This is a genomic window from Aeromonas sp. R9-2 (genome assembly GCF_040908025.1).
Classification (GTDB): domain Bacteria; phylum Pseudomonadota; class Gammaproteobacteria; order Enterobacterales; family Aeromonadaceae; genus Aeromonas; species Aeromonas veronii.
In genome coordinates, this window is record NZ_JBFOCX010000019.1 from 1 (window position 1) to 55,454 (window position 55,454).

At 60.2% G+C, this 55,454-nt stretch carries 50 protein-coding genes and 1 rRNA gene; 37 read left to right on the top strand and 14 right to left on the bottom strand.

The genetic code is table 11. The features are described from left to right. The first annotated feature begins 110 nt into the window (after positions 1-110). From rrf to AB5Y71_RS05780, 8 genes are all read left to right on the top strand, one after another. Positions 111-225: ribosomal RNA gene (gene rrf / locus AB5Y71_RS05745) — 5S ribosomal RNA — on the top strand. Between the two features lie 184 nt (positions 226-409). Further along, positions 410-916: an NUDIX domain-containing protein gene (locus AB5Y71_RS05750; RefSeq protein ID WP_368171181.1), complete on the top strand. Its 507-nt coding sequence runs from the start codon at positions 410-412 to the stop codon at positions 914-916. A 132-nt stretch (positions 917-1,048) separates the two neighbouring features. Continuing rightward, positions 1,049-3,214, top strand: coding sequence for an AsmA family protein (locus tag AB5Y71_RS05755; RefSeq protein WP_368171182.1), 2,166 nt, complete (start codon positions 1,049-1,051; stop codon positions 3,212-3,214). A gap of 141 nt (positions 3,215-3,355) precedes the next feature. Next, the gene (locus tag AB5Y71_RS05760) at positions 3,356-4,738 is read left to right on the top strand and encodes a DUF3404 domain-containing protein (RefSeq protein ID WP_368171183.1); all 1,383 of its coding nucleotides are present in this window, start codon (positions 3,356-3,358) and stop codon (positions 4,736-4,738) included. Beyond that, positions 4,735-5,382 carry a response regulator transcription factor gene (locus AB5Y71_RS05765; protein ID WP_005335461.1) on the top strand — a complete coding sequence of 216 codons (648 nt, stop codon included), beginning with the start codon at positions 4,735-4,737 and terminating at the stop codon, positions 5,380-5,382. Before AB5Y71_RS05760 ends, AB5Y71_RS05765 begins: the two co-directional genes overlap by 4 nt. Then, positions 5,379-6,209: a DUF2861 family protein gene (locus AB5Y71_RS05770; protein ID WP_368171184.1), complete on the top strand. Its 831-nt coding sequence runs from the start codon at positions 5,379-5,381 to the stop codon at positions 6,207-6,209. Before AB5Y71_RS05765 ends, AB5Y71_RS05770 begins: the two co-directional genes overlap by 4 nt. A 108-nt stretch (positions 6,210-6,317) precedes the next feature. Next, positions 6,318-8,519 carry a glycoside hydrolase gene (locus AB5Y71_RS05775; protein ID WP_368171185.1) on the top strand — a complete coding sequence of 734 codons (2,202 nt, stop codon included), beginning with the start codon at positions 6,318-6,320 and terminating at the stop codon, positions 8,517-8,519. Between the two features lie 95 nt (positions 8,520-8,614). Further along, on the top strand, positions 8,615-9,178 hold the full coding sequence (locus AB5Y71_RS05780; protein ID WP_368171186.1) for a GNAT family N-acetyltransferase: 564 nt from the start codon (positions 8,615-8,617) through the stop codon (positions 9,176-9,178). 30 nt (positions 9,179-9,208) lie between these two features. Here the strand turns inward: AB5Y71_RS05780 and AB5Y71_RS05785 are convergent, their stop codons facing one another. The 4 genes from AB5Y71_RS05785 to AB5Y71_RS05800 all read right to left on the bottom strand — a co-directional run bounded on the left by AB5Y71_RS05785 (position 9,209) and on the right by AB5Y71_RS05800 (position 15,382). Then, the gene (locus AB5Y71_RS05785) at positions 9,209-10,303 is read right to left on the bottom strand and encodes a type I restriction endonuclease (protein WP_021229484.1); all 1,095 of its coding nucleotides are present in this window, start codon (positions 10,301-10,303) and stop codon (positions 9,209-9,211) included. A gap of 265 nt (positions 10,304-10,568) precedes the next feature. Continuing rightward, positions 10,569-13,442, bottom strand: a complete 2,874-nt coding sequence (glnE, locus tag AB5Y71_RS05790) for a bifunctional [glutamate--ammonia ligase]-adenylyl-L-tyrosine phosphorylase/[glutamate--ammonia-ligase] adenylyltransferase (protein WP_368171187.1) — start codon at positions 13,440-13,442, stop codon at positions 10,569-10,571. 159 nt (positions 13,443-13,601) lie between these two features. Then, a complete protein-coding gene (locus tag AB5Y71_RS05795) occupies positions 13,602-14,048 on the bottom strand; it encodes a GNAT family N-acetyltransferase (protein ID WP_040068004.1) in 447 nt (148 codons plus the stop codon). Between the two features lie 83 nt (positions 14,049-14,131). Further along, entirely contained in the window at positions 14,132-15,382 is a 1,251-nt protein-coding gene (locus tag AB5Y71_RS05800) for a methyl-accepting chemotaxis protein (RefSeq protein WP_005335445.1), read from the bottom strand. Positions 15,383-15,483: 101 nt separating this feature from the next. Between AB5Y71_RS05800 and AB5Y71_RS05805 the strand changes: the two genes are divergently transcribed. From AB5Y71_RS05805 to AB5Y71_RS05855, 11 genes are all read left to right on the top strand, one after another. After that, positions 15,484-16,236, top strand: a complete 753-nt coding sequence (locus tag AB5Y71_RS05805; RefSeq protein ID WP_005354446.1) for a potassium channel family protein — start codon at positions 15,484-15,486, stop codon at positions 16,234-16,236. 146 nt (positions 16,237-16,382) lie between these two features. After that, positions 16,383-16,988: a TIGR04211 family SH3 domain-containing protein gene (locus tag AB5Y71_RS05810; protein WP_005335443.1), complete on the top strand. Its 606-nt coding sequence runs from the start codon at positions 16,383-16,385 to the stop codon at positions 16,986-16,988. 314 nt (positions 16,989-17,302) lie between these two features. Next, a complete protein-coding gene (gene putA / locus AB5Y71_RS05815; protein WP_368171188.1) occupies positions 17,303-20,467 on the top strand; it encodes a bifunctional proline dehydrogenase/L-glutamate gamma-semialdehyde dehydrogenase PutA in 3,165 nt (1,054 codons plus the stop codon). A gap of 221 nt (positions 20,468-20,688) precedes the next feature. After that, the gene (gene nudC / locus AB5Y71_RS05820; protein WP_368171189.1) at positions 20,689-21,468 is read left to right on the top strand and encodes an NAD(+) diphosphatase; all 780 of its coding nucleotides are present in this window, start codon (positions 20,689-20,691) and stop codon (positions 21,466-21,468) included. 182 nt (positions 21,469-21,650) lie between these two features. Beyond that, complete coding sequence (hemE, locus tag AB5Y71_RS05825; RefSeq protein WP_368171190.1) at positions 21,651-22,718, top strand: uroporphyrinogen decarboxylase; 1,068 nt, start codon at positions 21,651-21,653, stop codon at positions 22,716-22,718. A 110-nt stretch (positions 22,719-22,828) separates the two neighbouring features. Beyond that, positions 22,829-23,758 carry an ROK family protein gene (locus AB5Y71_RS05830; protein ID WP_368171191.1) on the top strand — a complete coding sequence of 310 codons (930 nt, stop codon included), beginning with the start codon at positions 22,829-22,831 and terminating at the stop codon, positions 23,756-23,758. 60 nt (positions 23,759-23,818) lie between these two features. Beyond that, positions 23,819-24,829, top strand: coding sequence for an erythrose-4-phosphate dehydrogenase (epd, locus tag AB5Y71_RS05835; protein ID WP_042010525.1), 1,011 nt, complete (start codon positions 23,819-23,821; stop codon positions 24,827-24,829). A 61-nt stretch (positions 24,830-24,890) separates the two neighbouring features. Further along, complete coding sequence (locus tag AB5Y71_RS05840; RefSeq protein ID WP_005335436.1) at positions 24,891-26,054, top strand: phosphoglycerate kinase; 1,164 nt, start codon at positions 24,891-24,893, stop codon at positions 26,052-26,054. Positions 26,055-26,169: 115 nt separating this feature from the next. Continuing rightward, positions 26,170-27,249: a class II fructose-bisphosphate aldolase gene (gene fbaA, locus AB5Y71_RS05845; RefSeq protein ID WP_005340963.1), complete on the top strand. Its 1,080-nt coding sequence runs from the start codon at positions 26,170-26,172 to the stop codon at positions 27,247-27,249. A 159-nt stretch (positions 27,250-27,408) separates the two neighbouring features. Then, positions 27,409-28,713 carry an NAD(P)/FAD-dependent oxidoreductase gene (locus tag AB5Y71_RS05850; RefSeq protein WP_368171192.1) on the top strand — a complete coding sequence of 435 codons (1,305 nt, stop codon included), beginning with the start codon at positions 27,409-27,411 and terminating at the stop codon, positions 28,711-28,713. 237 nt (positions 28,714-28,950) lie between these two features. Then, positions 28,951-29,538: a hypothetical protein gene (locus AB5Y71_RS05855; RefSeq protein ID WP_201944388.1), complete on the top strand. Its 588-nt coding sequence runs from the start codon at positions 28,951-28,953 to the stop codon at positions 29,536-29,538. Between the two features lie 54 nt (positions 29,539-29,592). Here AB5Y71_RS05855 and AB5Y71_RS05860 read toward each other — a convergent pair whose 3' ends face one another. From AB5Y71_RS05860 to cutA, 4 genes are all read right to left on the bottom strand, one after another. Further along, on the bottom strand, positions 29,593-30,006 hold the full coding sequence (locus AB5Y71_RS05860) for a hypothetical protein (protein WP_201944389.1): 414 nt from the start codon (positions 30,004-30,006) through the stop codon (positions 29,593-29,595). A gap of 70 nt (positions 30,007-30,076) precedes the next feature. Then, positions 30,077-30,568 (bottom strand): GNAT family N-acetyltransferase, encoded by a 492-nt coding sequence (locus tag AB5Y71_RS05865; protein ID WP_368171193.1) that lies wholly within the window; start codon positions 30,566-30,568, stop codon positions 30,077-30,079. Then, entirely contained in the window at positions 30,558-32,357 is a 1,800-nt protein-coding gene (locus AB5Y71_RS05870; RefSeq protein WP_368171194.1) for a protein-disulfide reductase DsbD, read from the bottom strand. The genes AB5Y71_RS05865 and AB5Y71_RS05870 overlap by 11 nt, the downstream gene beginning before the upstream one ends. Then, positions 32,354-32,671: a divalent-cation tolerance protein CutA gene (cutA, locus tag AB5Y71_RS05875; RefSeq protein WP_368171195.1), complete on the bottom strand. Its 318-nt coding sequence runs from the start codon at positions 32,669-32,671 to the stop codon at positions 32,354-32,356. The genes AB5Y71_RS05870 and cutA overlap by 4 nt, the downstream gene beginning before the upstream one ends. A 244-nt stretch (positions 32,672-32,915) precedes the next feature. Between cutA and AB5Y71_RS05880 the strand changes: the two genes are divergently transcribed. Beyond that, positions 32,916-33,272, top strand: coding sequence for a hypothetical protein (locus AB5Y71_RS05880; protein WP_368171196.1), 357 nt, complete (start codon positions 32,916-32,918; stop codon positions 33,270-33,272). A 162-nt stretch (positions 33,273-33,434) separates the two neighbouring features. Here the strand turns inward: AB5Y71_RS05880 and AB5Y71_RS05885 are convergent, their stop codons facing one another. Further along, positions 33,435-33,881, bottom strand: a complete 447-nt coding sequence (locus tag AB5Y71_RS05885) for a PACE efflux transporter (protein WP_047436069.1) — start codon at positions 33,879-33,881, stop codon at positions 33,435-33,437. A 125-nt stretch (positions 33,882-34,006) separates the two neighbouring features. On the opposite strand from AB5Y71_RS05885, the gene AB5Y71_RS05890 reads away from it, so the two are divergent. Next, entirely contained in the window at positions 34,007-34,888 is an 882-nt protein-coding gene (locus AB5Y71_RS05890; RefSeq protein ID WP_058053237.1) for a LysR family transcriptional regulator, read from the top strand. Between the two features lie 6 nt (positions 34,889-34,894). Here the strand turns inward: AB5Y71_RS05890 and ygfZ are convergent, their stop codons facing one another. Next, entirely contained in the window at positions 34,895-35,803 is a 909-nt protein-coding gene (gene ygfZ, locus AB5Y71_RS05895; RefSeq protein WP_005340939.1) for a tRNA-modifying protein YgfZ, read from the bottom strand. Positions 35,804-35,914: 111 nt separating this feature from the next. Between ygfZ and AB5Y71_RS05900 the strand changes: the two genes are divergently transcribed. Both AB5Y71_RS05900 and AB5Y71_RS05905 read left to right on the top strand, forming a co-directional pair. Beyond that, positions 35,915-36,184 (top strand): succinate dehydrogenase assembly factor 2, encoded by a 270-nt coding sequence (locus AB5Y71_RS05900; RefSeq protein ID WP_005335417.1) that lies wholly within the window; start codon positions 35,915-35,917, stop codon positions 36,182-36,184. Positions 36,185-36,203: 19 nt separating this feature from the next. Continuing rightward, positions 36,204-36,596 (top strand): protein YgfX, encoded by a 393-nt coding sequence (locus AB5Y71_RS05905; protein WP_204382750.1) that lies wholly within the window; start codon positions 36,204-36,206, stop codon positions 36,594-36,596. 154 nt (positions 36,597-36,750) lie between these two features. Here AB5Y71_RS05905 and nadB read toward each other — a convergent pair whose 3' ends face one another. Next, positions 36,751-38,358: an L-aspartate oxidase gene (gene nadB / locus AB5Y71_RS05910; protein ID WP_368171197.1), complete on the bottom strand. Its 1,608-nt coding sequence runs from the start codon at positions 38,356-38,358 to the stop codon at positions 36,751-36,753. Positions 38,359-38,540: 182 nt separating this feature from the next. Between nadB and rpoE the strand changes: the two genes are divergently transcribed. The 11 genes from rpoE to cysQ all read left to right on the top strand — a co-directional run bounded on the left by rpoE (position 38,541) and on the right by cysQ (position 48,212). After that, positions 38,541-39,122: an RNA polymerase sigma factor RpoE gene (gene rpoE / locus AB5Y71_RS05915; protein WP_005335411.1), complete on the top strand. Its 582-nt coding sequence runs from the start codon at positions 38,541-38,543 to the stop codon at positions 39,120-39,122. Positions 39,123-39,144: 22 nt separating this feature from the next. Continuing rightward, positions 39,145-39,747, top strand: coding sequence for an RseA family anti-sigma factor (locus AB5Y71_RS05920; protein WP_346215738.1), 603 nt, complete (start codon positions 39,145-39,147; stop codon positions 39,745-39,747). Positions 39,748-39,768: 21 nt separating this feature from the next. Next, a complete protein-coding gene (locus tag AB5Y71_RS05925; RefSeq protein WP_005335407.1) occupies positions 39,769-40,749 on the top strand; it encodes a MucB/RseB C-terminal domain-containing protein in 981 nt (326 codons plus the stop codon). A gap of 93 nt (positions 40,750-40,842) precedes the next feature. Beyond that, on the top strand, positions 40,843-41,304 hold the full coding sequence (locus AB5Y71_RS05930; RefSeq protein ID WP_258721355.1) for a SoxR reducing system RseC family protein: 462 nt from the start codon (positions 40,843-40,845) through the stop codon (positions 41,302-41,304). 116 nt (positions 41,305-41,420) lie between these two features. Next, the gene (gene lepA / locus AB5Y71_RS05935; protein ID WP_005335396.1) at positions 41,421-43,214 is read left to right on the top strand and encodes a translation elongation factor 4; all 1,794 of its coding nucleotides are present in this window, start codon (positions 41,421-41,423) and stop codon (positions 43,212-43,214) included. Positions 43,215-43,217: 3 nt separating this feature from the next. After that, entirely contained in the window at positions 43,218-44,141 is a 924-nt protein-coding gene (gene lepB, locus AB5Y71_RS05940; RefSeq protein ID WP_005335395.1) for a signal peptidase I, read from the top strand. After that, positions 44,142-44,813, top strand: coding sequence for a ribonuclease III (rnc, locus tag AB5Y71_RS05945; protein WP_005335394.1), 672 nt, complete (start codon positions 44,142-44,144; stop codon positions 44,811-44,813). Further along, entirely contained in the window at positions 44,810-45,709 is a 900-nt protein-coding gene (era, locus tag AB5Y71_RS05950; protein WP_005335393.1) for a GTPase Era, read from the top strand. The genes rnc and era overlap by 4 nt, the downstream gene beginning before the upstream one ends. Beyond that, positions 45,710-46,420, top strand: a complete 711-nt coding sequence (gene recO / locus AB5Y71_RS05955) for a DNA repair protein RecO (protein ID WP_005335391.1) — start codon at positions 45,710-45,712, stop codon at positions 46,418-46,420. 84 nt (positions 46,421-46,504) lie between these two features. Beyond that, positions 46,505-47,242 (top strand): pyridoxine 5'-phosphate synthase, encoded by a 738-nt coding sequence (gene pdxJ, locus AB5Y71_RS05960; protein ID WP_005335389.1) that lies wholly within the window; start codon positions 46,505-46,507, stop codon positions 47,240-47,242. A gap of 214 nt (positions 47,243-47,456) precedes the next feature. After that, positions 47,457-48,212, top strand: a complete 756-nt coding sequence (gene cysQ, locus AB5Y71_RS05965; protein WP_279490311.1) for a 3'(2'),5'-bisphosphate nucleotidase CysQ — start codon at positions 47,457-47,459, stop codon at positions 48,210-48,212. 80 nt (positions 48,213-48,292) lie between these two features. On the opposite strand, the gene AB5Y71_RS05970 is transcribed toward cysQ, so the two are convergent. The 3 genes from AB5Y71_RS05970 to AB5Y71_RS05980 form a co-directional block, all read right to left on the bottom strand. Then, a complete protein-coding gene (locus tag AB5Y71_RS05970; RefSeq protein ID WP_005335344.1) occupies positions 48,293-48,589 on the bottom strand; it encodes a YciI family protein in 297 nt (98 codons plus the stop codon). Between the two features lie 24 nt (positions 48,590-48,613). After that, positions 48,614-49,177 carry a septation protein A gene (locus AB5Y71_RS05975; protein WP_021229465.1) on the bottom strand — a complete coding sequence of 188 codons (564 nt, stop codon included), beginning with the start codon at positions 49,175-49,177 and terminating at the stop codon, positions 48,614-48,616. Between the two features lie 90 nt (positions 49,178-49,267). Then, positions 49,268-50,791 carry an aminotransferase class V-fold PLP-dependent enzyme gene (locus AB5Y71_RS05980; protein WP_120415506.1) on the bottom strand — a complete coding sequence of 508 codons (1,524 nt, stop codon included), beginning with the start codon at positions 50,789-50,791 and terminating at the stop codon, positions 49,268-49,270. Between the two features lie 175 nt (positions 50,792-50,966). Between AB5Y71_RS05980 and AB5Y71_RS05985 the strand changes: the two genes are divergently transcribed. The 3 genes from AB5Y71_RS05985 to AB5Y71_RS05995 all read left to right on the top strand — a co-directional run. After that, the gene (locus tag AB5Y71_RS05985) at positions 50,967-51,602 is read left to right on the top strand and encodes a hemolysin III family protein (protein ID WP_120415507.1); all 636 of its coding nucleotides are present in this window, start codon (positions 50,967-50,969) and stop codon (positions 51,600-51,602) included. A 127-nt stretch (positions 51,603-51,729) separates the two neighbouring features. Next, positions 51,730-53,391: a putative transporter gene (locus AB5Y71_RS05990; protein ID WP_005335335.1), complete on the top strand. Its 1,662-nt coding sequence runs from the start codon at positions 51,730-51,732 to the stop codon at positions 53,389-53,391. A gap of 231 nt (positions 53,392-53,622) precedes the next feature. Beyond that, positions 53,623-55,454: retention module-containing protein (locus tag AB5Y71_RS05995; protein ID WP_368171198.1), on the top strand; the 1,832-nt coding region annotated here is incomplete at its 3' end.

Sequence of the window (55,454 nt, forward strand, 5' to 3'; positions counted from 1 at the left end):
GAAGTGTTTCTGGCCTTGTAGCGAATGAACGAACTACTCAAATTCAGTGGTAATGACAAAGCAAACTGGCCAAGTCGTTATTCACGTCAGCTTTCTAGATTAAGAATTTGCCTGGCGGCCATAGCGCCGTGGAACCACCTGATCCCATGCCGAACTCAGAAGTGAAACGCGGTAGCGCCGATGGTAGTGTGGCATTCGCCATGCGAGAGTAGGACACTGCCAGGCACCCAATACAAGGAACCCCGCTCATCGAGCGGGGTTTTTTATTGCCTGCAATTCAGTAAGTCGCCTGATAATTGCCCCGTTTTATTCCTCTCCCTTTGAATTCCTCGTCTTCCCCGTCGGTTTTACTCATAAAAAAACAGCCATGGCAGCGTAAAATAGCGCCTTATTTCGTCGGAGATAGCCCATGTTTTGTCCAAAATGCGGCGGTCAAACCCTGCAGAGCGTCAGCCCCAAAGAGTTTCGCTGTGGCTGCGGTTTTCATTTTTTCCAGAATGTGGCGACGGCGGTGATGGTGGCGCTTTGCTGGCAGGACGAGGTGCTGGTTGCGGTGCGTGCCCGCAATCCGGGCAAGGGGTTGCTGGATCTGCCTGGCGGATTTGTCGATCCCGGCGAGTCGCTGGAGGGGGCGCTGGTGCGCGAGTTGCAGGAGGAGCTGGGACTCGATGTCAGCGCTCAACCTTTTACCTATCTCGGTTCCTTTCCCAATATCTATCCCTACGATGGCATCACCTATCACACCTGTGACACCTTTTTCGCCATCAGGCTGAGTGAAAAACCTGTCATCCAGCCGGCTGACGATGTGGCCGCCTGTCAGTGGCTGAAGATCAGCGATATCCCCTTGCCCCGCTTTGCTTTCGAGTCGACGCGCACAGCTATGGCGCGGTTGCAGCAATCCCTTTTGCAAGCCTGATCCCTGCTGATGACGATGGGGATTGGCAGCGACCATCCCTGTCTCATCCTTGTCCGCTTTTGTCCCGCAGACGCCATTCGTCAGACGGTGAGTGGTATAGTCAGCAGTGGATCAGGATTCAAGGAGCATATCGTGAAGAAGATAGTTCTCATCTTGCTCGGCATTGCCGTGGCGGCCTTGCTGGCCATAGTGACGTTGATAAGCCTCATCGACCCCAATCAATTCAAGCCCCAACTGGCTGAACAGGTGCGCAAGAGCACGGGCCGGGAACTGGTGATGACGGGGGAGATTGACTGGCGTTTCTGGCCGAGCCTCGGCCTCTCGCTTGAGAAGGTGGCTCTGCGCAATCCGGCCGGTTTTGCCGAGCCGGATCTGGTTCGTTTCGAACAGGGCGAGGCCTCGGTGGCCCTATTGCCGCTGCTCTCCCATCGTCTGGAGATCGGCAAGGTGACGCTGAGTGGCGCCCATCTCTTTATCCAGACCAAGGCGGATGGCAGCTCCAATCTGAGCGGACTGATCAAAGATGCCACTGCTGATGCAAGCGAACCGGTCGTCCCCGCAACCCCTGCGCCAACCGCTGATAGCAAGCCCTGGCAGATCAGCTTGCAGGGTGTCGCGCTCTCCAAGGCCAGTGCGCTGGTACAGGATGATCGCAGCAGCACCTCGCTGCGACTGGATCGCCTCGATCTCGATATGGGGCAGCTGGCCACCGGTCAGTGGGTACCCGTGACGCTGGCCGCCAAGGGGAGTGCCGACAAGCTCGCTTTCAACGTTAAAGGGCAGACCCAGATCAAGCTGGCGCAGGAGGTGATGGCGAGTGAACTGAAAGACTTGAGCCTCAGTGGCAGCCTGAGTGACCCGTCCCTGCGACTCGACAGTTTCTCCATCAAGGGAGACCGATTGGCCCTGGGTGAGTGGAGCAACCTCACGTTGGCGCTGAAAGGGGCCAAGGTAGAGGGGCAGCAAGCTTCACTGGCTGGCTCGCTGGAAGGAACACTCAAGGGACGGCTCGATAAAGAGATGAAGCTGGCCGAGCTCTCCGATGTGCTGCTGACGGCAGCGCTGGAAGGTGATGCGCTGCCACGCCCGCAGATGAAGCTGAAACTGGCCGGGTTTGCCCGTGCCGAGCTCGACAAGCAGTTGATTACCCTGAGCAAGCTGGTGATGAGTGCCGATGAGGCGCTGCTGAGTGGTGATGGAACCGTGCAGCTTGGTGCCGTTCCGGCAATCACCTTCGATCTCAAGGGGGAGACGCTGGATCTCGACAAATGGCTCGCCAAATCGGTACCGACCACACCAGCGCAGGCGAAAGAGGACAAACCGGCAGCCGGTGCTTCCAATGCCGCTGCAAGTGACAATAAAGCGGTAACCGGCAAGAGCCAAGCCCTCTCCGCGGTTGAACCGGATCTGGGCGCGCTCAAGGGACTGGATCTGGATGGTCGGTTGCAACTCGGCAGCCTGCGTCTGAAAGGGCTGGATCTCGGTGCTGTCGATCTGCAGGTGGTTTTGGCCAAGGGACTGCTGACGCTCAAACAGTTCAGCGCGACCGTGGCGGGCGGTCAGGTAAGCGCGAAAGGGGTTCTCGACGCACGCCAGCAACCCGCCACCTACAAGGTGCACAAGCAGGTGGCCGGAGTGAACATTCGTCCCTTGCTGCAGACTCTGGCCCAGAGCGATCTGCTGGAGGGTAAGGGCGATCTCGATGTGCAGGTGCAGGGGCGTGGTCTCTCTCCTCTGACACTGCGCAACGGAATGCAGGGCAAGGTGACCTTGAAGCTGAGCGACGGCGCCCTGCATGGCATCAACCTAGCGGAGATGATCCGCGAGGCGCGGGCCACCCTCACCGGCAAGGGGGCCGAGCAGGTGAAAGAGGCACGGAAGACAGACTTCAGCGCTCTGACCGCCAGCTTCCAGATTGCCGACGGCATCGCCCGCAGCAACGACATCCAGCTCTTTGCCCCGGCCTTGCGGGTCAAGGGCGAGGGGCAGACGGCGCTGGTGCCGGAGAGCCTCGACTTCCTGTTCCTCACCTCCATCGTCGAGAGCAGCAAGGGGCAGGGAGGCAAGGATGTGGATGAGCTCAAAGAGATCACCATTCCGGTGCGGATCGGCGGCCACTGGCAAGCCCCCAGCTATCAGCTCGACGTGAAGGCACTGCTCAGCAACAACAAATTGCTGGAGGAGAAGGCCCGCAAGGAGGCCGAACGCGGCCTCAAGAAGCTGCTGGGGGACAAGGCCGACAATGAAGCCGTCAAAGGGGTGGCTGACCAGCTGCTCAAAGGACTGTTCAATAGGTGACGGTTCATATGGGCTGGCGGGAGCCGCGCCAATGCCGTTAGCGGTTGACCGGATGTCAGCGCCATTGAAAAATGGCGCTGACATTTTTTATGGCGCAGTGACCTGCTGTGTCTTCATCCGGAGTCATCTCGAGTTGAACCCATGCGCCTGATCCTGCTGCTCTGCACCCTGATCTGCTACGGCATGACGTATCCCGTGCTGGCCGGGCCGCTGGCGGATCGCCTGGCTGGCGAGCTGGCCAGACAGACTCCAGAACAGGCGCTGCCTATTGACGAGGTGCAGCGGCTCGACCGTCGCCTGATTGCTCCCGACTCCCTCTATCCCGCCTGGCAGCGCTATCCGCTGCGCCAGTTGCAGGCTATCTATCGCTATCAACAGGAGTGCGGGACAGAGAATGAGTTGCCTGCCGAGTGGCTGCCACTGCTGCAGGCGCTTTGCGGTCAAGGGGCTGTGCCCTCGACCCGCTGGTTTGCCGCACACCCCGTCTATCCGCTGGGCGGCTCCAGTGCGGCGCGCTGGCAGGCTGGTCATTCGGCGGCCGGGCTCGACGCTCTGCTCCATGTGCGGGAGCGGCGTGATCAGTTGGGGCTGCTTGGCGAGCTCGGCGATGACAACCTCGACGCCCTGCTGCGGGGGGAGCGCTGGCTGCTGCAATCGGGTCAGCTCTGGCTGCTTGCCGATGGGCAGTGGCGCCGTTATGGCGCAGGGCAGTGGCAGCCGCTGGCCGAGCGGCTTGGCGTGACGCTGGATAGCCGTACCGCTGGTACTTGTGAAGAGCGAGTCGGAGCGATTTGCTTCAATACTCGCACCACGCTGCATTGGCAGTGGCTGGCGCTGGCCAGCACGTTTGGCTTTATCCTGTTGCTGGGGTGGACCAGTTGGCAGCGCTGGCGACTGCTGCGGGAGCGGCGCGTCGCATTGCAGATGCTGACCCACGAGCTGCGCACTCCCATCATGGCGCTCTCCGGCATCAGCGAGGAGCTGCGCCACGATTTCGACCGGCTGCCCTCTTCCGCCCAGCAGAGCGTGGGGCAACTGCTGGGCAGTGTCGCCCGCCTGCATCAGCTGGCGCAGGCCAGTCGCCACTATCTGGCGGCAGAGACCTTCGAGGATGAGCGGGTGGCTGTCAGTCTGGCTGAGTGGCTCACCCTGGCTTGCGAGCGGCATGACGCCACCTTCTGCCTTGAGCGGGAGATGACTCTGGCGCTCCCCTTTTATTGGCTCGATCTCGCCCTCGACAACCTGCTGCGCAATGCCAGCCAGCATGGTCGTGCGCCGGTTCGGATCTGTGCCAGCTGGCAGGCGGGGCGCTTGAGCCTCGCAGTCAGCGATGGCGGCGAGCTGCCAAATTACCGGCTCGCTACCCTGCTGCGCCGCGGTGCCCGTGGCGAGGGTTTGGGGCTGGGGCTTGCCATCGTGCGCCATCTGCTGCGCCGTCTTGGCGGGCGCCTCGCCTTATCCGGCCCGCCCACCACCTTCACCCTGACGCTGCCCTGCCAACTCTGGAGCGACCCCGAATCATGAAGACCATCCTGCTTGTCGAAGACGAGGCATTGCTGGCGGAGAACCTGCAACGCTATCTGACCCGCGAGGGGTATCGCTGCCTCTGGTGCGACACCCTGGCTGCGGCGGAGCAGCAGTGGCTGGCGGCGGATCTGGTGCTGCTCGATCGCACCATGCCGGAGGGGGATGCCCTCGACTGGCTACCCCAGTGGCTGGCGCGCAAGGCGTTGCCGGTGATCGTGCTCACCGCAAGGGTGGAGGTGAGCGATCGGGTGGCCGGGCTCGATGCGGGGGCGCGCGACTACCTGACCAAACCCTTCTCCCACGACGAGCTGCTGGCGCGGATCCGGGCCCAGTTGCGTCAGCTGGGGGATGGCACTCAGGCGGTGGGCGGTTTGCAGCTTCATCCCGCCCGGATGCAGGCGAGTTGGCAGGATGCGGAGGTGAGCTTTACCCCCACCGAGTTTGCCCTGCTCACCCTGCTGGTACGGATGGCGGGGCGGGTGCTGAGCCGGGAGGAGATCCTCAACCGGGTATGGGGCTATCAGGCGTTTCCCTCCACCCGCACCGTTGATACCCATATTCTGCAACTGCGCCAGAAGCTGCCCGGACTGGCCATCGAGACGGTGCGCGGCATCGGCTACCGGCTGGAGGTGCCAGCGTGAAGCGTGCAACGCTGGCTGGGCTGCTGTTGGCTCTAAGCGGCGGCCTTCTGAATGCAAGCTGCGTGATGGCAACAGAGGGTCTGGCCACCGATCGCGCCGACCCGCTGCAACCGCCTACCTTGGCGCTGTTGCAGGGGGATAACCGGCACGCCTGGCAATCTTTGCAGCAGGCATGGCCCGCCCTCACAAGTGATGCCGAGCGCCGTAGCTGGCAGGGGATGCTGGCCGCGCTGAGTGCCCAGCACTGCGGCAAGGATTTCCCGCTCACTCTGCCTGATGGGGTGAGCGAGCTGCGCCTTGAGCTAATCCAGCGCGATGCGCCACTGTTGCGGGACTATCGGGTGCAGCTGACCGGCGAGGGGCCCATCACCGCCGCTGAACTTATCGATCCCGCTGGCCGTGACCGACTGGCAGGTGCCCAGTGGGAGGCGGAAGAGAATAAAGGGGTTCGGGTCGTGGGGGCCGATCTGCCGACGCCTTTGCCAGCCGGGCTCTATCAGCTGCGGCTGACGGTGGCGGGCCTGCGTTGGCAGGTGGCGTTGCCGCTGCCTGCGGTGCAGGATCTGGACTGGCTCTCCCGCTCGCCGCAGGCGGTAGCCAATCTCCCCGTCAATCCTGCGGCCTGCACGCCGCTCTGGCTAGATCAGGCGGTACTGGCTCGCCCGCAATACTCCCTGCTCTGGTGGCACCGGATTGCGCCCGATGAGCCGGTGAACTGGCCAACCGCTACGCCCGACAGCTGGCGTACCCTTTCGCTGGTGCAGACCAGCCAGCGCGGCCAGCTGGTGTTGCAGCTAAGCCACAGTCAGGCTGGGCCGGTTGAGTAATGGTCGTCGTGATGGTCAGTTGCACGCAATCCTGACATTGGCCTGACAATCGCAGGCGGCCAATCTGCTGAAATGGCGATTCCCGTGTGTTATCAGGAATCACCGACCATGACTCTTCTTCCCGTGCTAACGAGCCGGATCCGCCCGCTGCTGCTGTTGGCGCCGCTGTTCTCCCTGCCTGCCGAGGCGCTGACCCTTGCCAACGATCAGTGGCGCATTGAGCTGGATCCCGCCACCCTGGCGGCCGAGGCTGTGCTGCCATCGGGCAAGCACCTTCTCATCTCTTCTCCCGGCCCGCGTCAGCCGGTCACCGCCTTGCAGCAGGAGGGGGAGCGTGCCAGCTGGCTGATCCGCGCCGATGGCGAGATGCGGGCCTTGGCTCGCCTCGAGGGTAACCGTCTGATCCTCACCCTGAGCCGTGCGAGTGCTGGCGAGCTGGTGTGGCCGCGGGTACCGGCAGGTGCGCAGGCGCTGATACTGCCGATCCACGAGGGATTTCGCATTCCGGCTACGCACACTGCGTGGCGCAAGGCGCTGGCGCAGGAGTATCAGGGGATCAACACCACGGATAATCTGACCCTGCCGGTGGTTGGGCTGGATCACGGCGATCAGCAGCTGGCGATCCTCTTTGCCAACCCTTTCAACAACCGGCTCACCTTTGCTCCGAAGAAAGATGGCATTGCCCTCACCGCGACCCATAGCGTCAATCGCCTCAATCTGGCTGACCCCTATGAGGTGGCAGTGTCGTTGCAACCGGGCAACGACTGGCTGGCGGCGGCCAAGGCCTATCGCAGCTGGTTGCAGGAGCGGGGCGAGCTGGTCTCGCTCGAGAGCAAGCTGGCGGCAGTAAAGGATGGCAAGCGGCTGATCGGCGCCTCTCACCTCTACCTTTGGGGCGAGCGACTGCTGGTGCCACAGGATGTGAAGAGTTGGCCCGCGCTGCGCCGCCTGATCCCCACCGACTGGCTCAAGGGGGAGAGCAAAACGGCGCTGCAAGCGACCGATCTTGAGCGCAACCGCTATCTGCAAAATTTGGTGCTGGCCGGAGTGGAGCAGGCGCTGGCGCAGCGCCATCCGGGTCAGCAACCGGCCGATTTCAAAGCCCGGCGCACGCTGGCGGCCACGCAACTGGGCGCAGCGCTCAACGAGCCGCAGAGTTGGGGTGATGGCAGCTCGACCAAGATGATCGCCGCTCTCAAGCAGGCTGGACTACCCAGACTCTGGCTGGGGCTGCCCCAGTGGACTGCCGGTTTTGCTGCGCCAGAGGGGATTGCACTTGCCAAAGCGGCGGGTTATCTCATCGCCCCTTACGACTCTTACGATACCGCGCTGCCGGAGGGGAATCGCCAGCAGAGCTGGCTCACCGCCCAGATGGGGCAGGATATCTACCTGCGTTGCGGCATCATGCTGGAGAATGGACGGCGCAAGAGCGGCTTTCAAAACAGCGGCGTCTACACCAATCAGGCCTGTGTGCGCCCAGTGATGGAGCAGCGCGTGCCCTGGTTGCAGCAGGCGAGCCATTACAACAGCTGGTTCCTCGATGTGGCGGCGACCGGCATGGTGTTTGACGACTTCGATCCGGCTAAGCCCACTACTCAGGCGCAGGATGCGCAAAACCGGATGGCCGGGATGGCGTGGATTGCCAGGAGTCAGGGTCTACTGGTGGGCTCCGAGGAGGGCGGCGCGGTTGCCAACCGCACCGCGGCCTTTGCCCATGGCCCCCAGACCAGCGGCTTTGGTTGGCAGGATCCCGATATGCGCCGCAACAAGCGCTCTCCCTACTATCTGGGAGCCTGGTATCCCGACTATCAGCCCGCGTTCTTCTTTCGCCAGAGCCGCCTCAAGCCCGGGTATCAGGGGCTCTACTTCGATCCGGCGCTGCGGTTGCCGCTGTTCCAGAGCGTCTTTCACGACAGCATAGTGACCACCCACCACTGGACGATGGATAGCCTCAAATTCAGGGAGAGTCGTCAGGTCACCGAACTGTTGCAGCAGCTCTACAACGTGCCGCCCCTACTCAACCTCAGTCTGGATAGCGCCAGTGCGCGCATTCCCTACCTCAAGGGGCTCGATGCCTTCTTCCGCCCGCTGCATGAGCGGCTCTACAACCAGCCCCTCACCGGTTTTCGCTGGCTCGACAAACGAGGAGTGGTGCAGCAGAGCGAGTTTGCCGATAGCACTCGACTGATAGCCAACTTCGGCCCGGCCACCGAGCAGGCGGGGATAAAACTGGCCGCTCAAAGCGTGCTGGCGCTGCTGCCCGATGGCAGCCAGCAGCAGTTTGTCTCGCAACCGGATGGCGCCCGCTAATCTGGCGTTTTGTATTTTATTTCATCAGGTGATGATGCTGAAGAACTTTTCATGTATAGATGAACGTTCTGCAAAATAAACGAGAGGTAGTTCTGATGATTGAGAGTGAGATGATTAGAGAGGTAAACCATCCGGCGTGGCCGCTGGTCTGGCAGATCTATGGCGAGAGTTTTCCCCGCTACGAGCAGCGCCAGTCACAGCATCAGCCCCAGAAGATGCGGGATCCTCGCTATCACTGCCAAATCTTTTATCAGGACGGCCTGCTGCTCGGTTTCATCTTCTGGTGGGCGTGCGGTGAGCAGATCTATATCGAGCATCTGGCCATCAATCCGGCGCTGCGCGGCCGCAACTACGGCAGCCGCCTGCTGGCCGAATTTTGCGAGCGGGCAGGCAAAACCGTCATTCTCGAGATCGATCCGCCAGAGGATGAGATTGCCATTCGCCGTCTGCGCTTCTATCAGGGGCTGGGCTTTTGTCTCAACGACTATGCCCATCTCCACCCGCCCTATCATTCTGATTATCAAGGACATGCGCTGCGGGTGTTGAGCTATCCGGGGCTTCTTGAGGAAGAGGCCTATCAGCGTTTCAACCAGATGCTGGTGGAGACGGTGATGGAGCACGGCTTGAGTTGTAAAACGGGGATGTTCATTGCGAGATGAAGGGGGGGTTATCCCCCCTCCTAATTTCTACTATTCATAGACTGATGTCGCGGTCAGCAACTGATCTGCAAAGGTAAAAATTTCATCGATCGAGGAAATAGGATGCCTAGTCTCTTTTTTGTCAGCGTCAAATAAACCGATATATTTCTGCCTTGCATTGAAATGCAATCGGCATAACGGCTTGCGATTATTATCGTCGAGGAGAATACCAAAATAACTTTGGGTATCTCTTGCCGCGATTCTTGTTACATCAAATCGCTGTCTCAGAATTGCTTTGACAACATTAAAGCCTTCCATCTCTTCAATCGTTGTATCGACCTTTGATTTTTCCTCACTACAGCCTTCGGCATTATTGTTATCACTTGATGGATTACTATCAAATGCCGGTTGGATAGTTGAGGAGTTGACACTGCCACCAATCGCAGATTTCAATCTTGCATTGATGCTGTCATTCAGAAATTGGCTAAGTGCCTTCTTGGTAATGTCGGTAAAGGACTGTTTGACCTTTGCCGTCAGTACACCGTCATAGATTCTGGATGCAAAAAACTTAACAAAGTCTTCTTCCGGTGAGCCAAATTGTTCGGCTAGCAATTTTTTGATCTGGCTAAGGTACTTCAGTTCGCCAGCTGCATCGACAACTGAATCAACATCGAAAGAGGTTTTGGTTAGTTTTAATACCTCAGGCACTATGTGTTCATCTATGTCTTCCAGATCGAGCGTCAAAAATGGTTTTTCGTCCATTTTGTTTGGGGCATCAAGGTCTGTGTAGAACTCATATTGTGCCCCATTGGTAAGAATGCCGATTCGAGCATTGGTAACTGAAAAATAGCGAAAGAGTTGACCAGAGTGCTTGGCCGAGAGTTTTTCACTGTATTTTTTACACTCAACCAGAATTTGCACTTGGCCGTCTTTGAGAATGGCGTAGTCAACCTTTTCCCCTTTTTTGATGCCTGTATCTGCGGTGAATTCCGGAATCACCTCCGTAGGGTCAAACACATCATAACCAAGTACACGATTGAGAAATGGCATGACAAATGCGTTTTTGGTTGCTTCTTCTGTGGTGATCATCGATGACTGTTGAGCAATCTTTTTGGCTAGACTCTGTAGCTGCTCTGAAAAATCCATTGTTTCCTCTCTGCGCTGGGACTGGAATTGTTGAGTTGATATTCACCCGTCATATCTGGCCAAAATCAGGTGAGGTCATAGAGACGGTTTATCTCTACGTATATTCAGCAAAGTGCCATACGATTCCAAGGCTGGTATGCCTGAAACAGGATCCAGCTCACCGCTATTGAGTGTTATATGAAGAAAATATGAGCTTGTAGCTGACATTTATATTAAAAAGGGGCGCCCAAGCGCCCCTTTCTCGTTGAACCTGCTGTGGTTTATCTCACTCCCCCAGCAGCTTGTGCCAGACGGCGAGTACATGGCTGCGCTCACTCTGTAGCTGATCGTCGCTCACCTTGCGGGAGATCTCCGAAAGGTTGAGGCGATGGCCGAGGTTACGGATCTCCAGATAGGCCTGCTTCAGCCCCTCCGCCTGCTCCAGCGTCAGCACCCCCGCCATCACGCACTCGTCGAAGATGCGCACGTTATCGGACCAGCGGGTGAGGGCATCGGGCTCGCCGCAGGCGTGGGCCAGCACCAGATACTGGGCGATGAACTCGATATCCACCATGCCGCCGGGGGACTGCTTGAGATCGAACTCGCCAGCCCCCGCCTTGAGCAGGTGGTCCCGCATCTTGTGGCGCATCTCGCGCACCTCGCGGGCCAGGGTCGGCAGGTCGCGTTCCCTGGCCAGCACATCGCGGCGGATGCGGGCAAATTCGGCAATGATGGCGTCATCGCCATAGATGGGACGGGCCCGCACCAGTGCCTGATGCTCCCAGGTCCACGCCTCGTTTTGCTGATACTGCTCGTAGGCTGAGAGGGACGAGACCAGCAGGCCGGAGTCGCCGGAGGGGCGCAGCCGCATGTCGATCTCGTAGAGGATCCCGGAGGGGGTACGGGTGCTGAACAGGTGCAGGATCCGCTGCGCCAGACGCAGATAGAACTGGCGGCTGTCGATGGGTTTGCGGCCATCTGTGTAGCTGTTGGGGTCGCCGCCGTGCAGGAACACCAGATCGAGATCCGAGCCGTAGCCGAGCTCGATGCCACCCAACTTGCCATAGGCCACCACCGCAAAGCCGCGCTGGCCGCTCAGCGCCACCTCGGGCGGCACCCCGTAGCGCTCGCTCATCTGGGCCCAGGCCTGATTGACTACCTCCTCGGTGATCGCCTCCGCCAGCCAGGTGAGGTGGTCGCTCACCTTCATCAGCGGCAGGGCGCCAGCGATGTCGGCTGCCACGATGCGCAGCAGCTGCACCTGCTTGAACTGGCGCAACGCCTCCATCTGTTGCTCCACGTCCTCCTCCGGGATGCGCAGCAGAAACTGGCGCAGCTGGGGCTTGTACTGATCGAGCGGGGTGGGGTGGTAGAGGTGCTGGGGATCGAGCAGCTCATCGAGCAGAATGGGATAGCGGGCCAGTTGCTCGCTCACCAGATGGCTGGCGTCGCACAGCCGCACCAGCTGGCGCAGGGCGCCCGGGTTCTCCGCCAGCAGTTGCAAATAGGCGCTGCGGGTGAAGATGCGGGTCAGCAGCTCACAGACCCGTTCGAACAGGCGGGCGGGTTGCTCGCTGGCGACCACCAGCCGCAGCAGCTCCGGCATCAGCCAGTCCAGCGCGATGCGCCCCTGCGGCCCTACCTGACGGCGCTTGTACTCCTCCTTGAAACGCAGCAGCGCGGCACAGAGCGGGGCGGGCTCGGCCACCCCCTGCGCAGTCAGCAATTTTTCCAGCTCGGCGGCGTCGAGCTCGGTGCGCCAGAGATCGAGCCAGAGCTGCTCCAGATGGGCGGGGGCCTCCTTCTCTTCCCCCACCACGGCGGCGAACTCCTGATGGACGGCGGCCATCTCCTCGTCCAGATGAGCCATAAAGGCGTCCCAGTCAGCAAAACCCAGAGCTGCGATCAGCCGTTGGCGATCCCGCTCCTCGGTGGGCAGGGTCTGGGTCTGTTGATCGCCGATCTCCTGCAGGATGTTTTCGACCCGGCGCAGGAAGCGATAGGCCGTCAGCAAGCGGTCGCAATGGGCAGATTCGAGGGCGCCACATTGGGCGATGGCGGCCAGCGCCTGGGGCAGGTGGCGCACCCGCAGTGCCGGTTCACGGCCGCCGCGAATAAGTTGCAGCGCCTGGGCGATAAACTCCACTTCGCGAATGCCGCCAGCCCCCAGCTTGATGTTGCCCTCCAGCCCCTTGCGGCGCACCTCGGCGGCGATCATCGCCTTCATCTGGCGCAGGCCGTCGATAACGCCAAAGTCGATATAGCGGCGAAACACGAAGGGGCGCAGCATCTCGGCCAGCTCCACTGCGTGTTCGCACTGGGGCCCCAGTACCCGCGCCTTGACCATGGCGTAGCGCTCCCAGTTGCGACCGTGATGCTGGTAGTAATCCTCCATGGCGGCGAAGGAGATGGCGAGCGGCCCTGCGTCGCCAAAGGGGCGCAGTCGCATATCGACCCGGAACACCTGACCATCCTGCGTGGGCTGGTGGAGGGCGTTGATGATGCGCTGACCGAGCTTGATAAAGAACTGCTGGTTGGCCAGCTCGCGTCGCCCGCCAACCGTGTAGCCGTTCTCGGGGAAGGTGAAGATAAGGTCGATATCCGAGGAGAAGTTAAGCTCGCCACCACCCAGCTTGCCCATGCCGAGGATAAGCAGCGGTTGCGGGTTGCCATTGCCGTCCATCGGGGTGCCCAGCTCGCCACACTGTTTGGCGTAGAGCCAGTCGCGAGCGGAGCAGATGAGGGCATCCGCGAGCTTGGTGAGGTGGATAAAGCTCTCTTCCACCGCCGCATGGCCCAGCAGCTCGCGCCAGGCGATCACCAGCATGCGGCTGCGGCGGAACTGGCGCAGGATGCGCTTGAGCGCCTCTTCATCGCTCACCTCGGCGAGCAGGGCGGTCAGATCGCGCTGGTAGGCGGGCCAGCGCTCGGCCTGATCCAGTTCTCCGGAGGCGAGCAGTTCGGTCAGCAACGCCGGCTGCTTGAAGAGAGAGTCGGCGACAAAATCGGAGAGGGCGAGCAGGGTCAGCAGGGTCTGGCGAACGGGCTCGGGCAGCGAGCCATAGTCGGGGGCCAGTTCGATCAGCCGCTGCCATTGGCGCTCGGCCTGTTCTTGCAGCAGGGGGGAGAGGGCGGAGAAAGAGGGAGAGTGCTGGGCCACGGTTGCCGTCCTTGTGGTTCACGACAGCGGGTTAACGACACGAGGTTAACAACGCTGCCGATTCAAAATGGTGGCTGCCAATCTAGCACTGTCAGGCCCCCGCGTCACAGCGCAGGGGCGAGAAGCATGATCCGGTGGGAATTATTGGCCGCCAGTCAATCAGGTGCGCTGGTAGATGGCAGGGTTGTAGATCTCCATCAGGCTGTCTGGACTTGCTGGGGGCGCAAAGCCAAAACCGGCATAGAGGCCGTGAGCATCAGAGGTGGCGAGAGCGAGACGCCGTAATCCCTGCAACTCGGGATGGTCGACAATGGTTGCCACCAGTGCCTTGCTGTAACCCCGGCCGCGGTACTCAGGCAGCACGAAGACATCGGCCAGATAGCCAAAGGTGGCCTTGTCGGTGATGACCCGGGCGAAGGCAACCTGCTGACCATCGACATAGCCGCCAACGCAGAGGGAGTGGTTGATGGCCCGCACCACAGTGCTGTGGGGAATACCACGGCACCAGTAAGCCTCTTGGGAGAGAAAACGGTGGATCAGAGGCACATCGAGCCGCCCCTTGTCGTCACTGAGCTCGAGTGGTGGGTGCGTTGCATTCTGCTGCATATTGGCTCCTTGCCGTGCGCTGGAAATGAGAAAGGCCCCCTCAAGGGGCCTTCCAGTCTAACCGGATTGGGGCATGAAAACAGTCAGACGAGTTTGAAGGACTGGATCTGGCTGTCGAGCTCCTTGCTGTGCTGCTCGACCAGTTCGGAGGCCTCTTGCAGTTCACGCAGCACCACGACGGAGCCTTCGGCGATCTGCTTGACCTGTTCCAGATTGCCGCGCATCTCTTCGGCGACCGAGCTTTGTTGCTCGGAGGCGGCGGCGATGTGGCGGTTCATGTCGGCGACACCCTGTACCCGCTGCACTATGGTGGCGAGCTGGGTACCGGCCTGGGTCACCTGTTCCACCCCCTTGTCGGCCTGCTGTACGCTTTGGGCCATCAGCTCGCCAGCCTGATGGGCATTGCCCTGCAGCTGTTCGATCATCTTCTGGATCTCGACGGTGGCGGCCTGAGCCCGGTTGGCCAGCTCGCGCACTTCGGAGGCCACCACGGCAAAGCCGCGACCAGCTTCACCGGCGCGAGCCGCCTCGATTGCAGCGTTCAGGGCCAGCAGGTTGGTCTGCTCCGAGATGCCGCGAATGGTGTCGACCACAGAGCCAATGCGCTCGACTCCCTGCTCCACCTCGTTGACCACGGTGGCGGAGCGCTGGATGTTGCCGGAGAGGGTGTCGATGGTGCTGACGGTGTCGGCGACGCAGCGGCTCCCCTCTTCCGCCAGCTGGCTGGTTTCGGCGGTGGCGTGAGAGGCCTGATCCGCATGGGCGGCCACTTCGCGAATGGCGCCGACCATCTGGCTCATGGCGCTGGCCAGCTGTTCGATCTGGGTGAACTCTTCGTTGATCGCTTCGTTGGCCTCTTCCATGCAAAGGGTCACCTGGGAGGCGATGTCGTTGAGCTCCTTGCAGGCGGCGCGCTGGTTGCCAAACACCTCTTTGAGGTTCTCCTGCGAGTGGGAGACCGCCTTGGCGATGTCACCGAATTCGTCACGAGACTTGAGCAGTACCTTGTGGCTGAGGTCCCGCTTGGCGAAGCGCTCCAGCAGGCCCACCAGATAGTGCACCTGCTTGACCATCAGGCGGGAGCCGGTGAGCAGCAGGATCACGAACAGCAGCCCCATGATGGCGGTCTCCATCAGACCGGTCCAGAGCAGGCGATTGGAGATCGCATCCGCCTTGGCGGGATCGAGCCCTTCGCTGAGCAGGGTCGCTTCCAGATTGTTGGCGTCAAACCAGAGTTTTGTCAGTAGCAGGAGGGTACTGAACACCATCAGCAGCACCACTTTGGGTACCAACCGGATGTTGCTCATTCTTTTCTCCAGCAGGTTCAGCTGCATTGTCATTCTCCTTTTAAAAGCCGTTTTTTCCTTTGCCCTCAGGACTATCGGCATTATCTTCTCTTTTATTAATTTGCACTGTGCTTAAAGTTGGAAAATGTATGCGACATCACTTAACTCATCTGCGGGCGATGGATCTGCTGATGGCATTTCTGTCGATTATCTCGGTTGTGCTGGTGACGGCCCGCTGGTGGGGCCATGAGAGCCTGACACCACAGACTCTGCAGCTCTTCTATGACCTCGACAGTCTGATCTGCTACTTCTTCCTCGCGCACTTTGCTTATGGTTGGATCCGGGCCTCCGATCGCAAGGCCTATTTCAAGGCCAACTGGATCTATCTGCCGGGTAGCCTGCCGATGGCGGAGCAGCTGCGCTGGGCGCGGTTGATCCAGTTGTGGCGGGTCTATCAGCTGTTCAAGGAGCACCCGGATCTCTGGGCCATGTTCCGTCGCGAGCGCAACGAGACCACTCTTTCCGGCATCCTGTTCCTCTTTTTCCTGCTGCTGGGGGTGGGCTCCGGCGTCATGTACTGGATTGAGTCAGGCCAGCCCGGCAGCCAGATTGAGACACCCTATGATGCCTTCTGGTGGACGCTGGTGACCCTCTCGACAGTGGGTTACGGGGATCTGGTGCCCAAGACCGAGGAGGGGCGGTTTGTCGCCAGCCTGCTGATCCTGTTCGGGGTCGGTCTGTTCGGTGCCATCAGCGGTTTTATGGCCAGCCTGTTTTTGCAGCCCAACAAGGGGGATGGCGAGACCGACAAGTGGCGTCATCACTACAACAACCAGCAAGAGGAGCTGCTGCGTGAGATACGCGCCCTGCGCAGCGAAGTGCAGGAGCTGAAAAACAAGTGAGGCCGCGGACGGGCAAGTTGCGAGGTGACTCGCAACTCTGCGCTCTTTAATCCGGGGGAGGTGCTTTTTCTTTGCTTGTCCTTTAACCTGCTGGCGGCTTAACATTCAACCTCTTGTCCAAACCTGAAAAAGAGAATCGATCGACCATGCGCGCCCTTCTCGGGATTTTGATCTGCTTGTGTGCCCAACAGGCACTGGCCGATACCCGTTATGTTTCAGACAACATCTTTACCTATATCCACAATGGCCCGGGTACCCAGTACCGGATCCTTGGCAGCGTCAAGGCTGGTGAACCGCTGGAGGTAAAGGCGGTGAACAGCGAGGCCGGTTTCACCCAGGTGGTGGACGGTCGTGGCCGCGAGGGGTGGATCAAGAACAGCGAACTGCAGAGCCAGATCAGCCTGCGCGAGCGTCTGCCCCAGGTGGAAAAAGAGCGCGATGAGCTTAAAGATCGCCTGCAGAACCTCAACGGTGACAACGAGAAACGCTTCACCGAGAAGGATGGCCAGATCGCTGCCCAGAGCAAGGAGATCGCTGCTCTCAAGGCCCAGCTGGTCAGTCAGGGTGAGGAGATGAGCAATCTCAAAGAGCAGAATGATGCCCTGACCCAGAGCTACGACAACCAGGAGCACGACATGCAGATGGACTGGTTTATCCGTGGTGGTGCCATGGTCGGTGCCGGTATCCTGCTTGGTATCCTGCTGCCCATGCTGCCCCGTCGTCGCAGCCGCGGCGATCGCTGGATGAACTGACAGCATCTGGCTGAATGAATTGCTGAGAAGGGTCGCCGTGGCGGCCCTTCTTTTTTGGGGCGCATTGGGCGGAATGCGTGACTGCTTTGCGACAGGGTGGTGGCAGATAGTATACAAAATGAAGTCAGCGTGACCCTCACGCTTGCTGGCGTATTGGCTTCAAAAGGGAATTTATGGGGGGAATGAGCGATCTTTGTTAAAGGTTGGCAACAAATTCATTTCATATAGGGTGCAACATTGTATACATTATCGGCGTTTCGGCGGCGCGTCCGCCTTTGTCGATATCAGCCCTAGGGCGTACAGGAAGACCCCATATGTTCAAAGCTACTCAAGTGCTTGCCGCTGACTATATCCCCTCCGATCTGGCCGCCCTGCGCGAAGCCATCACCCAGAACTATGTGGTGGATGAAAATGCCTATCTGGCCGAACTGTCGGCCATGCTGCCGGGGGATGGCGCCTCGCTGGAGCAGGTGACCCAGCGTGCCCGTACCCTGGTGACCAAGGTGCGCAAGGAGAGCGGCTCCGGTGACGGTATCGACGCCTTCCTGCAGGAGTACAGCCTCGATACCCAGGAGGGGATCATCCTGATGTGTCTGGCCGAGGCGCTGCTGCGCATTCCCGATGCCGAGACCGCCGATGCCCTGATCAAGGACAAGCTCTCCGGCGCCAACTGGTCATCTCATTTCCGCAAGAGCGACTCCACTCTGGTCAACGCCTCCACCTGGGGGCTGATGCTGACCGGCAAGATTATCAAGCTCGACAAAAAACTCGACGGCAACCCGGCCAACCTGCTGGGGCGTATGGTCAACAAGCTGGGCGAGCCGGTGGTGCGATCCGCCATGTATGCTGCCATGAAGATCATGGGCAAGCAGTTCGTGCTGGGGCGTGACATGAAGGAGGCGCTCAAGGCGAGCCGCAAATCCCGCGAGCTGGGCTACACCCACACCTACGACATGCTGGGCGAGTCGGCACTGACCATGCAGGATGCCGACAAGTATCTGACCGATTACCGCAACGCCATCGAGGCGGTGGGCAACGAGCGGATCAGCGACGGCGGCCCGGCCCCTTCCATCTCCATCAAGCTCTCGGCGCTCCATCCACGCTATGACGTGGCCAACCGCGAGCGGGTGCTCGGCGAGATGTGCGAGCGGCTGGTGGGGCTGGTGCGTCTGGCCCGCGACAAGGATGTGGCCATCAGCATCGATGCCGAGGAGATGGACCGCCTCGAGCTGTCACTGGACTTGTTTGAGCAGCTCTACCGCTCCGACGCCAACCGTGGCTGGGGCAAGCTCGGCATGGTAGTGCAGGCCTACTCCAAGCGCGCCCTGCCGGTACTCTGCTGGCTCACCGCGCTGGCCCGCGAGCAGGGTGACCTCATTCCGGTTCGCTTGGTAAAAGGCGCTTACTGGGACAGCGAACTGAAATATGCCCAGCAGGCGGGCCTGCCCGGTTACCCGCTCTTTACCCGCAAGGCGGGCACCGATATATCCTACCTCGCCTGCGCCCGCTACCTGCTGAGCGAGCCGACCCGCGGCTTTATCGCTCCCCAGTTCGCCACCCACAACGCCAATACCGTGGTCAGCATTCTGGAGATGGCCGGTGATCGCCAGTTCGAATTCCAGCGCCTGCACGGCATGGGGGAGGAGCTGCACAACGCGGTGCTGAACGACAATCCCGGCCTGCACTGCCGCATCTATGCGCCGGTCGGCGCCCACAAGGATCTGCTGCCCTATCTGGTGCGCCGCCTGCTGGAGAACGGGGCCAACACCTCCTTCGTTCACAAGCTGGTGGATCCCAATACCCCGGTGGACTCGCTGGCCGAGCATCCGCTGCGCACCCTCAAGCGCTACTCCGGTTTTGCCAACGACCGCATTCCGCAGCCGGTGAACCTCTTCACCGACCGCAAGAACTCCAGCGGCGTCAACATGAACATCCTCTCCATCCAGCGCCCCTTCTTCGCCCGCTTGAAAGAGCTGGAGAGCAAGCAGTGGCTGGCAGGGCCTATCGTCGATGGCGAGACCCTCAAGCGTAGCGAGGCACGCACTGTGCTGAGCCCGCAGGATGTGAGCCTCACCGTCGGCAAGATCCACTGGGCCGACGAGCAGGCGGTGGAGCAGGCCTTGGCATCTGCCCACGCTGCCTTCCCGCGCTGGCGTGAAACCCCGGTGAGCGAGCGTGCTGCCGCGCTGGAGAAGCTGGCGGATCTGTTGGAAGCGAACCGCGAGCAGTTTGTCTCCCTCTGTACCCGTGAGGCGGGCAAGCTGCTGCAAGATGGCATCGACGAAGTGCGTGAAGCGGTGGATTTCTGCCGCTACTACGCGGTGCAGGCCCGCAGCCTGATGGGACAGGCGACCCTGCTGCCCGGTTACACCGGCGAGCAGAACGAGCTGTTCCTGCAGGGGCGCGGGGTGTTTGTCTGCATCAGCCCGTGGAACTTCCCGCTGGCGATTTTCCTCGGCCAAATCGCAGCTGCGCTGGCCACCGGCAATACCGTCATCGCCAAACCGGCGGAGCAGACTGGCCTTATCGCCCATCTGGCGGTGACTCTGGCCCATCAGGCCGGTATTCCGGGCGACGTGCTGCAACTGCTGCCCGGTGATGGTGCTACCGTCGGCGCCAAGCTGACAGCGGATCCGCGCATTGGCGGCGTCTGCTTCACCGGCTCCACCGAGACCGCCAAGCTGATCAACATGACCCTGGCCCAGCGCGATGGCGCCATCCTGCCGCTCATCGCCGAGACCGGCGGCCAGAACGCCATGATCGTCGACTCCACCGCCCTGCCGGAGCAGGTGGTGCGCGATGTGGTGAGCGCTGCCTTCCAGAGCGCCGGTCAGCGCTGCTCGGCCCTGCGGGTGCTCTATCTGCAGGAGGAGATCGCCGAGCGGGTGCTGGAGATCCTCACCGGCGCCATGCAGGAGCTGAAAGTGGGCAACCCGGCTGAGCACAACACCGACGTCGGCCCGGTGATTGACGCCGATGCCAAGGCGGGGCTGGATGCCCATTTGGCCCGAATGATCCCGCGAGCTCGCCTGATTGCCCAGGCGCCGATGCCCGCCGCGACCATGGAGGGACACTTTGTCCAGCCGACTGCGCTGGAGATTGGCTCCATCCGCGAGTTGACCAAGGAGCAGTTCGGCCCCATCCTGCACGTGGTGCGCTACGCCACCCGGGATCTGGACAAGGTGATCGGCGACATCAACGGCACCGGCTATGGCCTGACGCTCGGGATCCACAGCCGCAACGAATCTCACGCCGAGGAGCTGGCGAGCCGTATCAACGTGGGCAACGTCTACATCAACCGTAACCAGATCGGCGCCATGGTCGGGGTGCAGCCGTTCGGCGGGCAGGGGCTCTCCGGCACCGGCCCCAAGGCGGGTGGCCCTCACTATCTCGGGCGGTTTGTTACCGAGAAGACCCGCACCATCAACACCACGGCGGTGGGTGGCAACGCCTCCCTGCTGGCGATGGGCGATGCCTGATCTGCGTCGATAGAGGCCGGATACTGGATGCCGTATAACAACGGGCCGCCTTCGGGCGGCCTCTTTATTTGCGCCATCCGTTTTTTACGAATGGGACAATCGGCCACGGCGGGGTCGTCAGCGACCCGTGCTGGTCGTAAGATGGGAGCCATTCGCGTGGCGTTTTCCCCTTGGCGGGCCCGCCGTAGCCAGGGTTTTGTTTTAACGAGAGTGTTTATCTGATGTCATTAACCGAACAAGCCCGCTGGTTCGTGCTGGGGGGCGATCATCTGGTACTGCTCGATCAGCAGGGTCAGGTGCCACAGGGCAGTAAAGCGTGCCTGCCCGCAGCGCTGGCTGACGCCCATTTCGAGCGTTTCGACGAGTGGCAGGGGCTACCCTGCTATCTGCTCGATCTGGGGGCTGAGGCCGACACGAGCGCCATGAGCCCTCTGCGCCAGCTGATGGTGGCGGGAGACGAAGAGGGCTTTCGCCTCGCCGGCCGCGCCTGGCAGCTCGCCACCTTCCGCTGTACCCACCGTTTCTGCGGCGAGTGCGGCGCCCCCATGACCCCGAAGGCGGGGGAGTGGGCGCAGGTGTGCCAGCACGGACATACGGTTTATCCGCGCATTTCACCCTGCATTATCGTGGCGGTGCGCAAGGGGCCGGAGATCCTGCTGGCGGCCCATCGCCGTCACTATCAGGCGGATGATCCCATGTATACCGTGCTGGCCGGGTTTGTGGAGGCGGGGGAGAATCTCGAGCAGTGCGTGGCGCGGGAGGTGTTCGAGGAGAGCGGCATCCGGGTGCGCAATGTGCGCTATGTGGCGAGCCAGCCCTGGCCATTCCCCCACAGCCTGATGATGGGCTTCACCGCCGACTACGAGAGCGGCGAGATCCGGGTGCAGGATGACGAACTGGTGGCCGCCGATTTCTTTACCGCCGACCGCTTGCCGCGTTTGCCGCCCCACGGCACCATCGCCCGGCGGCTGATCGAGCGTTCGCTGGCGGGCGAGGGGTAACGAGGCGCTTATCTTTTCGCCAATCCTTTTGTACTTCTTGTTACAAGCGGGGCGGTCAGGTTTGCGCCCCTTCACATCTTTGCAACCGTGCGCCCATTTGCCACGTTTTGGGCAGTCCGATCCGGTGGGCAAAGTGGTATTATGGCCGCCATTTTATGCGTGATATGAATTCAGGAACTGGGATGAAAGAGCTGAAGAACGATCGATACCTGCGCGCCCTGATGCGTCAGGACGTGGATATGACCCCGGTATGGATGATGCGCCAGGCTGGCCGTTATCTGCCGGAATACAAGGCGACTCGCGCCCAGGCGGGGGATTTTATGTCCCTGTGCCGCAACGCCGAGCTGGCCTGTGAAGTCACCCTGCAGCCGCTGCGCCGCTACTCGCTCGATGCCGCCATCCTCTTCTCCGACATCCTGACCGTGCCCGATGCCATGGGGCTGGGTCTCTACTTCGAGCAGGGTGAAGGCCCGCGCTTCGAGCGCCCGATCACCTCCATGGCCGACGTGCAGGCGCTGCCCATTCCGGATCCGGAAGATGAGCTGGGCTACGTGATGAATGCGGTGCGCACCATTCGCCGCGAGCTGAAGGGCGAAGTGCCGCTCATCGGCTTCTCCGGCAGCCCATGGACCCTGGCCACCTACATGGTGGAGGGGGGCAGCTCCAAGGCATTCACCAAGATCAAGCAGATGATGTACGCAGAGCCGCAAACCCTGCACCTGCTGCTCGACAAGCTGGCCGACAGCGTGATTGCCTACCTCAACGCCCAGATCAAGGCGGGTGCGCAGGCTGTCATGGTGTTCGACACCTGGGGCGGCGTGCTCACCCCGCGCGATTACCGCGACTTCTCCCTGCAGTACATGCACAAGATTGTCGATGGCCTGATCCGCGAGCACGACGGTCGCCGCGTGCCGGTCACCCTGTTCACCAAGAACGGCGGTCAGTGGCTGGAGCAGATTGCCGCCACCGGTTGCGATGCGCTGGGTCTGGACTGGACCACCGACATCGCCGACGCCAAGCGTCTGGTCGGTGACAAGGTGGCGCTGCAGGGCAACATGGATCCCTCCATGCTCTACGCCACTCCGGCTCGCATCCGTGAAGAGGTCGCCTCCATTCTGGCCGGTTTCGGTCACGGCAACGGCCACGTATTCAACCTCGGCCACGGCATCCATCAAGATGTGAACCCGGAGCACGCCGGTGTGTTCGTCAACGCGGTACACGAGCTCTCCGCCCAGTACCACGGCCGCTAAGGCCGGGGCGAGCGAAGAGAAACTGATTGAAATCCGGGGCCGTCAGGCCCCGTTTTACATTTTAAAAGGCGCCGCGACGACGAGAGCGTGGCGGCCGTGCAGGAGGCAAGATGAGCAGCAAGTCACTGGATTGGGGTATCGATCTTGGCGGTACCAAGTGTGAATGCGTGGTGCTGGATGGCGACGAGGTGCTGCTGCGCCATCGCATCCCCACCGAGCGGGTGGGCGGTTATGAGCACATGATCGGTCAGATCGCCAAGCTGGTGGCAGAGTGCGCCGAGAAGATTGGTCAACGCCCGACCGTCATCGGCATGGGCACGCCGGGGGTGCGAGATCCGCAGACCGGCCTGATGAAGAACTGCAATACCACCGAGCTCAATGGCAAGCCGTTCAAGGAGGATCTGGAGCGCAAGCTGGGCGTGCCGGTGCTGATCGCCAACGATGCCAACTGCTTCGCGCTGGCAGAAACCCATCTGGGGGCGGTGCGCCAGCACCATCCCGATGCGAAAGTGGTGTTCGGGATCATCATGGGCACCGGGGTCGGCTCCGGCATCGTCATCAACGGCCAGATCCTCAATGGCCACCACGGCATCGCCGGTGAGTGGGGCCACAATGTGCTCTCCCCCGATGGCCCCGAGTGCTACTGCGGCAAGCGTGGCTGCGTCGAGACCCTGATCAGCGGCCCGGCGCTGGAGGCCTGGTACGAGGCCAAGGCCAAGCGCCGCCTCTCGCTCGCCCAAATCGCGGCCGCCACGGCTCACGATCATGTGGCCAAGCTCACCATCGACCGGCTGCATCTGCTGTTTGGTCAGGCGCTGGCCAATGTGGTCAATATTCTCGACCCGGATGTGATCGTCATCGGTGGTGGGGTGGGCAATGTGCAGAGCCTTTACAGCGCCGGACGGCAGACAATTTTGCCCTTCCTCTTTAATCCCCGCTTCGCAACCCCCATTATTGCTCCTGCCCTTGGTGACAGTGCCGGGGTATTCGGGGCCGCACTGCTGGCCCGCGGTGAATTCAAGGAGGCCCTGCTGTCGTAGCCGGGGCTCCCGGGCGGCCGGTGCGCCGCCCTGTTGCTGGTTCAAGGAAACGGATTCTCGATGATCAAGATTGCCATCAATGGTTACGGGCGGATCGGTCGCAACGTGTTGCGAGCCCTCTATGAAAGCGGGCGCGACAAGACCATCAAGATCGTCGCCATCAACGAGCTGGCGGCCCCCGAGGCCATGGTGCACCTGACCCGTTACGATACCAGTCACGGTCGCTTCCACCATCCGGTGCAACTGGCGGGCAACAGCATGCTGGTGGGGGAGGATCTCATCTCCCTGTTTGCCGAGCGGGATCCGTCAAAGCTGCCGTGGCGGGCGCTGGGGGTCGATGTGGTGCTCGATTGCACCGGGGTATTCGGCTCGCGGGCCGATGCCGAGCTGCATCTGTCGGCGGGGGCGGGCAAGGTACTCTTCTCCCACCCGGCGGATGCCGATGTGGATGCCACCGTGGTCTACGGGGTCAACCATCATACCCTCACCGGAGCGGAGCGGATCGTCTCCAACGCCTCCTGTACCACCAACTGCGTGGTGCCGGTCATTGAAACATTGCATCGAGAATTCGAGATAAATTGTGGTACTATTACGACAATTCATTCGGCCATGCATGATCAGCAAGTCATCGATGCCTACCACAGTGACTTGCGCCGAACCCGCGCTGCCAGTCAGTCCATCATTCCGGTGGATACCAAGCTGGCAAAGGGGCTGGAGCGTATCCTGCCCCACTTCGCCGGCAAGTTTGAGGCGATCGCGGTGCGGGTGCCGACCATCAATGTAACAGCGATGGATCTCAGTATTACTGTTCGTAAAAAAGTGACAGTTACTGACGTAAATCAAGCCCTGCAACGGGCATCCAGAGGTACATTACACGGTATTCTGGATTACACGGAAGAACCGCTGGTCTCCGTAGACTTCAATCATGATGCACACTCCTGCATCATTGATGGTACCCAGACCCGGGTGAGCGATGCCAACCTCGTCAAGATGTTGATGTGGTGCGATAACGAATGGGGCTTCGCAAACCGGATGCTGGATACCACCCGGGCCATGATGGCCGCAGGCTGAGCCTGCCCCGGGCGAAAGGTTACTGTTTTTAACATTACCTGGAAAATATAGAGGACTGAATATGTCTGTTATCAAGATGACTGACCTGGATCTGGCGGGTAAACGCGTTCTGATCCGTGCTGACCTGAACGTACCGGTAAAAGACGGCAAGGTCACCTCCGATGCACGTATCGTTGCGACTCTGCCGACCATCAAGCTGGCTCTGGAAAAGGGCGCCAAGCTGATGATCACCTCCCACCTGGGTCGTCCGACCGAGGGTGAATACAACGAAGAATTCTCCCTGGCTCCGGTTGTCAACTATCTGAAAGACGCTCTGTCCTGCCCGGTTCGCCTGGCCAAGGATTACCTGGATGGCGTAGAAGTCGCTGCCGGTGAGCTGGTTGTGCTGGAAAACTGCCGCTTCAACAAAGGCGAGAAGAAGAACACCGAAGAGCTGGCCAAAAAATACGCCGCCCTGTGTGATGTCTTTGTAATGGATGCGTTCGGTACTGCTCACCGCGCCGAAGGTTCCACCTATGGTGTTGCCCAGTTCGCTCCGGTCGCTTGTGCTGGTCCGCTGCTGGCGGGTGAACTGGAAGCGCTGGGCAAAGCCATGCTGAAGCCCGAGCGCCCGATGGTTGCCATCGTTGGCGGCTCCAAGGTCTCCACCAAGCTGACCGTTCTGGAATCCCTCTCCAAGATCGCTGACCAGCTGGTTGTCGGTGGTGGCATCGCCAACACCTTCATCGCTGCTGCCGGTCACAACGTCGGCAAGTCCCTGTGCGAGCACGATCTGATCGACACCGCCAAGAAACTGGCTGCCGAGACCAACATTCCTGTGACCACCGACGTGGTTGTAGGTGCCGAGTTCTCCGAGTCCACTCCGGCGACCATCAAGTCCGTCTCTGACGTGACCGACGGCGACATGATCTTCGACATCGGCCCGGATTCTGCCAAGGCTCTGGCTGACATCATCATGAACGCCAAGACCATCCTGTGGAACGGCCCGGTTGGTGTATTCGAGTTTGACCAGTTTGCTGAAGGCACCAAGGTTATCGCTGAAGCCATCGCTGCTTCCCCAGCCTTCTCCATCGCTGGCGGTGGCGACACCCTGGCTGCCATCGACAAGTTCGGCATCGCTGACAAAGTCTCCTACATCTCCACTGGCGGCGGCGCCTTCCTGGAGTTCGTAGAAGGCAAGGTACTGCCGGCTGTTGCGATTCTGGAACAGCGCGCCAAAGCCTAATTGACCCGGAACGGGGGGCAAAAGCCTCCCGTTTCGTTTATCATGTGCCCGCTGTGCCGGTTCATGATGAACCCCCCATTTTTTATTAACGGCATACGAGACAGGACGATTAAACATGTCTAAGAAAATTTTCGACTTCGTAAAACCCGGCGTGATCACTGGTGATGACGTTCAGAAAGTGTTCGCCATCGCTAAAGAGAACGGCTTTGCTCTGCCGGCCGTAAACTGCGTTGGTACCGACTCCGTGAACGCCGTACTGGAAGCTGCCGCCAAGGTTAAAGCGCCGGTTATCGTTCAGTTCTCCAACGGTGGTGCCGTGTTCACCGCCGGTAAGGGTCTGAAGCTGGAAGGTCAGAAAGCTGCCATCCTGGGTGCCATCTCTGGTGCCAAGCACGTTCACGCTGTTGCCGAAGCTTACGGCGTGCCGGTAATCCTGCACACCGACCACGCTGCCAAGAAGCTGCTGCCGTGGATCGACGGTCTGCTGGAAGCGGGCGAGAAGCACTTTGCTGAAACCGGCAAGCCGCTGTTCTCCTCCCACATGCTGGATCTGTCCGAAGAGTCTCTGGAAGAGAACATCGACATCTGCTGCGAGTACCTGACCCGCATGGCCAAGATGAACATGACTTTGGAGCTGGAACTGGGTTGCACCGGTGGCGAAGAAGACGGCGTTGACAACAGCCACATGGATCAGTCCGCTCTGTACACCCAGCCGGAAGATGTTGCCTACGCTTACGAGCGTCTGTCCAAGATCAGCCCGCGTTTCACCATCGCTGCCTCCTTCGGTAACGTACACGGTGTATACAAGCCGGGTAACGTCAAGCTGACCCCGTCCATCCTGGACGCTTCCCAGAAGTACGTTTCCGAGAAGTTTGGCGTTCCAGCCAAGTCTCTGGACTTCGTATTCCACGGTGGTTCAGGTTCCACTCTGGAAGAGATCCGCGAGTCCATCTCCTACGGCGTAGTGAAGATGAACATCGACACCGACACCCAGTGGGCAACCTGGGAAGGTCTGCTGAACTTCTACAAGAAGAACGAAGCTTACCTGCAAGGCCAGCTGGGCAACCCGGAAGGCGCCGACAAGCCGAACAAGAAGTACTACGATCCGCGCGTATGGCTGCGTGAAGGTCAGACTTCCATGATCGCTCGTCTGGAGAAAGCATTCTCCGACCTGAACGCCATCGACGTACTGTAATTCGTTACAGCACCTTGATTGCATGAAAAGGCGCCCTTCGGGGCGCCTTTTGCATTTCTGTGATCCGCACCGGTTGGTGAGTGGAGGAGGAACTGGGTATTATCGAAATAACTTTGCTTATTTTATTAAACAATTTGCAACCAAGGCAGGATGCTGAGTATGCAGGCAGGAAAGCACAACGGATATCAGGAGCACGTCGCCTCCTACTACGCGGCCACCCGCAACGACTCGCAACAGTGGCCCGAGCTGGAGGGGGAGCACAAGGCTGACGTCTGCATCATCGGCGGCGGTTTTACCGGTCTCAATACCGCTATCAATCTGGCTGATGCCGGTTACAAGGTCGCCTTGCTGGAGGCCAACCGTATCGGCTGGGGCGCCTCTGGGCGCAACGGCGGTCAGCTTATTCGCGGTATCGGCCACGACACCAGCCAGTTTGCCCGCTGGATCGGTGAGGAGGGGGTTCGCGAGCTCGACCTGATGGGGCTGGAGGCAGTGCAACTGGTGCGCGAGCGGGTGGAGCGTTTCAAGATCGAGTGCGATCTCACCTGGGGCTACTGCGATCTGGCTACCCGTCAGCGCCATCTGGCCGGCTTTGAAGAGGATCTCGCGCATCTGGCGAGCCTCGGCTATGAGCACGAACTCAAACTGGTCCCGCGCGAAGATATCCATACAGTGGTGGGGTCGGATCGCTATATCGGCGGTCTTATCGACATGGGCTCCGGCCATCTCCATCCCCTCAATCTGGCGCTGGGCGAGGCGCGCGCCGCTGCCAGCCTCGGGGTTTCCCTGTTTGAACACTCCAGAGTGACCCATATCGATTACGGCAAGCAGGTGGAGGTGACCACCGCCCACGGCCGGGTCACCGCCGATTATCTGGTGATCGGTTGCAACGCCTATCTCAATGACCTCAATCCGGAGCTGGGGGGGCGGGTACTGCCCGCGGGCTCCTACATCCTCGCCACCGAAGTGCTGGATCGCCGCTTGCGCCAGCGATTGCTGCCGCAAAACATGGCGGTGTGCGATCAGAATGTTGCCCTCGACTACTACCGCCTCTCTGCCGATGGCCGCCTGCTGTTTGGCGGCGCCTGCAACTACTCCGGCCGGGATCCTCGCGATATCAAGGCCTTTATGTTGCCCAAGCTGCTGCGGGTCTTCCCCGAGCTCGCTGGCACTGCCATCGAGTTTCAGTGGGGAGGCATGATCGGGATCGGCGCCAACCGGCTGCCGCAGATTGGCCGTCTCAAGGAACACCCCAACGTGCTCTACGCCCAGGCCTATTCGGGTCACGGCCTCAATGCCACCCACATGGCGGGCAAGCTGGTGGCCGAGGCGATCCGCGGCGAGAGCCGGGGCTTCGATCTCTTTGCCAGCGTGCCCCATATCACCTTCCCCGGCGGCCCGGCGCTGCGCTCCCCGCTGCTGGCTTTGGGTATGCTGTGGCACCGGATGAAGGATATCTTCTGACCCCCATTGTCAGCCTGCGCAGTGATGGCTGAACGTGGCCCTTTTTGCCAACCCCTTGTTTATAGCGGGTTAGCACTATCGTTCCGCCCTATAGACCAAAAGATGCATTCGCGCCAATCTCGTCCCGTTGGCACTATCTTTTAGGTGTGAGAGCGGTTATCTGCCAAGGGGCAAGGATTTGACAGATTGCCGAATATTTGCCGAGAAAGGGCTGGAGACGGGGGGAGGAGGGCCAAGATGGAGATAAATGTGGTCGCGTCAGGCGGGCTTAGTCCGCTGGCGCAACGGCAGGGTTCTTCCGCTGTGCAGGCACAGGAGAGGGCTGCAACTTCACCATCAACGGGCAGTGACAGCCTGGTGCGCGACCTTGGCGCTGTGCTGGATGAGCTGGGGCTGTCACCGCAAGGGGAGAGCAGCGGCGGTGGCACTGTTTCAATCAGGGACTCGCTGGAAGCGTTCATCAACACCATGATGGGCTCCCTGCAACAGCAGCAGGAACAACAGCTGGCATTGCAGCAACAACAGCGGCAAGAGCAGGAACAGCGCAAACTCGCCATCGCCGACAGCAGTGAGAACCCGCTCAAGCGGGATCTGGAGCGCCTGCTCGAGACGCTGGATCAGCAGGGCGGACAGGAAAAAGAGAGCGAGCAAGGAGCCGAGCGTGAAGCGGTCAACCCCTTGCAGAGCCAGCTGACCAAGCTGCTGGAGAGCAGTGGTGCGGCAGAGAGCGGGGTCACCCTCAAGGAGGTGCTGTCAGGGTTGGCCAGCAAGTTGCCGAGCGAAACCGCCGAGCGAAAAGGGTATCGGGTCGATACCCAGGTTTGAGCTGGTTGGCAACGGCAGGAGAGTCGTTGCAGTGCGTAAGGGGCGGGTAGCCCTTTATTGGGCCGGTTCCGCCAGTCGCCAGCCCTGTTCGTCCTTCATCATCCACACCTCTGCCTCTTGTGGCAGCACCTGGCCCGCCTCGAACTCGCCAAATTTGCGCTCGAGCTCCATCAGCCCCATCTCCTGCTGGAAGGGGCCAACCCGGTCGTAGACCAGATCCTCGTCGTGCAACACCTGCAACTGATCGAGCCCCTGCTTGAAGTGGAGCTGGTAACTCACCTTGACCAGATAGACCCCCTCCATCCGCTCCTCCTTGCCGAGGATTGTGAAGTTGCTGATTTCGAACAGGTTGGCGTCTGTCTCGGCCAGCAACCTGGCGGTAACTTGGCTCCGGATATCCTCTTCACCGGGCCCTGCACTGCAACCATAAAGCCAGAGGGCTAGCAGGGGGATGAACCACTTTTTCATCAAAACTCCGGACAAGTGCAAAACGAGAGGGGCGATTGTGCCACGCGAATGCGCGGCGGCAAACCTCGGCTCACGGTTCCAGTGAACGTTCCAGCACGATGGCCTCGGCTCGATAACCTGCCACCTCGCGGCGATAGCACTCGGTGAAGCCTCTGCGCAGCCAGAAGGATAGAGCACTCTCATTGCTGGCAATTACTGACAGGCGAAGCCGGGTAGCCCCCCATGAGCTTGCCAGCGTGCAGGCGTGAAGATAGAGCGACTGACCACGGCCACTCCCTTGCCAGGGTTCCCCCACCAGTAACAGACCCAGATAGGCGGTGTCTAGATTGGGGTAGCCGCGCAGCAGATCAATGACAGCGGTGAGTTCTCCCTGCTCCCAGCGGCCGATGAGATGTTTGTCGGAGAGAGGCAGGCCGGATGGGCATGCGACAAGTTCCTCTTCTCCTGCCTGTGCAGAGAGAGGGGCATTGCTCACCGCCGCCTGATAGGAGGGGGCCTGTTCGAACAGCCGCTGCAAGGCAGGTGCATCGCTTGTCTGCAGCCGACGCAACTCAGTGTGCATCACTTACCATCTCGAGATGTTTGGCAAAGGGGATAGGCCCCATAAAACCGGTGACCCGCTGCCCTGTCAGCTCCTTGCCCTCGCGGTCGAAGAAGATCAGGGTCGGCAGCCCCAGCACATTGAGACTGTTGAGCAGCTCGATATCGGCATCGTCGTTGGCGGTAACATCCGCCTGCAGCAGCACCATCTGGCCGAAGCGCTCCCTCACCGTGGGATCGCTGAAGGTCTTGTGCTCGAACTCCTTGCAGGCGACGCACCAGTCGGCGTAGAGGTCGAGCAGCACCGGCTTGCCGCGAGCGGCGGCCAGCTGCACCTTGAGATCATCCAGCGTCTTGATGCGGATAAACTGCGGTGCCGTTTGACTGGCATCCGCCGTGATGGCAGCAGGGGGGGCCGGTTGCAGCAGATCCTTGCCCACCACCACGGCGCTGATCATCGCCAGCAACAGCACGAAGCCGCGCACGCTTTTGGCCACCGAGTGGGGCTGGTGCTGGTTGTGGTGATAGAGATAACCGCACAGCAGCAGCCCCCAGCCGAGCCAGGCGAGAGTGGCAATCTGATCGCTCCAGAGCCGTGACAGCAGCAGGATCGGCACTGCCAGCAGGGCGAAGCCAAACAGCTGCTTGATCACATCCATCCAGGCGCCCGCCTTGGGCAGCAGCTTGCCACCTGAGGTGCCGAGCAGCAGCAGCGGTAGCCCCATCCCGAGCGAGAGGGCATAGAGCGCCGCCCCGCCGAGCCAGAGATCGCCGCTCTGTGCAACATAGATCAGCGCCCCCGAGAGCGGCGCCGTGGTGCAGGGGGAGCAGACCAGCCCGGAGATCATCCCCATGATGGCGACCCCGACTACTGAGCCCCCCTGCTGGCGGTTGGAGAGGCCGGAGAGACGGGTTTGCAAACTGCTCGGCAGTTGCAGGGTATAGAGTCCGAACATGGAGAGGGCCAGCAGCACGAACATCACCGAGAGGCCGATCAGCACATAGGGGTGTTGCAGCGCCGCCTGGAATTTCAGACCTGCCGAGGCCACTACCAGCCCCAGCAAGGTGTAGGTGACCGCCATCCCCTGCACATAGACCAGAGAGAGCAGGAAGGCGCGACTGGTAGAGAGGCGATGGCCGGCACCGGCGATGATGCCGGTCAGGATCGGGTACATGGGGAAGACGCAGGGGGTGAAGGCGAGCCCCAATCCCAGGGCGAAGAAGGCGACGATGCTGAGCCAGAACCCCTGATGGCCGAGGGCTGCGGCCAGCTGATCCTGCTGGCTAACCGGTGCGACGCTTTGTGCCATTTCAGCGGCGGATGCGGTGGTTGCCGTGACCAGCGGGGTTACATCGATCAGCTTGTCGGTCGGCGGGTAGCAGAGGCCGTCGGTGCAGCCCTGATAGCGCACCCGCAGGGTGGCGCCGTCGCCCACTTCTTTGAGCGGCACCGCGATGCTCACCTGCTGGTAGTAGACCCGGGTCTTGCCGAAGAAGTCATCCTCGTGCTCGGTGCCTTCCGGCAGGGTCGGCTCGCTGAAGGTGAGGTTGTTCCCCTTGAAGCGCAAGCTGTGGCGATAGAGGTAGTAGTCGTCGGCGATGTGGAGGGTTAGCTGCAGCTGATCGCCACGCTGTTCGCTCTCGATCTGAAAGGCCTCATCGACCTGCAAAAATTTGGGTTTGGCATTGGCCTCAATGCCCAGCGAGCTGAGCAGATCGGCGCCGCTGGCGTGGGCAGGGGAGCTGCCCACCGCTGTCGTCAACAGGGCACAGAGCAGCAGCAGGGGAGAGAGCAAGCGGATGAACGTCATGAGGTCTCCCCATTGAGCCAGTCGAGATAGGCAGGTAGTCCGGCACTCACCGGCAGGGCCAGCAGCTCGGGCACCTCATAGGGGTGATTGGCTTGAATACATGCCTGCAACTCGGCAAAGAGTGGCAGGCGGGATTTGATGATGAGCTGGATCTCGGTGGCGCGCTCCACCTTGCCTTGCCAGCGATAGACGGAGGTAATGCCCGGCAGTTGATTGATGCAGGCGGCCAGCCGCTGGTTCAGCAGCTGCTCGCAGAGAAGGTCGGCACTGGTTTGATCTGGGCAGGTGCAGAGCACCACAATGGCGTCGGTCATAAAGCGGATCTTCACCTCGTTGGGGTAAACCGGGCAGGCGCCCTTGCCGTCTCATCCCTGTCTGCGGATGAAGGTGAAAAAAGCGCCTGAAAATCAGCGGCTACTATACCCCAGAGCCGCTTCAAATAGCATCTGTAGCCATTTGTGAGCCAGCGCCAAAAATTTGTGGGGGGCATGAGATAGACGCTGTCATGGGGACAGGGCAGAATGAGCGGGCTTGTTCCCAATTGACGTAAGGAAATGTATGACCCAACAGAATGAGCAGCAGAGAAACCGCATGTTGAGCCTGCTGCGCGAAGGTGAGCGCCGCATGTTGGTTCAATTGGCCGGGCTGCTGCGCACGACCGCCGATGAAATCAATGCCGAGCTGGAGAGAGAGGAGCTGATGGCCACCCTGGAGCAGCCCATCACGGTGGAGTATCTCAACGGCGTGGTGCAGCACCATCTGTTCGAGCGCAAACACAAGGGAGATATGGCGGTTGCCCAGCAGATCCTGAGCGATTATCAGAGCGAGCTGGAAGCGCTGCAGGTAACTCAGGCCCAGCCTGAAGAGGCTGTCGCTGCCGACGAGAGCGGCGAAGAGCTCAAAGCCCAGGCTTGAGCGACGGGCAGGCCTGAATCCTTACCTCTGAATCAGCCGGCCTGCCAGCGCTGATCCCTGTTGCGGCCCCATCATGTCTGCCATGGTGGGGCCGTATCGTTTCTTCTGTTGCCTTCCCTCGTTGACCTTCACTTCTCGGTTTCAATCCAACTGATTCGTGCCTTAGCGCGCCTCTTGTGGCATGCCGTGCGGCACTTCGCGGGGGATGGGGAACACTTTGTCATAGCCCCAGTTGTAGACGAAGGCATAGATCAGGTAGAAGACGACGAAGCCCAGATCCAGCACCAGCGCCTCCAGCAGGCTGACGCTCAGCCACCAGGACATGACCGGCAGCGCGACGATCAGCAGACCGCCCTCAAAGCCGAAGGTATGCAGCACCCGTTGCCACAGGGTCTTGTGGGTATGGCCCTGATATTTCAGCAGCAGCTTGTCGACTCCGATGTTGTAGATGTAGTTCCAGACGGTGGCCAGCACCGAGAAGAACAGTGCCAGCGGGCCCATATGGTTGAGCCCGACCCCGGTAACCCAGCTGGCCAGCGGGGCGGCAATCAGCAGGCCAATGAATTCAAAGCCAATGGCATGGCGCAGGCGATCGTTACGGGTACGCATAAGTCACTCTCTCAATCAGGTTCATTCACGGATTGCAGGTTAATCTATAGAACTTTAGCGATAGATTCATGTTGGTATCCATCGCTAAAATAGATGGATGAGAGGGCTTGCCGGAGGGCCATAAGATGACGCCATCACTGGAACAACTGAGGATCTTGCTGGCGGCCGCCGAAACCGGCTCGTTTTCCGCTGCCGCCCGCAAGCTGGGCAAAGCGCAGTCGGTGGTGAGCAGCGCCATCGCCAATCTGGAGATCGATCTGGCGCTTACCCTGTTTGACCGCAGCGGCCGCTATCCGCAACTGACGGAGGCGGGGGCCCGCATGGTGCAGGAGGCGGGGATCCTGCTGGCGCAGAGCGAGCGGTTGCAGTCCATCGCCGGCGAACTGGCGGCCGGGGTGGAGACACGCCTCACCCTGGCCATCGATGATGACTCCCACCTCCCCTGGCTCGGCACCCTGCTGGAGGAGTTCGCCACTCGCTACCCGACCGTGGAGCTGGAGCTGCTCTTCCCGTTGATGGAGGATGTGACCGAGATGCTGGTGACTGGGCGGGCCCAGCTTGGCATCAGTTATCAGAAGGTGCATCCCCAGCGGGAGATCGTCGCCCGTTCGCTGGGGGAAGTGACCATGCCGCTGGTGGTGTCACCGGATCATCCGCTGGCCCGCAAGCAGCCGCTGCGGGAGGTCGATCTGCAGGGGGCTCGTCAGCTGATGGTGACCGGCCGACGGGAAGGGAGCGAGCGCCAGCGTTTTCGTATCTCGGCTCAGGTGTGGTGGGTCGAGGGGGATCTCGGGGTGCTGGAGCTGGTCAAGCGGGGCCTTGGCTGGTCCGCCATTCCGGAATTTCTGCTGCATCAGCCGTTGGCTCGCGGCGAAGTGGTGGTGCTGGAGCCGGACTTTATCGCCAGCCACGCGCTGGCGCTGGAGTTGCAGTGGCATCGCGCCCGCCCGCTGGGGCAGGCGGGGCGCTGGTTGAAGGAGGCCCTGCTGGCGCGGGTGCCTCGCTAGCCGACCTTACTCGGTCAGGGCGTAAGGCAGGGGTTGCAGGGTGAGGCGGGAGCCTTCGTCCTGCTTGAGGCGGAATTGGGCGTCAGCCTCGGTATCCTTCGGCAGTACGGCGGTGAGCCACACCTGCCCGGCCTGTTGCCAGGCGTTGAGCACCATGCCGCTGCGGCGCCAGTTGTCACCCAGTTGCAGCTCCAGGGTATCGCCGCTGGCGACCGGCTCGCCGGTAGTCCCCGCCAGCAGGAACAGGGCACGGTTGTTGGCGCCGCGATACTTGGCGCGGGCCACCGTCTCCTGCCCCATGTAGCAGCCCTTGTTGAAGCTGATGCCGTCCAGTGCCTGCAGGTTGAGCATCTGCGGGATGAACTCCCCCTGATGCACCGCTTCCATATGCGGCAGACCCGCCTTGATCTCGAGCCCCCACCAGAGTGACTCGTCACCTTGCGGCAGGGCGTCGGCTTGTTGATTGCTCACCAGCAGCCAGCGATCCTGCTCAATCTTCACCGCCATGCCGCCGTCGATAAGACCGCTCTGCAGAAGGCCAAACTGCTCGGCGATCCACCCATCGCTGCCCGTACCGGCGATCCCGGTGGCGTGACGCTCATCGGCGGCGATCTCGACCTTGGAGAAGACGGCAAATTTCTTCAGCTCCGGCAGCTGACGCTCAAGTACCGAAGGGCTGGTCAGTAGCAGCAGACTGTCGTCGAGGCAGAGCAGGCGGAAATTGCTCCACAGCTTGCCCTTGGGATCACAGTGGCCGCCCGGGGTCTGTTGCCCCGGTTGCAGGGCGTTGACATCACAGGTGACCTGACCTTGCAGATATTTGGCGCGATCCTGGCCGCTGATACGGGTGATGGCCAGCTTGGTCAGGGGGAAGCGGGTCGGCTCGGCAGGAAAAACAGGTGGTTGCAGGCTCACGATGGTATTCCAGAGAGAAAGTATGTGAGCTGCATGGTAAAGACGTAACTAATGTTTGTCAGCCGGAAAATCCAGCTGGTACCATCCCCCGGTCTTTGTAAGGAGAGTGCCATGTTGAGCCCAGTTGAAAAATCCCGCCTGAAGTGGGCCTGCCGTCGCGGTATGCTCGAGCTGGATGTGATCTTTATGCCCTTTTTCGAACACGAGTTCGACTCCCTGAGCGAAGCCGATCAGCAGACCTTTATCCGCCTGCTGGCGAGCGACGATCCGGATCTGTTCAAATGGTGCATGGGTCATGGTGTCCCTGCCGATCCCGCATTTGCCGCCATGATCCCGATGATCCTGGAGCGCAATCAGGCGCGCCACGACCGCCAGGGGTAATACCGTGGAGCGGGTGATCATTACGGTTCACCCCTCCCGTCATCAGCAATATTTGCTGGTGGCCCTCTTTTTGTTGCTGCTCTGGCCGGTGGCTGGCCTTATTGCCGGTTGGCAGTGGGCACTGTTGCTGCCCGTCTGGCTGGCGGCGCTCTGGCTGAGCTGGCGTGCGCTCGCCGCGCCCCCGTGCGAGCTCGTCTGGGATGGCCAGTGGCTACAGTGGCAAGGTCGTCGCTATCAGCTTGACAAGAAAAGCCGCATTCTGCCCGGTGTGCTCAGGCTGGCGCTTTGTCCCGATCCGCAAGAGAGTGGAGCTGTGTCGCCACGGCAACTGTGGCTCTTCTCCGATGCCCTTCCCCCCGAACATTACCGCCTGCTGGCGCGAGCCATCCACTTTCTGCCGTCCCGGCGCTGACGCCTGCTTTCCGTGATGACCATGCGCTGATTTATCGCGATAAGCTGTTGCCATGTGGCTGGCGACACTCTTTTGTGGCTGAAAAGCGGTTGAAAACAATTGACCCCGCCGGGGCGGGGTCACTGATTGCTGTAACGCTTGGCGGGAAGGGGGATTAATCCCGCTCCGGGGTCAGCACGGTTGGCTTGGAGTCCGGCAGCATATCCGGATGATCCAGGTTGTAGTGCAAGCCGCGCGACTCCTTGCGCTGCAGGGCGCAGTTGACGATAAGCTCGGCCACCTGCAGCAGGTTGCGCAGCTCCAGCAGGTTGTTGGAGACGCGGAAGTTGGCGTAGTACTCCTGCACCTCCTGCTTGAGCAGGTCGATGCGGCGCTTGGCGCGGGCCAGGCGTTTGTTGGTACGCACTATCCCCACGTAGTCCCACATCATCAGCCGCAGCTCGTGCCAGTTGTGCTGGATCACCACCAGTTCGTCGGAATCTTCCACCTTGCTCTCGTCCCACACCGGCAGGCGCGGCGGCTCCACACTCATCGGCAGCTTGGCCAGAATGTCGGCCCCCGCCTGATGGGCATAGACCACGCATTCCAGCAGGGAGTTGGAGGCCATACGGTTGGCGCCGTGCAGACCGGTGTAGGTCACTTCACCTATGGCGTAGAGGCCGGGGATATCGGTCTGGCCGTTGTTGTCGATCATCACGCCGCCACAGGTGTAGTGGGCGGCTGGAACGATGGGCATCGGCTCCTTGGTGATGTCGATGCCAACCGCGAGGCAGCGTTCATAAATGGTCGGGAAGTGCTTGATGATGAAATCGGCCGGTTTGTGGCTGATGTCCAGATACATGCAATCCGCCCCGAGCCGCTTCATCTCGTGGTCGATGGCGCGGGCGACGATATCCCGCGGCGCCAGCTCGGCCCGCTCGTCAAACTCCGGCATAAAGCGGCTGCCGTCCGGGCGGCGCAGATAGGCTCCCTCGCCACGCAGCGCTTCGGTCAGCAGGAAGTTGGGGTCGTCCGGGTGGAACAGGCTGGTGGGGTGGAACTGGTTGAACTCCAGGTTCGCCACCCGGCAGCCGGCCCTCCATGCCATGGCGATGCCATCGCCAGAGCTCACATCCGGGTTGGAGGTGTACTGGTAGACCTTGGAGGCACCACCGGTGGCCAGTGCCACGAAACGGGCACGGATCACCTCGACCTGCTCGGCGTTGCGGTTCCAGACGTAGGCGCCCAGCACCTTGTTGCCTGGCAGGTTGAGCTTGCGGGTGGTGATGAGGTCGACCGCGTTGAAGCGCTCCATCAGCTGGATATTGGGGTGGGCGCGCACCTGATCGATCAGGGTCAGTTGCACCGCCTTGCCGGTGGCGTCGGCCGCGTGGAAGATGCGGCGATGGCTGTGGCCCCCTTCCCGGGTGAGGTGGTACTGGGACTCGCCGTCGGCGTTCTCCTCCTGATCGAAGGGGACCCCTTGCTGAATGAGCCACTGGATGGACTCGCGGGCGTGGCGTGCGGTGAACTCCACCACTGCCGGGTCACACAACCCGGCGCCCGCGTTGAGCGTGTCGCTCACGTGGGATTCGATGCTGTCGGTTTCGTCGAAAACGGCAGCGATGCCTCCTTGCGCATAGAAAGTGGCCCCTTCACTGATGTGCCCCTTGCTCAGAACCAGGACTTTGGCGTGGTCTGCCAATCGCAACGCGAGGGACAAACCAGCGGCACCGCTGCCAATGATCAGTACATCGCAAAGGTATTCAACACTTGCTTTCATAAGTATCATTGGCCTGGATTAAGAACTGGCACCATGGTAGCCCAAGCGAGGGCGAGGATGCAGCCTGCATCACATTTTTTTCAATTGAAGCGAACTTTCTCTGATTCTCCCTGTCTGAACTTGTGCGCTTAGGAAGGGCCGGAAAAGAAAAACGATAACCTGATGGGGGTTTTACGGCTCTGATGAGCGACCAGAATCTACTGGACGAACAGCTGGTTGAACGGGTCCAGCGCGGCGATAAAGCAGCTTTCAACCTGTTGGTAAAAAAATACCAGCATAAGGTGGTCAACCTGGTTGCCAGGTATGTCAACAATCCCGGTGATGTGCCCGATGTGGCGCAAGAGGCCTTTATAAAAGCCTACCGTGCATTGCCGACATTCCGTGGCGAAAGTGCTTTTTACACCTGGTTGTACCGAATTGCCGTGAACACGGCGAAGAATTATCTCACCTCCCAGGGGCGCAGGCCGCCCAGCAGTGATGTGGAGGCTGACGAAGCGGAGTCTTATGGTGGTGGTGAGGCCTTGCAAGAGGTCTCAACCCCCGAAAACCTGGCGCTGACTGACGAGATCAAACGCACCGTGTTTTCAGCCATAGAGGCATTGCCGGAAGACCTGAGGACAGCTATCACCCTCCGCGAACTGGAAGGGCTGAGCTACGAAGAGATTGCCGAAATCATGGATTGCCCAGTGGGTACGGTCAGATCCCGTATCTTCCGGGCGAGGGAAGCAATCGATAAAAAGCTGCAACCTCTGATCGAGAATTAACTGGGGAAAGACGGGTTAACTTATGGCAAATAAAGAGCAAATCTCTGCCCTGATGGATGGTGACCTGAGTGATGCAGAGGTACTGAACGAGCTGGGGATGGACTCCGACTTGCAAGATACCTGGGGTCGTTACCACCTGATCGGCGATGCCATGCGGGGTGACCTGCCGGTCAATCTGCAACTGGATCTCAGTGACTGCATCATGGCTGCGCTGGAGGATGAGCCCACCATACTGGCACCCAAGCCGGTCGAGACGGCTCCCGTGCTGCAACCTGCCGTTGCACCGGTCAAGACAGATTCTAATGTGGTTCCGTTGTTCCGCCGTGTCGGTCAGCAATTGGGTCAATATGCCATTGCGGCATCTGTGGCCGCTGCCGTTATCTTCGGGGTGCAGCAGTATCAGGGACAGGATGGCGTTCCGGCCAATCCGGTGCTCAATACCATTCCAATCGGTGGCAGTGCGGCGCCTGTGAGTGTTCACTATCCGCAACAGGATGGCGCCCGTGCCCGTCAGCAAGGGCTGACCGAACAGCAGATGCAGGAGCAGCGGGAGCGGATTAACGCCTTCTTGCGTGACCACCAGTTGCAGCAGCGCCTGTTGCAAGACAGACAGATCCAACAATAACGAATTGTCAGGGATACAAACGTGCGCCAGTCCAGCCGTATTTTGCTGGCCTCTCTCCTGCTGATCAGTGCCAAGGCCTCGGCCGACGATAAGTCGGCCGAGGCCTTGTTGCAGCAGATGCAGAGTGCCGTGCAGCAACAGAATTTCGAGTTGTCCATGGTCAAGGCCCGTCAGGGGCGTCTTGAACCGATCCGGATCAGCCATGCCGTGATCAACGGCAAGGAAGTGGCCCACCTCAGTTACCTCGACGGCAAGGCGATCGAGTATCTCCAGCGCCAGAACGAATACACCTTCTTTGAAAACAGCCACGATCCCTACACCCTGAAGGATGCCCGCTTCCCCGGCATCTGGTCGACCCTGGTGAAGATGCCGCTGGCACAGGTGCTGGAGAGCTATGATCCTGTGCTGGCCGGCCGTAGCCGGGTTGCCGGTGTGGTGGCGCAGGTGGTGAGGCTGGTGCCTAAAGAGGCCGACAAATATGGTTTCGTGCTCTGGATTGACGAGCAGAGCCACTTGCTGCTGCGGATCGACATGGTCGAGCGGGAAGGCAATCTGGTGGAGCAGGTACTCGGTGTCGAGCTGGATCTGCAGAGCAAACCGGCCCCCTGGCTGGTGAAGCTGGCCAACAGCAAGCAGCCTCCGGCGCTGGCGCTGGAGGATGCCTATCCAGCGCCACAACAGCAGTTGAACTGGCAGATCACCTGGCTGCCCGATGGCTTCAAGGTGCTGTCGCAAGATCGGCACCAGCTGGTGACCACCAGTATGCCGGTGGATTACATGATGCTCTCCGACGGGCTGGTGGATCTCTCGGTCTACGTCTCCCGGGTCGATCCCAAGCAGGCGGTGCGCCAGCAGCTGATCCGCCAGGGGGCGACCTCGCTGGTGAGCTATGTCAACGAGGTGGGGGTCGAGATCACCGTGGTCGGTGAGGTGCCTGCCGAAACCGCCAAGCGCATCGCCGAGTCGGTCCAGCCGCTGGCCCGCAACGAAGCGGTGCAGTAACGGGGGATGCGGGGTTCTTCCCCGCTTGCCGAGCGTGGCGAGTCGTGGTCAGATCCCCTGATTGTGTGAACCCGAGGTGTTGCCGTGAATGAGATGAGTGAAGAGCTGGCGACCGTGGTGGCCATTGAGGGTGACCATGCCTGGGTGGAGTGCGAGCGTCGCTCCGCCTGCAGTGGTTGTCAGCAGCAAGCCAACTGCGGTACCGGCACCGTGGCCAAGGCGTTTCCCCTGAAAGCTCCCCGCTTGCGAGTCAGGCTGACCGCCGAGGTGCGGGTTGGCCAGCAAGTGAGGCTCGGTATCCCGCAGGAGAGTCTGCTGCGCGGGGCTGCGCTGGTCTATGTGCTGCCGCTTTTCTGTCTGTTGGCCGGCGCCTTGCTGGGGCAGCTCTGGCTGGCGCCGCTGCTCTCGGGCGGGGAGGGGATTACCATTCTCTGCTGCCTGCTGGGGGGCGTGCTGGGCTTTTTACTGGTTCGTTACTTTTCCAACCGCCTGGATCAGGGGCGCTATGGCCCGCAGATGCTCGGCGTCGTGGTCCCTGTCCGCATCCTCCCCTGACTGAACAGGCGCTATTTCACTGGCGCTGGCGACTAAAGAATGGCCGTCAGCCGGGTTATCCAGTAAAATCGCGCCTCCATAACTGACCTTAACTAATTTTGAGTGACTCTTGCTCGATGAAACACATTCGTAACTTTTCGATTATTGCGCACATCGACCACGGTAAATCGACCCTGTCGGACCGTCTGATCCAGACTTGCGGTGGCTTGTCCGACCGCGAGATGCAGGCTCAGGTGCTTGACTCCATGGATCTGGAGCGCGAGCGCGGCATTACCATCAAAGCACAGAGTGTGACCCTGAACTACCAGGCACAAGACGGTAACACCTACCAGCTGAACTTTATCGACACCCCGGGCCACGTGGATTTCTCCTACGAGGTCTCCCGCTCTTTGGCGGCCTGTGAAGGGGCGCTGCTGGTGGTGGATGCCGGCCAGGGGGTTGAGGCACAGACTCTGGCAAACTGCTATACCGCCATGGAAATGGATCTGGAAGTGGTGCCGGTGCTGAACAAGATTGACCTGCCGGCCGCAGAACCCGAGCGGGTTGCCGAGGAGATCGAAGACATCGTCGGTATCGACGCGGTCGATGCGGTGCGCTGCTCCGCCAAGACCGGTCTGGGTGTTGATCTGGTGCTGGAAGAGATCGTCGCCAAGATCCCGGCGCCGGAAGGTGACCCGGATGCCCCGCTGCAGGCGCTGATCATCGACTCCTGGTTCGACTCCTATCTGGGCGTTGTCTCTTTGGTGCGGATCAAGAACGGTTCCCTGAAGAAGAACGACAAGATCAAGGTGATGAGCACCGGTCAGGTGTGGGGTGTCGATCGTATCGGTATCTTCACGCCCAAGCAGGTGGATACCCAGGGTCTGGGTTGCGGCGAGGTAGGTTGGGTTGTCTGCGGTATCAAGGACATCCACGGCGCGCCGGTGGGCGATACCCTGACTCAGGCCAAGAACGGTGCCGACAAGGCGCTGGCTGGCTTCAAGAAGGTGAAGCCGCAGGTTTATGCGGGTCTGTTCCCTATCTCCAGCGATGACTACGAGTCGTTCCGTGACGCCCTCGACAAGCTCTCCCTGAACGATGCCTCCCTGTTCTTCGAACCGGAGAGCTCCACTGCGCTGGGCTTCGGCTTCCGTTGTGGTTTCCTCGGCATGCTGCATATGGAGATCATTCAAGAGCGTCTGGAGCGTGAATACGATCTGGATCTGATCACCACGGCGCCGACCGTAGTCTACGAGATCGAGCTGACCGACGGCTCCACCATCCATATCGACAGCCCGGCCCAGATGCCCGCCATCACCAGCATCAAGGAGATGCGCGAGCCGATCGCCGAGTGTCATATCCTGCTGCCGCAGGAGTACATGGGCAACGTGATCACCCTCTGTATCGAGAAGCGTGGCGTGCAGACCAACATGGTCTACCACGGCAAGCAGGTGGCACTGACCTATGAAATCCCGATGGCAGAAGTGGTGCTCGACTTCTTCGATCGTCTGAAATCCACCAGTCGCGGTTACGCCTCGCTGGACTACGGCTTCAAGCGTTTCGAAACCTCCGACATGGTCCGTCTGGACATCATGATCAACGGTGAGCGCGTCGATGCCCTGGCCATCATCACCCACAAGGACAACGCCCAGTATCGCGGTCGTCAGGTGGTGGAGAAGATGCGCGAGCTGATCCCGCGCCAGATGTTCGATATCGCCATTCAGGCGGCCATCGGCAACCAGATCATCGCTCGCAGCACCGTCAAGGCTCTGCGTAAAGACGTAACCGCCAAGTGTTACGGTGGTGACGTGAGTCGTAAGAAGAAACTGCTGAACAAGCAGAAAGAAGGTAAGAAGCGGATGAAGTCCCTCGGCCGTGTCGACGTGCCGCAGGAAGCCTTCCTCGCGATTCTCCACGTCGGAAAGGATTAATAGATGGCAAGCACGTTTTCCCTGATCCTGGTGGTGGTCTGCGCGATCACCGGTGTTATCTGGTGTCTGGACAAGATGATTTGGTCCAAGCAGCGCGCCGCCAAGATTGCCGTGGCTCGTGCCCATGGCGGTGCCCACCTGGATGAGAAGACCCTGGCCAAGGTCGCCCCCGTGCCGGTCTGGATTGAGCAGACCGCCGGGGTCTTCCCGGTCATCACCTTTGTGCTGATCCTGCGTTCGTTCATTTTTGAACCGTTCCAGATCCCGTCAGGTTCCATGATGCCCACCCTGCTGGTGGGCGACTTCATCCTGGTGGAAAAATTTGCCTATGGTCTGCGGGACCCGGTGACCAACACCAAGTTCCTCGAGACTGGCGAGCCCAAGCGCGGCGACGTGGTGGTGTTCAAGTATCCCCTTGAACCGCGCGTTGACTACATCAAGCGGGTCGTCGGCATGCCGGGTGATAGGGTCATCTATCGCAACAAGGAGCTGATGATCCGGCCCAAGTGCGAAGAGCAGGAAGGGAAAACGTGCCCGGGCTTCAAGAAGCTCGACGTCAAGTTTGAACAAAGAGGCGAATTTACCCAGATGGGGATCCCCCTTGACCGCTATACCGAGCAGTTGGGCGATGTCTCCCACGAGACCCTGCGCAATCCGCTGATGCCCGACATGGTTGGCCGTTACTATCGCCAGCCCGGCACCTACCCCGACGAGTGGGTGGTACCGGAAGGCCAGTATTTCGTGATGGGCGACAACCGCGACAACAGCACCGACAGCCGCTTCTGGGGCTTTGTGCCCGAGCAGAATCTGGTCGGCAAGGCGGTCGCTATCTGGATAAGTTTTGAATTCGAGCGCGAAGAAGGCTCCCTGCTGCCAAGTTGGGTACCGACAGGTGTGCGCTTCAACCGCATTGGCGGAATCAAGTAAATGAATATCAAGATGAACAGACTGCAGTCCCGTCTCGGGCATGTCTTTGCGGATCTGGAACTGCTGACCCGGGCGCTGACTCACCGCAGCGCCGGTTCCCGTCACAATGAGCGACTGGAATTTCTGGGTGACTCCATTTTGAGTCTGGTGATTGCCGACGATCTCTTCCACCGCTTCCCGCAAGCGGCGGAAGGGGATCTCAGCCGGATGCGCGCCACCTTGGTGCGCGAGAAGACCCTGGCCGAACTGGGCCGGGAGTTTGATCTCGGGGATCACCTGATCCTCGGCCCCGGCGAACTCAAGAGCGGCGGTTTTCGCCGCGAATCCATTCTGGCCGACACGGTCGAGGCGGTGATCGGTGCCGTCTATCTGGATACCAATCTTGAGACAGTGCGGACACTGCTGCTGAGCTGGTACGCCAGCCGCCTGGAAGAGATCAAGCCGGGCATCGAGCAGAAAGATCCCAAGACCCGTCTGCAAGAAATTTTGCAGGGAAGCCGCAAATCCCTGCCGACCTACACTGTGACCAACGTCAAGGGCGAGGCACACAACCAGGAGTTCACTGTCCAGTGTGACGTGGAAGGTCTGGATGGTCCCCTCGTCGGGGTCGGCACCAGCCGTCGCAAGGCCGAACAGGCCGCGGCGCAGCAAGCATTGGAAAAACTGTCATGACAGATACTACCTACTGCGGCTTTGTCGCCATCGTGGGCCGCCCGAATGTGGGCAAGTCCACCCTGCTCAACAAGCTGCTTGGCCAGAAGGTCAGCATTACCTCGAAGAAGCCCCAGACCACCCGTCACCGGATTTTGGGGATCGACACCGAGGATAACTACCAGACCATCTATGTAGATACCCCGGGTCTGCACATTGAAGAGAAACGGGCCATCAACCGTCTGATGAACCGTGCCGCCACCAGTTCGCTGGGTGATGTGGCCATGGTGGTGTTCATGGTCGACGGTACCCACTGGACCAAAGACGACGAGATGGTGCTGGGCAAGCTGCGCAATCTCAAGTGCCCTGTGGTGCTGGCGGTCAACAAGATTGACAACGTCAAAGAGAAAGAAGATCTGCTGCCCCACCTCGAGTGGCTGGGCCAACAGATGAACTTCGCCCATATTCTGCCCATCAGTGCCGAAAAGGGCACCAACGTGGAGAAGATCCGCGAGTGGGCCAAGGATCTGCTGCCGGAAAACGTCCACTTCTTCCCGGAAGATTACGTGACCGACCGCTCCTCCCGCTTTATGGCCTCCGAAATCATCCGCGAGAAGCTGATGCGCTTCACCGGCGAGGAGCTGCCCTACTCGGTGACGGTGGAGATCGAGCGCTTCAAGGTGGAAGAAAACGGCCTCTATCACATCCACGGCCTGATCCTGGTCGAGCGCGATGGTCAGAAGAAGATGGTCATCGGCAACAAGGGTGAGAAGATCAAAACCATCGGCACCGAAGCGCGCCTCGATATGGAACGTCTGTTCCAGAACAAGGTGCACCTCGAGCTGTGGGTCAAGGTCAAGTCGGGCTGGGCTGATGATGAGCGCGCCCTGCGCAGCCTCGGGTATGGCGACGACTGATTGCTGACCCCGGCTTTCGTCATCCACAGTCGGCCCTATCGGGAGACCAGCCAGCTGGTCGAGGTCTTCACCCAGGATAGTGGCCGATTTACTCTGGTGGCTCGCGGTTCTCGCGGGCCACGCTCCCCTCTCAAGGGGCTGCTGCAACCCTTTACCCTGCTCACCATCGCTTGGCGCGGTAAGGGTGATCTCAAGAACCTCACCCAGGTCGAATGCCCGGATCACTCCCTGCGTCTCGGTGGCGATCGCCTCTTCTACGGCCTCTATCTCAACGAGCTGGTCTACTACCTGCTGGAAGCGCACACCCCGTTCCCCGAAGTGTTCGATGCCTATGCCCGTGCCATCATGGCGCTTGCCGATGGCGAGACGCCGGAGCTGCCGCTGCGCCGCTTCGAGTTCCTGCTGTTGCAGGCGCTCGGCTATGCGGTGGATTTCGAATACACGGCGGACGACGAGTCGCCCATCGAGCCGACCCTGCTCTATGGCTTCGAGCGTGAATTGGGCTTTGTTGCTTGCGAGCGGGCTCCGGATCCCCGTACCCTGTTTCTCGGTGCCCACCTGCTCGCCTTTGCCGAGGGACGTTTCGATACCCCTCCCTTGCTGCAGGCGGCCAAACGTTTCAGCCGATTGGCGTTGCAACCCTATCTGGGCAAGCGCCAGCTAAAGAGCCGGGAGCTGTTTTTAAAACGCAAAGCCAGCATGCAAGGCTGACACAGATTACAGACATACGGATATTGGCGCGGTGTGATTCGCTGACCGCGCAGTCAACAGATGAAGCCTTTCAAGGAGTTCTCAATGAGTGAAATCTATCTGGGTGTGAACATCGACCATATCGCCACCCTGCGCAACGCCCGTGGCACCCAGTATCCGGATCCGGTACAGGCCGCGTTCGTGGCCGAGCAGGCCGGGGCCGATGGCATTACCGTGCATCTGCGTGAAGATCGCCGCCACATCACTGACCGCGATGTGGAGATCCTGCGCCAGACCATCCAGACCAGAATGAATTTGGAGATGGCGGTGACCGAAGAGATGATCGGCATCGCCTGCCGCATCAAGCCCCACTTCGTCTGTCTGGTGCCGGAGAAGCGCACCGAGGTGACCACCGAGGGCGGTCTGGACGTGGCCGGTCAGCTGGACAAGGTGACTGATGCCGTTGCCCGTCTCTCCGCGGTGGGGGCTCAGGTATCCCTCTTTATCGACGCCGATCCCATCCAGATCGATGCGGCCGCCGAGAGTGGCGCCCCCTTTATCGAGATCCACACCGGCCGTTACGCCGATGCAACTACCGATGCCGAGCGCAACGCCGAGTTCAAGCGCATCGCCGCCGGTGCCTCCTATGCCGCTGGCAAGGGGCTCAAGGTCAATGCCGGTCACGGCCTGCACTACCACAACGTCAAGGCCATCGCCGCCATCCCCGAGCTCTATGAGCTCAACATCGGCCACGCCATCATCGGCCGCGCCGCCTTCGATGGTCTGGCCAAAGCCGTGAGCGACATGCGCCTGCTGATGCAGGAAGCCCGTCAGGGGATCTGATCCGCTGGATAGGTCAGCGGCCTGATACTGGTCGCCAGAAATAACAAGGGACGCCACAGCGTCCCTTGTTGTTTTTAGGTCTATTAATGCGGGGCTAATGAGTTGGCGGCACCCGCGCAGTAATAACCCAGTACAATCGGCTATAAGCAATTGATGTCAAAAGGGTTACACTGGTTGACCCTGCGAGCTGGACGAGATTGTTATGGACCATCCCCTGTACCACCCCGATATCACCGAACTTGAACCTGTCGCCCGCGCGGCGGGGGCGGCCATCATGGCTATCTACAGCCAGCCCTTCGCGGTGGAGTACAAGAGCGACGAGAGTCCGCTGACCGCGGCCGACAAGGGGGCTCATGAGGTGATAGTGCAGGCGTTGGCACGGCTGACTCCTGATATCCCTGTGCTGTCGGAGGAGTCAGGGCCCGAGGTGATGGCGGCGCGCCACGGCTGGTCCCGCTACTGGCTGGTGGATCCCCTCGACGGCACCAAGGAGTTTGTCTCGCGCAACGGCGAGTTCACCGTCAATATCGCACTGATTGAAGAGGGTATGCCGCGCTGGGGGCTGGTTTATGCGCCGGTGCTGGACAAGCTCTGGTATGGCGGAAAGGGGCTCGGTGCTTGGCGCATCGCCGATGGCAAGCGCGAGCCAATCCAGACCTGGCCTCATCGTGAAGGCGAGGCGTGGCGGGTGGTGGGCAGTCGCAACCACCTGTCGCAGGAGACCCTCGATTTCTTGGCTCCTTTTGGCGAGATCGAGCTGATCTCCATGGGCAGCTCCCTCAAGTTCTGTATTATTGCCGAGGGGGGCGCCGAGCTCTATCCGCGCCTTGCTCCTACCTGTGAGTGGGATACCGGCGCGGCGCAGGCTGTGCTGGAGGGGGCGGGGGGCAGCGTCACCCAGCTCGATGGCTCACCCCTTGCCTATAACAAGCCCGACATACTTAACCCTTGGTTTGTCGCCAAGGCATAAACGAGATATCGGGATGCAAAAAGGCCGGACTGGAATGAACTTCCAGTCCGGCCTTTTTTATTTCGCTATTCGCTTTGTGGTCAGAAGACCTTTTTGAACGGCTTGATGGTGACCTTGGCGTAAACACCGGCGGTCACATAAGGGTCGGCATCAGCCCAGGCTTTGGCGTCAGCTTGCGAGGCAAACTCGGCGATGACGGTGCTGCCGGTAAAGCCTGCATCTGCTGGATCCTCGGCATCGATGGCCGGGTTGGGACCGGCGGTTAGCAGGCGCCCTTCATCCTGCAGCGCTTGCAGGCGAGCCAGATGGGCAGGGCGAACCTGCTTGCGCAGTGGCAGGCTATCGGGGACATCTTCGGAGTAGATGAGATACCACATGAGACAATCCTTTTCTGATGAGGGTTATTTTTTTGGTTCGTCTTTTTGCTGGGACAACTGCTCGGCAGGGATGTGGCGATAGAGATAGACGCCGCTCAGCAGGGTAAAGACCAGCGTCATCCCCAGCAGGCCGAACACCTTGAAGTTGACCCACATCTCTTGCGGCATGTTGAATGCCACGTAGAGGTTGAGCAGGCCACAGACGGTAAAGAAGCCGACCCAGCCGAGATTGACTGTGTCCCAGACCTTATCGGGTGCTTGCAGCTCCTTGGCCAACATCTGTTTGATCAGGTTCTTGCCAAAGCCGTAGCGGCTGATGAGCAGACCCAGTGCGAACAGTACGTTGATGACAGTCACTTTCCACTTGATGAAGGTGTCATCGTGGAAGAAAACCGTGAGGCCGCCAAAGAAGCCAACCAGCAGGAAGGTAAAGAGCTGCATCTTCTCGACTTTGCGATAGCGGATCCAGCTATAGGCGAGCTGCAGACCGGTGACCACCACCAGTGCGCCGGTAGCCATGTAGATGTCGTAGAACTTGTAGACCGCGAAGAAAACGATAAGTGGAATAAATTCAATAAATTGCTTCATGTCTGGCGCCTAGTCCTCAAAGATGGCCTGCAAATTTCGCCCAGTCTACCTGTACAGCAGACAACGGCAAATGAATAAGACCGCTCATTTTTACGCCGGTTCCGCGCTGTCGCCAAACAGTTGGCGAGCAATGGTGAGCCCCAGTCGCTGCTGATCGGCCAGCAGGTCGCGGATATGGCGCTCTTCAATCAGAGGGTTGAGCAGCACGGCGCGCAGCAGGGTGAGCGGTTGGGCACCGTAGCGTACCACCGCTCGTTGGGTGCGGGAGACAAAGCTGTGCCCCTCGGCCCGCTGGGCTTTTTGCAGTGCCACGTTGAAGTCGTTGATTTGCGCGTTGGCCGCTTCGTCCAGTGCTTTGCCCTGCAGATGGGGCGGGATGCAGCGGTAGGAGAGCAGGTTCATCACCGGCGCCGACATCAGCTCGAAGGCGGGGTCACTTTCGATGAGATCTGCCATCAGTCGGGCCCGGTCGTAGTTGGCTTCGATAAGCTCGGCATAGCCTTGCTGGCCGAACAGCTGGAAGGCGGCGTCCAGATAGAGGGCGTTGGCCGGGCGGGTGCCCTCCAGGGTAAAGCGACCCTGATCGAACGAGGTGGCGCGAATAGCGTAGGGCGCCTCTCGCTTGACCGCCATCATCAGGTCGGGCTGGCGGCAGAGCAGCATGCCGGTACCAAGCGGCACCAGCAGTTGCTTGTGGCCATCGAGGGTGACTGTGTCGGCCTGCTCTATTCCGGCCAGCAGACCTTGATAGCGGGGGGAGAAGAGGGTCGGGCCACCCCAGGCGGCATCCACGTGGAAGTGGATCTGCTCGCGCTCGGCTATGGCGGCCAGCTCAGGCAGGGGATCGATGGAGCCAAAGTCGGTACTGCCAGCCACGCCGACCAATGCCAGTACTTTCAATTTCTGCTCTTTGCACTGAATCAGCGCCTGCTCCAGCGCAGCCAGACTGAGCCGGTTCTGCTCGTCGGTCTCGAGGCGCCAGACGCTGCGAGCGCCCAGTCCCAGCAGATCCATCCCCTTGTCGAAGGAGTAGTGCATCAGGCGTGAGCCCAGAATGACGGCGCCCCGATAGCCCTGCTCATAGAGGGCGAACAGGTTGTCGCCACAGTCGCGGTTGCGAGCCAGCCACAGCGCGGTGACGTTGGCGATGGTGCCGCCGCTGGTCATGACGCCGAGGGCGGCATCCTTGGCATGCATCTGTTCGCCGTAGAAGGCATCGTCCATGCCGTAGATGAGGCGGTGCAGCTTGGCCAGCACCTCCCGCTCCAGAAAGCTGAGCAGACGGGAGGACTCCATCTTCATCGGATTCTGGTTGAGCATCACCAACAGGCGCGACAGCTCGGCGGTATAGGCCGGCAGTGGCGCGGTCATGTGGCCCATATAGCGTGGCGAGGTGAGATGGGATGCGCCGGGTACCAGAGTGGCCAGTCGGGCGAGATAGGCTTCGGTCGAGCAGCCGCTGGCGGGCATGCTGGACTGGTCGAGCTGATGGGTGAACAGGTCGCGCTGATAGGGGGCCTGACTGTCGTCGGAGTGGTGGAAGCTCTCCAGCAAGGTGTTCATCGCCTCGCCAAAGGCGGGATCCGCTTGTGCAAACAGCTCAGTCAACTTCATCAGGTTCTCCAGACCAGGTCACCGGGGTAGGTGTCTATGCCGCTTGTCTCGGGCATCGGCGGCAGAGCATACACCAAAGGTTGGCAGGTGACAGCCACTCCATTTTTTAAGCGAACACTTGTACTCCGAAATGGCGCTGGGTAGAGTGAGCCACAGTTATTGTGGAGTCGATGTTATGAGTGGTGTGATGGATTACTCCCCCCGGGAGGAGCTGGCAAACCGGCTGAGTCACGGTGCGGGATTGTTGCTGGGGATTGTCGGGCTGGTGCTGTTGCTCATCAAGGGGTGGGGGCAGGGCACGCAGGCGCTGGTGAGTTACAGCCTTTATGGCGGCAGTCTGGTGCTGCTCTATCTGGCCTCGACCCTCTATCACAGCATGGCGGAAGGGCGGGCCAGACGTTGGTGCAAGGTGTTTGATCACTGCGCCATCTATCTGCTGATTGCCGGTACTTACACTCCCTTCCTGCTGGTGGCGCTCGACACGCCGCTGGCGAAGGGCTTGATGGTGGTGATCTGGGCCCTGGCGCTGGCTGGTGTGGTGTTCAAGCTGGTGTTTATCAACCGCTTCAAGAAGTTGTCGCTCTTTACCTACCTGATGTTGGGCTGGCTGTCGCTGGTGGTCATCTACCAGCTCTATATCCATCTGGCCGGTGAGGGGCTGTTGCTGCTCGGGCTTGGTGGCCTTATATACAGCCTCGGGGTCATCTTCTACGTTGCCAAGCGAATTCCCTACAACCACGCCATCTGGCATCTGTTTGTGCTGGGTGGCAGCGTTTGTCACTTTATGGCCATTTACGGCTACGTCGCCTAACGTCTTGCAACTAGCCCTTAATTGGTATTTTTAGCGCGTAAAAGGATAAATTCGTGCGGTATCACACAGTTGGCATCAGCGTTTGCTGACAAGCTAGGGCCAGTTCAATTCGCAAAGGATGCACGAAATGAGTGAAATCGCGCTTTCCATCAGCATGTTGTCGCTGGTGGCAGTGCTAGGACTCTGGCTGGGAAACTGGCGAGTCTATGGCGTTGGCTTGGGAATAGGGGGGGTGCTGTTCGGCGGCATCATTGTGGGTCACTTTGCAGGCGCCTCCGATCTCGCGCTGGATGCACAAACGCTTCACTTTATTCAAGAATTTGGCCTGATCCTGTTTGTCTATACCATCGGCATCCAGGTCGGGCCGGGTTTCTTCTCGTCATTGCGCAGTTCAGGTCTCAAACTCAACGCCTTTGCCGCTTTGCTGGTCATCCTTGGCTGCGTGGTGGCCGCTGGCTTGCATCAATTTTTCGATGTGCCGTTGCCGGTCATTCTGGGGGTCTTCTCTGGTGCTGTCACCAATACGCCATCCCTCGGTGCGGGCCAGCAGATCCTGGCCGAGCTGGGCGCCGCGCCCGGTTCTACCGGCCTGATGGGGATGGGCTATGCGGTTGCCTATCCGTTTGGTATCTGTGGCATTTTGCTCACCATGTGGCTGGTCAGGGTCTTCTTTCGCATCAAGATCGACGATGAAGCCGCCCAGTTCGAGCTACAAACCGGTAAAACCAAGGAGAGCTTGCAGACCATCAACATCGCGGTGCGCAACCCCAACATGCACGGTCTGATGCTGAGCGAGATCCCGAGTCTCGACGAGTCTGATGTCATCTGTTCACGGCTCAAACGGGGCGACGAGCTGATGGTGCCACGGCCGGAATCCCGTATCGAACTGGGTGACTTGTTACATCTGGTGGGTGAGCGCCACGCGCTGCACAAGGTGTTGCTGGTATTGGGGGAGGAGGTGGAGACCTCGCTCTCGACCCGCGGCACAGATCTGCGCGTCGAGCGGGTAGTGGTGACCAACGAGCAGGTTCTTGGCAAGAAGATCCGCGATCTGGACATCAAACAGCGCTATGACGTGGTTATCTCCCGTCTCAACCGTGCCGGTATCGAACTGGTGCCGACCAGCCAGACCAGCCTGCAGTTTGGTGACATCCTCAACCTGGTTGGCCGTCTCGACGCCATCGAAGCGGTGACCAATGTGGTCGGCAACGTGCAGCAAAAGCTGCAACAGGTGCAGATGTTGCCGGTATTTATCGGGATCGGTCTCGGCGTATTGCTCGGTTCTATCCCCTTCTATCTGCCCGGTTTCCCGGCCGCCCTCAAGTTGGGTCTGGCGGGTGGGCCGCTGGTGGTGGCGCTGATCCTGTCGCGGATCGGCAGCATCGGCAAGCTTTACTGGTTCATGCCCCCCAGTGCCAACTTGGCGCTGCGGGAGATCGGGATCGTGCTGTTTCTGGCTGTGGTCGGATTCAAGTCCGGTGCCGGTTTCGTCGATACCCTGATCAACGGTGATGGCCCGGCCTGGATGCTCTACGGTATGGCGATTACCCTGATCCCGCTGCTGGTGGTCGGTGTGCTGGCGCGCCTCTACGGCAAGATGAACTATCTGACCCTGTGCGGCTTGCTGGCCGGCTCCATGACAGACCCTCCCGCGCTGGCCTTTGCCAACGCCATGCACCCGACCAGTGGCGCCAGTGCGCTCTCATACGCCACTGTCTACCCGCTGGTGATGTTCCTGCGGATCATCTCGCCACAGCTGCTGGCTATCATCCTCTGGGCGGGAGCCTAGGGTTCATCCTGACAGGAGCATGCCTTGTCATGCTCCTGTCATCATTCTGTAATCTATTGATAATTTAGGTTTTTGCCATTCTCGCAACCTCGTTTTACACACTTCTGTCTGGCTGAACAGTTCAGCCTCAAATCGGTCTATCCTTTCGAATTTTCGAGCTGGTTATTTTTCCCCTCAGTCTGCAAAGTAGGCTGTGGCTTATTGCATTCAAATCAGGATTCAGGAGAGAACATGATCACCAATGCCGTTACCTTGGAACAGGGCGTAACCGTAACCCAACTTAAAGGACAAATTTATCTGGTTGCCGCTGATGGCAGCCGGAAGCTGTTGGCTGAAGGTGATGTGCTGCCTAAAGGGGCGGTGATCATGTCGCCGGATGGCGCCAGTTTCATGGGCGGTGGACAGTCGTTCAATGTGCAACCAGCCAGCGAGCAGAGTGAGCCTGCCGAAGAGGGAGATGCTCCCCAGCTGGCGCAAAACGGCGCTGCAGGTACTCCTGATGATATTAGTGCCTTGCAACAGGAGATCTTGGGTGGCGCGGACCCGACCCAGGCCTTTGAAGCCTCTGCCGCAGGCGGTGCACCTGCTGCCGGTGGTGGCGGTATTGGGGGCGTCGCCGGTGCCAGTGGCAACGGCGGTTTTGTTACCATCGACCGTACCGGTTCTGCAACCATTGCTGAAGCCACCTTCGATACCACCTACAACACCAATGGCGAGCCACCGCTGGGTGCTGCTGGCGAAGATGAAGTATTTGACCTGACGCCGCCCACCATTTCCGTGGTAGCGCCAGATAACACCAATGACACGACTCCGACCCTGACCGGAACCACGGATGCTCCCGTTGGCAGCATCGTCACCCTGCTGGTCACCGATGCAAACGGTAATCAACAAACCCTGACCGCTATCGTCACACCCAGCGGTACCTTCACCGTGGATGTGGTCACCCCCTTGGCTGAGGGCTTTTATACTGTCACCGCTACAGTGACAGATCCTGCGGGGAATACAGGAACGGCAACCGACAATGGCAGCGTTGACAGTACCGCTCCCTCCGCTCCACAGGTCGAAATCCTGGATGGGGCAGATGATGGGGCAGATAATGTCATCTCCGCGAACGAGCGTGAAACTGGGGTGGGTGTCATTATTCGGCTGCCAGGGGATGCCAAGGCTGGCGATCGTCTCGATGTGGACTGGAATGGTGATGGCGTGCCTGACTCCAGCAGAATTCTGACAACCGACGACATCGGCCGCACCCAGGTCACCCTGACTATCCCCACCACGGATCTGCCGGTTAACGGCCCCATCACCGTGGATGCCACCCTGACCGACCCGGTGGGCAACACCTCGCCCAAGGGGACCGACAATAGCGTGGTGAATGCTGCGCCCCTGCCGGGTGACGACCAGTTCACCGTGGCGGAGGACGGCACCGTCACCATCAATGTGCTTGGCAACGACACGGATGCGGATGGCGATCGCCTCACCATTACCGCTATCAACGGCCAGATCATTGCCGAAGGCGGCACGGTAGCGATCAGCAATGGTTCCGTCACCTTGAGCAATGGCCAGCTGATCTTTACGCCAGCCCCTGATTTCAACGGTGATATCTCTTTTGAATACACCATTACCGATGGTGTGAACAGCTCGACAGGCGGTGTTACCGGAACTGTTACCCCCGTCAATGATGCAGCCATTATCGCGGGTGACGACATCGGCGCTGTGACTGAAGATGCCAGCCCAGATGTACTGACCGATACCGGCGTGCTGACCGTGACTGATGTAGACGGGGCTGAAGAAGCAAAGTTTGTAGCCGGTAACGGCACCCCAAGCAATGGTGCGCTGGGCAACCTGACCATCGATGCCGATGGCAAGTGGACCTACAACGTCGACAACAGCAAAGTGCAGTACCTGGGCAAAGACGAGCAGAAAGTTGAGACCTTTACCGTACAGAGCGTGGATGGCACGCCGCACATCGTCACCATCACCATCACCGGCACCGACGATACCCCGGTCATCTCCGCTGACACCGGCGCGGTCACCGAGGGAGATCAAACCCCGGTCACCGGCAC

Excerpts from the sequence above, each read along its gene's own strand:
- lepA (WP_005335396.1), top strand. The coding sequence starts at position 41,421 with ATGAAACACATTCGTAACTTTTCGATTATTGCGCACATCGACCACGGT.
- AB5Y71_RS05870 (WP_368171194.1), bottom strand. The coding sequence starts at position 32,357 with ATGACGTTCATCCGCTTGCTCTCTCCCCTGCTGCTGCTCTGTGCCCTG.
- AB5Y71_RS05765 (WP_005335461.1), top strand. The coding sequence starts at position 4,735 with ATGAAGACCATCCTGCTTGTCGAAGACGAGGCATTGCTGGCGGAGAAC.
- lepB (WP_005335395.1), top strand. The coding sequence starts at position 43,218 with ATGGCAAGCACGTTTTCCCTGATCCTGGTGGTGGTCTGCGCGATCACC.
- cutA (WP_368171195.1), bottom strand. The coding sequence starts at position 32,671 with ATGACCGACGCCATTGTGGTGCTCTGCACCTGCCCAGATCAAACCAGT.
- AB5Y71_RS05810 (WP_005335443.1), top strand. The coding sequence starts at position 16,383 with ATGCGCGCCCTTCTCGGGATTTTGATCTGCTTGTGTGCCCAACAGGCA.
- AB5Y71_RS05990 (WP_005335335.1), top strand. The coding sequence starts at position 51,730 with ATGAGTGAAATCGCGCTTTCCATCAGCATGTTGTCGCTGGTGGCAGTG.
- rnc (WP_005335394.1), top strand. The coding sequence starts at position 44,142 with ATGAATATCAAGATGAACAGACTGCAGTCCCGTCTCGGGCATGTCTTT.
- AB5Y71_RS05805 (WP_005354446.1), top strand. The coding sequence starts at position 15,484 with ATGCGACATCACTTAACTCATCTGCGGGCGATGGATCTGCTGATGGCA.
- epd (WP_042010525.1), top strand. The coding sequence starts at position 23,819 with ATGATCAAGATTGCCATCAATGGTTACGGGCGGATCGGTCGCAACGTG.
- AB5Y71_RS05920 (WP_346215738.1), top strand. The coding sequence starts at position 39,145 with ATGGCAAATAAAGAGCAAATCTCTGCCCTGATGGATGGTGACCTGAGT.
- AB5Y71_RS05830 (WP_368171191.1), top strand. The coding sequence starts at position 22,829 with ATGAGCAGCAAGTCACTGGATTGGGGTATCGATCTTGGCGGTACCAAG.
- putA (WP_368171188.1), top strand. The coding sequence starts at position 17,303 with ATGTTCAAAGCTACTCAAGTGCTTGCCGCTGACTATATCCCCTCCGAT.
- rpoE (WP_005335411.1), top strand. The coding sequence starts at position 38,541 with ATGAGCGACCAGAATCTACTGGACGAACAGCTGGTTGAACGGGTCCAG.
- fbaA (WP_005340963.1), top strand. The coding sequence starts at position 26,170 with ATGTCTAAGAAAATTTTCGACTTCGTAAAACCCGGCGTGATCACTGGT.
- nadB (WP_368171197.1), bottom strand. The coding sequence starts at position 38,358 with ATGAAAGCAAGTGTTGAATACCTTTGCGATGTACTGATCATTGGCAGC.
- AB5Y71_RS05880 (WP_368171196.1), top strand. The coding sequence starts at position 32,916 with ATGACCCAACAGAATGAGCAGCAGAGAAACCGCATGTTGAGCCTGCTG.
- AB5Y71_RS05780 (WP_368171186.1), top strand. The coding sequence starts at position 8,615 with ATGATTGAGAGTGAGATGATTAGAGAGGTAAACCATCCGGCGTGGCCG.
- AB5Y71_RS05775 (WP_368171185.1), top strand. The coding sequence starts at position 6,318 with ATGACTCTTCTTCCCGTGCTAACGAGCCGGATCCGCCCGCTGCTGCTG.
- era (WP_005335393.1), top strand. The coding sequence starts at position 44,810 with ATGACAGATACTACCTACTGCGGCTTTGTCGCCATCGTGGGCCGCCCG.
- AB5Y71_RS05930 (WP_258721355.1), top strand. The coding sequence starts at position 40,843 with ATGAGTGAAGAGCTGGCGACCGTGGTGGCCATTGAGGGTGACCATGCC.
- AB5Y71_RS05855 (WP_201944388.1), top strand. The coding sequence starts at position 28,951 with ATGGAGATAAATGTGGTCGCGTCAGGCGGGCTTAGTCCGCTGGCGCAA.
- AB5Y71_RS05795 (WP_040068004.1), bottom strand. The coding sequence starts at position 14,048 with ATGCAGCAGAATGCAACGCACCCACCACTCGAGCTCAGTGACGACAAG.
- AB5Y71_RS05975 (WP_021229465.1), bottom strand. The coding sequence starts at position 49,177 with ATGAAGCAATTTATTGAATTTATTCCACTTATCGTTTTCTTCGCGGTC.
- AB5Y71_RS05970 (WP_005335344.1), bottom strand. The coding sequence starts at position 48,589 with ATGTGGTATCTCATCTACTCCGAAGATGTCCCCGATAGCCTGCCACTG.
- AB5Y71_RS05885 (WP_047436069.1), bottom strand. The coding sequence starts at position 33,881 with ATGCGTACCCGTAACGATCGCCTGCGCCATGCCATTGGCTTTGAATTC.
- hemE (WP_368171190.1), top strand. The coding sequence starts at position 21,651 with ATGAAAGAGCTGAAGAACGATCGATACCTGCGCGCCCTGATGCGTCAG.
- AB5Y71_RS05900 (WP_005335417.1), top strand. The coding sequence starts at position 35,915 with ATGTTGAGCCCAGTTGAAAAATCCCGCCTGAAGTGGGCCTGCCGTCGC.
- AB5Y71_RS05785 (WP_021229484.1), bottom strand. The coding sequence starts at position 10,303 with ATGGATTTTTCAGAGCAGCTACAGAGTCTAGCCAAAAAGATTGCTCAA.
- pdxJ (WP_005335389.1), top strand. The coding sequence starts at position 46,505 with ATGAGTGAAATCTATCTGGGTGTGAACATCGACCATATCGCCACCCTG.
- AB5Y71_RS05890 (WP_058053237.1), top strand. The coding sequence starts at position 34,007 with ATGACGCCATCACTGGAACAACTGAGGATCTTGCTGGCGGCCGCCGAA.
- AB5Y71_RS05860 (WP_201944389.1), bottom strand. The coding sequence starts at position 30,006 with ATGAAAAAGTGGTTCATCCCCCTGCTAGCCCTCTGGCTTTATGGTTGC.
- AB5Y71_RS05985 (WP_120415507.1), top strand. The coding sequence starts at position 50,967 with ATGAGTGGTGTGATGGATTACTCCCCCCGGGAGGAGCTGGCAAACCGG.
- AB5Y71_RS05760 (WP_368171183.1), top strand. The coding sequence starts at position 3,356 with ATGCGCCTGATCCTGCTGCTCTGCACCCTGATCTGCTACGGCATGACG.
- AB5Y71_RS05750 (WP_368171181.1), top strand. The coding sequence starts at position 410 with ATGTTTTGTCCAAAATGCGGCGGTCAAACCCTGCAGAGCGTCAGCCCC.
- AB5Y71_RS05800 (WP_005335445.1), bottom strand. The coding sequence starts at position 15,382 with ATGCAGCTGAACCTGCTGGAGAAAAGAATGAGCAACATCCGGTTGGTA.
- AB5Y71_RS05840 (WP_005335436.1), top strand. The coding sequence starts at position 24,891 with ATGTCTGTTATCAAGATGACTGACCTGGATCTGGCGGGTAAACGCGTT.
- AB5Y71_RS05980 (WP_120415506.1), bottom strand. The coding sequence starts at position 50,791 with ATGAAGTTGACTGAGCTGTTTGCACAAGCGGATCCCGCCTTTGGCGAG.
- nudC (WP_368171189.1), top strand. The coding sequence starts at position 20,689 with ATGTCATTAACCGAACAAGCCCGCTGGTTCGTGCTGGGGGGCGATCAT.
- AB5Y71_RS05850 (WP_368171192.1), top strand. The coding sequence starts at position 27,409 with ATGCAGGCAGGAAAGCACAACGGATATCAGGAGCACGTCGCCTCCTAC.
- AB5Y71_RS05865 (WP_368171193.1), bottom strand. The coding sequence starts at position 30,568 with ATGCACACTGAGTTGCGTCGGCTGCAGACAAGCGATGCACCTGCCTTG.